Source organism: Rhizobium sp. Root708 (assembly GCF_001429725.1).
Classification (GTDB): Bacteria; Pseudomonadota; Alphaproteobacteria; order Rhizobiales; family Rhizobiaceae; genus Rhizobium.
Genome location: NZ_LMHV01000042.1, coordinates 170953 through 227185, shown reverse-complemented (window position 1 = coordinate 227185; position 56233 = coordinate 170953). Strand labels below are relative to the sequence as shown.

At 60.6% G+C, this 56233-nt stretch carries 58 protein-coding genes (2 of these 58 running past the window's edge); 37 read left to right on the top strand and 21 right to left on the bottom strand.

Annotation, left to right across the window (positions count from 1 at the left end):
* The 5 genes from ASE04_RS23780 to ASE04_RS23760 form a co-directional block, all read left to right on the top strand.
* Window positions 1-551 carry the 3' portion of a LysR family transcriptional regulator VtlR gene (locus ASE04_RS23780; protein WP_056823656.1) on the top strand. It extends 346 nt beyond the left edge of the window, so the window shows 551 of its 897 coding nt (coding positions 347-897); the start codon falls outside the window, past its left edge; its stop codon occupies window positions 549-551.
* Between the two features lie 537 nt (window positions 552-1088).
* Window positions 1089-1382 carry an ArsR/SmtB family transcription factor gene (locus ASE04_RS23775; protein WP_056823653.1) on the top strand — a complete coding sequence of 98 codons (294 nt, stop codon included), beginning with the start codon at window positions 1089-1091 and terminating at the stop codon, window positions 1380-1382.
* Between the two features lies 1 nt (window position 1383).
* Window positions 1384-2550 (top strand): MFS transporter, encoded by a 1167-nt coding sequence (locus tag ASE04_RS23770; RefSeq protein WP_056823650.1) that lies wholly within the window; start codon window positions 1384-1386, stop codon window positions 2548-2550.
* 27 nt (window positions 2551-2577) lie between these two features.
* Window positions 2578-3699, top strand: coding sequence for an alkene reductase (locus tag ASE04_RS23765; protein WP_056823648.1), 1122 nt, complete (start codon window positions 2578-2580; stop codon window positions 3697-3699).
* Between the two features lie 76 nt (window positions 3700-3775).
* Window positions 3776-4573, top strand: coding sequence for an aminoglycoside phosphotransferase family protein (locus tag ASE04_RS23760; protein ID WP_056823643.1), 798 nt, complete (start codon window positions 3776-3778; stop codon window positions 4571-4573).
* A gap of 5 nt (window positions 4574-4578) precedes the next feature.
* Here the strand turns inward: ASE04_RS23760 and ASE04_RS23755 are convergent, their stop codons facing one another.
* Entirely contained in the window at window positions 4579-5574 is a 996-nt protein-coding gene (locus ASE04_RS23755) for an SDR family oxidoreductase (RefSeq protein WP_056823640.1), read from the bottom strand.
* Between the two features lie 91 nt (window positions 5575-5665).
* Here ASE04_RS23755 and ASE04_RS23750 point away from each other — a divergent pair, with 91 nt between their 5' ends.
* Window positions 5666-6595, top strand: coding sequence for a LysR family transcriptional regulator (locus ASE04_RS23750; RefSeq protein ID WP_056823636.1), 930 nt, complete (start codon window positions 5666-5668; stop codon window positions 6593-6595).
* A gap of 7 nt (window positions 6596-6602) precedes the next feature.
* On the opposite strand, the gene ASE04_RS23745 is transcribed toward ASE04_RS23750, so the two are convergent.
* Window positions 6603-6884, bottom strand: a complete 282-nt coding sequence (locus ASE04_RS23745) for a DUF2188 domain-containing protein (protein WP_056823634.1) — start codon at window positions 6882-6884, stop codon at window positions 6603-6605.
* Window positions 6885-7112: 228 nt separating this feature from the next.
* On the opposite strand from ASE04_RS23745, the gene ASE04_RS23740 reads away from it, so the two are divergent.
* On the top strand, window positions 7113-8210 hold the full coding sequence (locus ASE04_RS23740; RefSeq protein ID WP_056823631.1) for a calcium:proton antiporter: 1098 nt from the start codon (window positions 7113-7115) through the stop codon (window positions 8208-8210).
* A gap of 6 nt (window positions 8211-8216) precedes the next feature.
* Here ASE04_RS23740 and ASE04_RS23735 read toward each other — a convergent pair whose 3' ends face one another.
* Together ASE04_RS23735 and ASE04_RS23730 are read right to left on the bottom strand one after the other, a co-directional pair.
* Window positions 8217-9371 (bottom strand): GGDEF domain-containing protein, encoded by a 1155-nt coding sequence (locus ASE04_RS23735; protein WP_056823628.1) that lies wholly within the window; start codon window positions 9369-9371, stop codon window positions 8217-8219.
* A 133-nt stretch (window positions 9372-9504) separates the two neighbouring features.
* On the bottom strand, window positions 9505-10707 hold the full coding sequence (locus ASE04_RS23730) for a pyridoxal phosphate-dependent aminotransferase (protein ID WP_056823624.1): 1203 nt from the start codon (window positions 10705-10707) through the stop codon (window positions 9505-9507).
* A 375-nt stretch (window positions 10708-11082) separates the two neighbouring features.
* Between ASE04_RS23730 and ASE04_RS23725 the strand changes: the two genes are divergently transcribed.
* The 6 genes from ASE04_RS23725 to ASE04_RS23700 all read left to right on the top strand — a co-directional run bounded on the left by ASE04_RS23725 (window position 11083) and on the right by ASE04_RS23700 (window position 15249).
* On the top strand, window positions 11083-11487 hold the full coding sequence (locus ASE04_RS23725; RefSeq protein WP_056823621.1) for a hypothetical protein: 405 nt from the start codon (window positions 11083-11085) through the stop codon (window positions 11485-11487).
* Window positions 11487-11813, top strand: a complete 327-nt coding sequence (locus tag ASE04_RS23720; RefSeq protein WP_056823619.1) for a hypothetical protein — start codon at window positions 11487-11489, stop codon at window positions 11811-11813. The genes ASE04_RS23725 and ASE04_RS23720 overlap by 1 nt, the downstream gene beginning before the upstream one ends.
* Window positions 11814-11870: 57 nt before the next feature.
* Complete coding sequence (locus ASE04_RS23715) at window positions 11871-13013, top strand: PQQ-dependent sugar dehydrogenase (protein ID WP_056823616.1); 1143 nt, start codon at window positions 11871-11873, stop codon at window positions 13011-13013.
* A gap of 84 nt (window positions 13014-13097) precedes the next feature.
* Window positions 13098-14012, top strand: coding sequence for a DMT family transporter (locus ASE04_RS23710; protein ID WP_056823614.1), 915 nt, complete (start codon window positions 13098-13100; stop codon window positions 14010-14012).
* Between the two features lie 464 nt (window positions 14013-14476).
* Complete coding sequence (locus ASE04_RS23705) at window positions 14477-14692, top strand: cold-shock protein (protein ID WP_007824341.1); 216 nt, start codon at window positions 14477-14479, stop codon at window positions 14690-14692.
* Window positions 14693-14835: 143 nt separating this feature from the next.
* The gene (locus tag ASE04_RS23700; RefSeq protein ID WP_056823611.1) at window positions 14836-15249 is read left to right on the top strand and encodes a BA14K family protein; all 414 of its coding nucleotides are present in this window, start codon (window positions 14836-14838) and stop codon (window positions 15247-15249) included.
* A 61-nt stretch (window positions 15250-15310) separates the two neighbouring features.
* On the opposite strand, the gene ASE04_RS23695 is transcribed toward ASE04_RS23700, so the two are convergent.
* Window positions 15311-15958, bottom strand: a complete 648-nt coding sequence (locus tag ASE04_RS23695) for an MBL fold metallo-hydrolase (protein WP_056823608.1) — start codon at window positions 15956-15958, stop codon at window positions 15311-15313.
* Between the two features lie 190 nt (window positions 15959-16148).
* Between ASE04_RS23695 and ASE04_RS23690 the strand changes: the two genes are divergently transcribed.
* From ASE04_RS23690 to ASE04_RS23665, 6 genes are all read left to right on the top strand, one after another.
* Complete coding sequence (locus tag ASE04_RS23690; RefSeq protein ID WP_056823605.1) at window positions 16149-16760, top strand: DUF1236 domain-containing protein; 612 nt, start codon at window positions 16149-16151, stop codon at window positions 16758-16760.
* Between the two features lie 223 nt (window positions 16761-16983).
* A complete protein-coding gene (locus ASE04_RS23685; RefSeq protein ID WP_056823602.1) occupies window positions 16984-17250 on the top strand; it encodes a hypothetical protein in 267 nt (88 codons plus the stop codon).
* A 353-nt stretch (window positions 17251-17603) separates the two neighbouring features.
* Entirely contained in the window at window positions 17604-18035 is a 432-nt protein-coding gene (locus ASE04_RS23680; protein WP_443216909.1) for a MarR family winged helix-turn-helix transcriptional regulator, read from the top strand.
* Window positions 18036-18053: 18 nt separating this feature from the next.
* Window positions 18054-18755 (top strand): response regulator, encoded by a 702-nt coding sequence (locus tag ASE04_RS23675; RefSeq protein ID WP_056823595.1) that lies wholly within the window; start codon window positions 18054-18056, stop codon window positions 18753-18755.
* Between the two features lie 28 nt (window positions 18756-18783).
* Window positions 18784-20160, top strand: coding sequence for an ATP-binding protein (locus ASE04_RS23670; protein ID WP_056823592.1), 1377 nt, complete (start codon window positions 18784-18786; stop codon window positions 20158-20160).
* Between the two features lie 6 nt (window positions 20161-20166).
* A complete protein-coding gene (locus ASE04_RS23665; RefSeq protein ID WP_056823591.1) occupies window positions 20167-20751 on the top strand; it encodes a DUF1349 domain-containing protein in 585 nt (194 codons plus the stop codon).
* Here the strand turns inward: ASE04_RS23665 and ASE04_RS23660 are convergent, their stop codons facing one another.
* From ASE04_RS23660 to ASE04_RS23645, 4 genes are all read right to left on the bottom strand, one after another.
* Entirely contained in the window at window positions 20752-21093 is a 342-nt protein-coding gene (locus ASE04_RS23660) for a tRNA-binding protein (protein WP_056823588.1), read from the bottom strand.
* 12 nt (window positions 21094-21105) lie between these two features.
* Window positions 21106-21930 (bottom strand): pyrroline-5-carboxylate reductase, encoded by an 825-nt coding sequence (gene proC, locus ASE04_RS23655; protein ID WP_056823585.1) that lies wholly within the window; start codon window positions 21928-21930, stop codon window positions 21106-21108.
* 1 nt (window position 21931) lies between these two features.
* Complete coding sequence (locus ASE04_RS23650; RefSeq protein ID WP_056823580.1) at window positions 21932-22432, bottom strand: YbjN domain-containing protein; 501 nt, start codon at window positions 22430-22432, stop codon at window positions 21932-21934.
* Between the two features lie 393 nt (window positions 22433-22825).
* A complete protein-coding gene (locus ASE04_RS23645) occupies window positions 22826-23086 on the bottom strand; it encodes an accessory factor UbiK family protein (RefSeq protein ID WP_056823577.1) in 261 nt (86 codons plus the stop codon).
* Window positions 23087-23380: 294 nt separating this feature from the next.
* On the opposite strand from ASE04_RS23645, the gene lgt reads away from it, so the two are divergent.
* From lgt to ASE04_RS23605, 7 genes are all read left to right on the top strand, one after another.
* Entirely contained in the window at window positions 23381-24229 is an 849-nt protein-coding gene (gene lgt / locus ASE04_RS23635) for a prolipoprotein diacylglyceryl transferase (protein WP_056823571.1), read from the top strand.
* 23 nt (window positions 24230-24252) lie between these two features.
* Entirely contained in the window at window positions 24253-25353 is a 1101-nt protein-coding gene (locus ASE04_RS23630) for a class I SAM-dependent methyltransferase (protein ID WP_056823568.1), read from the top strand.
* A gap of 81 nt (window positions 25354-25434) precedes the next feature.
* Window positions 25435-26229 carry a peptidoglycan editing factor PgeF gene (pgeF, locus tag ASE04_RS23625; protein ID WP_056823565.1) on the top strand — a complete coding sequence of 265 codons (795 nt, stop codon included), beginning with the start codon at window positions 25435-25437 and terminating at the stop codon, window positions 26227-26229.
* A gap of 5 nt (window positions 26230-26234) precedes the next feature.
* Window positions 26235-27386, top strand: a complete 1152-nt coding sequence (locus ASE04_RS23620) for a M24 family metallopeptidase (protein WP_056823562.1) — start codon at window positions 26235-26237, stop codon at window positions 27384-27386.
* 98 nt (window positions 27387-27484) lie between these two features.
* Entirely contained in the window at window positions 27485-28330 is an 846-nt protein-coding gene (locus ASE04_RS23615) for a hypothetical protein (RefSeq protein WP_056823559.1), read from the top strand.
* Between the two features lie 106 nt (window positions 28331-28436).
* Window positions 28437-29369 (top strand): ribose-phosphate pyrophosphokinase, encoded by a 933-nt coding sequence (locus ASE04_RS23610; protein ID WP_056823556.1) that lies wholly within the window; start codon window positions 28437-28439, stop codon window positions 29367-29369.
* A 98-nt stretch (window positions 29370-29467) separates the two neighbouring features.
* Window positions 29468-29929, top strand: a complete 462-nt coding sequence (locus ASE04_RS23605; RefSeq protein ID WP_056823554.1) for a Kazal-type serine protease inhibitor domain-containing protein — start codon at window positions 29468-29470, stop codon at window positions 29927-29929.
* A gap of 6 nt (window positions 29930-29935) precedes the next feature.
* On the opposite strand, the gene ASE04_RS23600 is transcribed toward ASE04_RS23605, so the two are convergent.
* The 4 genes from ASE04_RS23600 to ASE04_RS23585 all read right to left on the bottom strand — a co-directional run bounded on the left by ASE04_RS23600 (window position 29936) and on the right by ASE04_RS23585 (window position 37679).
* The gene (locus tag ASE04_RS23600; RefSeq protein ID WP_056823551.1) at window positions 29936-30613 is read right to left on the bottom strand and encodes a redoxin domain-containing protein; all 678 of its coding nucleotides are present in this window, start codon (window positions 30611-30613) and stop codon (window positions 29936-29938) included.
* Window positions 30614-30704: 91 nt separating this feature from the next.
* Window positions 30705-33932, bottom strand: coding sequence for an adenylate/guanylate cyclase domain-containing protein (locus ASE04_RS23595; RefSeq protein ID WP_056823548.1), 3228 nt, complete (start codon window positions 33930-33932; stop codon window positions 30705-30707).
* Window positions 33933-34042: 110 nt separating this feature from the next.
* Complete coding sequence (locus ASE04_RS23590; RefSeq protein ID WP_056823545.1) at window positions 34043-35500, bottom strand: hypothetical protein; 1458 nt, start codon at window positions 35498-35500, stop codon at window positions 34043-34045.
* Window positions 35501-35579: 79 nt separating this feature from the next.
* Window positions 35580-37679, bottom strand: a complete 2100-nt coding sequence (locus ASE04_RS23585) for a putative bifunctional diguanylate cyclase/phosphodiesterase (protein ID WP_056823542.1) — start codon at window positions 37677-37679, stop codon at window positions 35580-35582.
* A 330-nt stretch (window positions 37680-38009) separates the two neighbouring features.
* Between ASE04_RS23585 and ASE04_RS23580 the strand changes: the two genes are divergently transcribed.
* The 5 genes from ASE04_RS23580 to ASE04_RS23560 all read left to right on the top strand — a co-directional run bounded on the left by ASE04_RS23580 (window position 38010) and on the right by ASE04_RS23560 (window position 43150).
* The gene (locus tag ASE04_RS23580; protein WP_056823539.1) at window positions 38010-38612 is read left to right on the top strand and encodes a 50S ribosomal protein L25/general stress protein Ctc; all 603 of its coding nucleotides are present in this window, start codon (window positions 38010-38012) and stop codon (window positions 38610-38612) included.
* 181 nt (window positions 38613-38793) lie between these two features.
* Window positions 38794-41154, top strand: coding sequence for an EAL domain-containing protein (locus ASE04_RS23575; protein WP_056823536.1), 2361 nt, complete (start codon window positions 38794-38796; stop codon window positions 41152-41154).
* A gap of 21 nt (window positions 41155-41175) precedes the next feature.
* Entirely contained in the window at window positions 41176-41895 is a 720-nt protein-coding gene (locus tag ASE04_RS23570) for a substrate-binding periplasmic protein (RefSeq protein ID WP_056824064.1), read from the top strand.
* Between the two features lie 84 nt (window positions 41896-41979).
* The gene (gene pth, locus ASE04_RS23565) at window positions 41980-42699 is read left to right on the top strand and encodes an aminoacyl-tRNA hydrolase (RefSeq protein ID WP_056823533.1); all 720 of its coding nucleotides are present in this window, start codon (window positions 41980-41982) and stop codon (window positions 42697-42699) included.
* A gap of 1 nt (window position 42700) precedes the next feature.
* On the top strand, window positions 42701-43150 hold the full coding sequence (locus ASE04_RS23560; protein ID WP_056823530.1) for a GNAT family N-acetyltransferase: 450 nt from the start codon (window positions 42701-42703) through the stop codon (window positions 43148-43150).
* Window positions 43151-43153: 3 nt separating this feature from the next.
* Here ASE04_RS23560 and clpS read toward each other — a convergent pair whose 3' ends face one another.
* Complete coding sequence (gene clpS / locus ASE04_RS23555; protein ID WP_056823528.1) at window positions 43154-43465, bottom strand: ATP-dependent Clp protease adapter ClpS; 312 nt, start codon at window positions 43463-43465, stop codon at window positions 43154-43156.
* A gap of 180 nt (window positions 43466-43645) precedes the next feature.
* Between clpS and ychF the strand changes: the two genes are divergently transcribed.
* Window positions 43646-44749 (top strand): redox-regulated ATPase YchF, encoded by a 1104-nt coding sequence (ychF, locus tag ASE04_RS23550; protein WP_056823525.1) that lies wholly within the window; start codon window positions 43646-43648, stop codon window positions 44747-44749.
* A 24-nt stretch (window positions 44750-44773) separates the two neighbouring features.
* Here ychF and ASE04_RS23545 read toward each other — a convergent pair whose 3' ends face one another.
* Window positions 44774-45853: a hypothetical protein gene (locus tag ASE04_RS23545; RefSeq protein ID WP_056823522.1), complete on the bottom strand. Its 1080-nt coding sequence runs from the start codon at window positions 45851-45853 to the stop codon at window positions 44774-44776.
* An 80-nt stretch (window positions 45854-45933) separates the two neighbouring features.
* On the opposite strand from ASE04_RS23545, the gene ASE04_RS23540 reads away from it, so the two are divergent.
* On the top strand, window positions 45934-46404 hold the full coding sequence (locus ASE04_RS23540; RefSeq protein ID WP_056824061.1) for a MaoC family dehydratase: 471 nt from the start codon (window positions 45934-45936) through the stop codon (window positions 46402-46404).
* Window positions 46401-46868 (top strand): MaoC family dehydratase, encoded by a 468-nt coding sequence (locus ASE04_RS23535; protein ID WP_056823519.1) that lies wholly within the window; start codon window positions 46401-46403, stop codon window positions 46866-46868. Before ASE04_RS23540 ends, ASE04_RS23535 begins: the two co-directional genes overlap by 4 nt.
* Before the next feature lie 6 nt (window positions 46869-46874).
* Here the strand turns inward: ASE04_RS23535 and ASE04_RS23530 are convergent, their stop codons facing one another.
* The 5 genes from ASE04_RS23530 to ASE04_RS23510 form a co-directional block, all read right to left on the bottom strand.
* The gene (locus ASE04_RS23530) at window positions 46875-47417 is read right to left on the bottom strand and encodes an adenine phosphoribosyltransferase (protein WP_056823515.1); all 543 of its coding nucleotides are present in this window, start codon (window positions 47415-47417) and stop codon (window positions 46875-46877) included.
* A gap of 112 nt (window positions 47418-47529) precedes the next feature.
* The gene (locus ASE04_RS23525) at window positions 47530-48399 is read right to left on the bottom strand and encodes a cytochrome c1 (protein WP_056823512.1); all 870 of its coding nucleotides are present in this window, start codon (window positions 48397-48399) and stop codon (window positions 47530-47532) included.
* Between the two features lie 25 nt (window positions 48400-48424).
* Window positions 48425-49702, bottom strand: coding sequence for a cytochrome b (locus ASE04_RS23520; protein ID WP_056823509.1), 1278 nt, complete (start codon window positions 49700-49702; stop codon window positions 48425-48427).
* A 13-nt stretch (window positions 49703-49715) separates the two neighbouring features.
* A complete protein-coding gene (petA, locus tag ASE04_RS23515) occupies window positions 49716-50294 on the bottom strand; it encodes a ubiquinol-cytochrome c reductase iron-sulfur subunit (RefSeq protein ID WP_056823507.1) in 579 nt (192 codons plus the stop codon).
* 559 nt (window positions 50295-50853) lie between these two features.
* Window positions 50854-52758, bottom strand: a complete 1905-nt coding sequence (locus ASE04_RS23510) for an ABC transporter ATP-binding protein (RefSeq protein WP_056823499.1) — start codon at window positions 52756-52758, stop codon at window positions 50854-50856.
* Between the two features lie 162 nt (window positions 52759-52920).
* Here ASE04_RS23510 and ASE04_RS23505 point away from each other — a divergent pair, with 162 nt between their 5' ends.
* The gene (locus ASE04_RS23505; RefSeq protein WP_056823490.1) at window positions 52921-53163 is read left to right on the top strand and encodes a CopG family ribbon-helix-helix protein; all 243 of its coding nucleotides are present in this window, start codon (window positions 52921-52923) and stop codon (window positions 53161-53163) included.
* A 49-nt stretch (window positions 53164-53212) separates the two neighbouring features.
* Here ASE04_RS23505 and ASE04_RS23500 read toward each other — a convergent pair whose 3' ends face one another.
* Window positions 53213-55069, bottom strand: coding sequence for an ABC transporter ATP-binding protein (locus tag ASE04_RS23500; protein ID WP_056823487.1), 1857 nt, complete (start codon window positions 55067-55069; stop codon window positions 53213-53215).
* A 387-nt stretch (window positions 55070-55456) separates the two neighbouring features.
* On the opposite strand from ASE04_RS23500, the gene ASE04_RS23495 reads away from it, so the two are divergent.
* Both ASE04_RS23495 and ASE04_RS23490 read left to right on the top strand, forming a co-directional pair.
* Window positions 55457-55918, top strand: a complete 462-nt coding sequence (locus tag ASE04_RS23495; protein ID WP_056823478.1) for a tRNA (cytidine(34)-2'-O)-methyltransferase — start codon at window positions 55457-55459, stop codon at window positions 55916-55918.
* Between the two features lie 203 nt (window positions 55919-56121).
* A protein-coding gene (locus ASE04_RS23490; protein ID WP_056823474.1) for a Na/Pi cotransporter family protein crosses the window boundary here: on the top strand, window positions 56122-56233 show its start. 1535 nt of this gene lie beyond the right edge of the window; the window shows 112 of its 1647 coding nt (coding positions 1-112); its start codon is at window positions 56122-56124; its stop codon lies beyond the right edge, outside the window.

The following is a 56233-nucleotide window of genomic DNA, read 5'->3' as shown; positions in this document are numbered from 1 at the left end:
TGCAGCTCTACCCTGACGTCCAGATCCAGCTGATCCTCGACAACGAGGAAGTGGACGTGAATATGCGCTACGCCGATTGCGCGATCCGGCTTCGCCAGCCGGTGCAATCGGATCTGATCCAGCGCAAGCTGTTCACCGTGCACATGCACGTCTATGCGGCCCCCTCCTACATAAACAGGCACGGGGAACCGCAGACGGTCGAGGATCTCGACAACCACCGCATCATCACTTTCGGCGAGCCGGCACCGAACTATCTGCTCGACGTCAACTGGCTGGAGGTCGCGGGACGCTCGTCCGACAACAAGCGCATTCCGCACCTGCAGATCAACAGCCAGACCTCGATCAAGCGCGCCTGCCTGCTCGGCATGGGCATCGCCTGCATGCCTGACTACATCGTCGGCCGCGACCCGGGGCTGATTCAGTTGCCCATAAACGCCGATGTTCCGTCGTTCGACACCTACTTCTGCTACCCCGATGAAATGAAGAACGCGGCCAAGCTCAAGGCCTTCCGCGACTTCATCGTCAGCAAGGCGCGCAACTGGAACTTCTAGTTGCGATCTCCGGAAATGCAAGCCGTGCATTTTGCGCATGACTGGCATGCACAAAACGGGATTGCCGTTTGCCCATTAAAGCACCATATCGCACTCAGCTAGTGCACACGGTGGCTTTTCCTCCCAGTTCCACCGCATTAGCTGTTCCCCTCTGGAGGTTTTGACCTTCACACCTACAAGGGCCCCGGCTTTTCGGCGGCCCTCTTTTTTTGCCCTATTTTTCCGCATCGCAGCAAAAAATGCTGCAATGCATAGCAGGCATGCGCAAACAGGCATTGAATTCTGCCTGTCAAAGCATCATATCCCCCTCAGCTGATGCACATGGTGGTTTCTCTCCCAGTGCCACCGCGTTAGCTGTTCCCCTCTGGAGGTTTATTGACCTTCACACCTTAAAGGGCCCCGTTCATTCGGCGGCCCTCTTTTTTTGCTTAGAATTTAACCACGTAAAAATCGACCGTTGCGCCGATTGCTGACCTTGAATCGAATTCCACCAATCCATATATCGCCTTTCATCGATTTATAGTTCGGGAAACGACGATGGATAAGGACGAGGTCCTCAAGGCTCTCTCGCATCCGACACGGATGGAGATCCTGAATTGGCTGAAGAAGCCGGAGGAGCATTTCAGCTCGCAGGAACATCCATTGGAGATGGGCATCTGCGCCAGCCAGTTTGAGCGCTGCGGCCTGTCCCAGTCGACCGTATCCGCCCATCTCGGCACACTCAGCCGGGCAGATCTCGTAACCACCCGCCGTGTCGGACAATGGATCTTCTACAAACGCAACGAAGAGACCATCGCCGCCTTTTTGAAGCAGCTCTCGCAGGATCTCTGAGATGCCTCTTGCTCTTCTCGTTCTCGCCCTGAGCTCATTTGCGATCGGCACCACCGAGTTCGTCATCATGGGCCTCCTGCCGGAGGTCGCATCCGATCTTGCCGTTTCCATTCCGCAGGCCGGCTGGCTGGTGACGGGCTACGCGCTCGCGGTCGCCATCGGCGCCCCGATCATGGCGGTATCGACCTCGCGCCTGAAGCGCCGTACGGCGCTGATCAGCCTGATGGGCTTCTTCATCATCGGCAATCTTCTCTGCGCGATCTCTCCGAACTACTGGGTGCTGATGGTCGCCCGCATCGTGACTGCCCTTTGCCACGGCGCCTTCTTCGGAATTGGCTCGGTGGTCGCGGCAAATCTTGTGACGCCTGACCGCAAGGCCAGCGCCGTCGCGCTGATGTTCACCGGCCTGACGCTCGCCAACGTTCTTGGCGTGCCGCTCGGAACCGCCATCGGCCAGGCCTATGGCTGGCGCTCAACCTTCGCGATCGTCACCGTTATCGGCATCGTCACCATTGCCGGCCTGATCGCGGTGCTCCCGAAGGACAGCCAGGAACAGCAGGGAAGCCTGCGCCGCGAAATCGCTGCCCTGCGAAATGCGCGCCTCTGGCTCGCCCTGTCGACGACGGTGTTCTTCGCCGCATCGATGTTCGCTCTCTTCACCTATATCGCACCGCTCCTGCGCGACGTGACCGGCCTGACGCCTGACGGCGTCACCTGGACACTCTTCCTGATCGGCCTCGGCCTGACGATCGGCAATCTGGTCGGCGGCAAGCTCGCCGACTGGAAGCTTGGCCCGACGCTGGCGGTCATGTTCGGCCTGATAGCGCTGACGTCGGTCGCCTTCAGCATCACCATGCGTTCGCTGATCCCGGCCGAGATCACGTTGTTCCTGTGGGCAATGGCCAGTTTCGCCGCTGTGCCCGCGCTGCAGGTCGGCGTCGTGCGCTTTGGAAAGAATGCCCCCAACCTCGTTTCGACGATCAACATCGGCGCCTTCAACACAGGCAACGCCTTAGGCGCCTGGGCAGGCGGAATGGTCATCGATTCAGGTTTCGAGATGACCCGCGTTCCGCTCGCCGCCGCACTGATGGCCGTGCTCGGACTCGGCGCAACCGCCCTCACCTATCTTTCCACCAAAGAACAGCCAGACCCTGCTCTGGCCGAATGACCTCCTAAACTCAGAGAAAGGACTCCCATGAGCAAGCTTTTTGAACCGACGCAGGTTGGCGACCTGACGCTCAAGAACCACATCGTCATGGCCCCGCTGACGCGCAATCGTTCGCCCGGAGCCGTTCCGAACGACCTCAATGTCGAATACTATCGCCAGCGTGCGACCGCCGGCCTCATCATCACCGAGGCCACCGCGATCACCCATCAGGGTCAGGGCTATGCCGATGTCCCCGGTCTCTACTCCAAGGAAGCCATTGCCGGCTGGAAGCGCGTGACGGATGCCGTGCACGAGCAAGGCGGCAAGATCGTCGTTCAGATGTGGCATGTGGGTCGTATTTCCCACGACACGCTGCAGCCGAATGGCGGGAAGCCGGTCTCCTCGACCAACCAGGTCGCCAAGTCCAAGACCTACCTGGTCAACGCCGACGGCAGCGGCGCATTTGCACCGACGTCGGAGCCTCGGGCGCTTGAGACCGCCGAAATCGCGGGCATCGTCGAGGACTACCGCAAGGCAGCCCGCGCAGCGATCGAAGCTGGCTTCGACGGCGTCGAGATCCACGCGGCGAACGGCTATCTGATCGACCAGTTCCTGCGCAGCGGCATCAACGATCGCACCGATCAGTACGGCGGCTCGATCGAAAACCGTGCCCGCTTCCTGTTCCAGGTCGTCGACGCCATCACCGAGGAAATCGGCGCACGCCGCACCGGTATCCGCATTTCGCCGGTCACCCCCGCCAACGATTCGTCGGACACCGATCCTCAGCCGATCTTCACCTATGTCGTCGAAGGCCTGGCAAAGTACGATCTGTCCTACATCCACATCATCGAAGGCGCGACGGGCGGTGATCGCAACTACCAGCAGGGTGAAAAGCCCTTCGACTACAAGGCGCTGCGCACGGCCTACGAAAAGGCCGGCGGCAAGGCGAGCTGGATGGTCAACAACGGTTACGATCGTCAGATGGCGATCGACGTCGTCAAAAACGGCGAGGCCGATCTCGTGGCCTTCGGCAAGCCGTTTATCTCCAACCCCGATCTCGTGCAGCGCCTGAAGGACAATGCGCCCCTCGCCGGGCTCGATCAGGCAACGCTCTATGGCGGCGGATCGACCGGCTACGTCGATTATCCTGCGCTCGAAAAGGCAGCCTGAGCCTTCTCGGTTGAATGCCGGAAATCCCGCCACCTGGCGGGATTTCTTTTTCCAGTAAGGCCGTTAGGATCGGCCCATGTTTCAACCTTATCTAGACCGCTGGCAGCTCGTACCGGACGGCTCCCCCATCATCACCCATTCCAGCAATCTCCTTCCCGTCCTCTGGCGGGACGAGCCGGCAATCCTGAAGATCGCACACGACGCCTCCGAGATGGCAGGCGGTGCGCTCATGAAATGGTGGGATGGCGACGGCGCGGCAACGGTCTTTGCCTGTAGCGACGAAGCCGTGTTGCTGGAAAGAGCTCTGGGAACCAGGTCGCTTCTGACCATGGCGATGAACGGCGAGGACGACGAAGCAAGCCGCATCATCTGCGCCACGGTCGCAAAGCTTCACGCACCACGCAGCAAACGTCACCCGCCGCTGATCGAACTTCACGAATGGTTTCGAGCGCTCCCCCCGGCAGCGCAAACCCATGACGGCATACTCTCCGATTGCGACAGGATCGCCGCAGCCCTACTGTCCGATCCTCGCGACCGGACCGTTCTCCATGGCGATATCCATCATTCGAACATCCTGGATTTCGGCGCCCACGGCTGGCGGGCAATCGACCCCAAGGCTCTCCTTGGAGAACGCGGTTACGACTATGCGAACATCTTCGCCAATCACGATCTCGCCACCCTCGCCGACAAAAGCAGGCTGCGCCGACAGCTTGGCATCGTATCGGCAGCGGCAGATCTCGACCCCCGACGCCTTCTGCAATGGATCGCAGCCTATTCCGGGCTTTCGGCGGCCTGGTTTCTCGGAGACGGCGCAACGCTCTCGGCGGAAGCGCCCCTTGCCGTCGCCCGTATCGCCGTTGCCGAACTGAGCTGACGCCGTCAGGCCGGCTTCGCGGACAACGACCGCTGTTGTGCCTGACCGAGACAGCCAAGCGATGTCAGGGACACGAGCACGGCCTGATCGAGCGATGTATGCGGCTCGCTTCCGAGTGTGGCGACCAGGCGTGCGTTCGTCATGCGCAGAGGCTCGCGCCAGAGATAGCGCATTTCCAGCACCTCCCGCATGAACCTGTTGAAGGGCGCCGCGAGCGGCATGAGCCACCATGGAAACGAACGGATCTTCACGCGGCGGCCCACAACGCGTCGGATCGCCTCGGCCATCTGACGACCGTCGGCATCCCAAAGGCCGTCCATATGGTAGACGGCAAAGGCCGGCAGTTCCTCACGCATCTCCACCAGCCGGGCCATCGTCTCGGCGACATCAGGAAGGTAAGCCCATTGGTGGCCGACGCCACGCGCCGCCGGGTTCCAGATCGTCTTGACGGGTTGACCCTGCTTGATCATCCCCTGGGCAAACCAGTTGTTCCCCGCACCAGGACCAAAATAATCCCCGGCACGCACGATGATGACGCCGACGCCATCGCGCGACGCCGCAGCCAGCCGCTTCTCCATTTCGACGCGGATTGCCCCCTTCTTCGTCACCGGATGCTGCGGGCTCTCCTCGCGAAGGAGCGGAAATGCATCCGGCCCGAAGTTGTAGATCGTACCGGGCAAGACGATGGATGCGGAAACGGCCTTTGCCGCCGCGATCGTGTTGTCGAGCATGGGCAGAACGAGCGTCTCCCAATCGCGGTAGCCCGGCGGGTTGACGGCGTGAACGATGATATCGGCTCCCTCTGCGGCCGCCAGGATGTCCGCTGCGCGCATTGCGTCGCCACGCAGCCATTCAAACGACTTGTCGCCGCGGCCGGCATTCGTATTCCGGCTCAATGCCCTGACATGCCATCCCCTTGACGCCAGCACCTGCGCGACCGCGCCGCCAATACCTCCCGTTGCACCCAGCACCAGTGCGATCCGCTTGCTTTCCATGCCCATGAGAGCCTCCATCGTTTCGATAGGGAGACTGTGCAGCACCATGCTGATAAACAAAATTGACTAAATTAATATCACAGATATACATATTTTTATGACTCAAGAGCCGAATTGGGACTACTATCGAACGCTCCTGGCCGTACTGCGTCACGGTTCGCTCTCGGCGGCCGCACGGGAGATCGGCTTGACGCAGCCGACGGTCGGACGCCACATCGACGCCCTCGAAGAAACGATCGGTGCGCAACTATTCATCCGCTCGCCGAACGGCCTGCTGCCGACGGACGCGGCCCGGGACCTGCAGCCCTACGCGGAAACCCTCGCCTCGACGGCCGCAGCACTCATGCGGACCGCGACGGGCGAACGCGATCGAATTTCCGGCACCGTCCGCATCAGCGCCAGCGAAGTCATCGCCGTTGAGGTGCTGCCATCCATCCTTGCACCGTTGATGGAAGAACACCCTGCCCTGCGGATTGAAATCTCGGCGTCCGACGATGTCGAGGACCTGCTGCACAGGGAGGCGGACATCGCGGTACGGATGACGGAGCCGACGCAAGGCGCACTCATCGCAAAGCGCATCGGAAACATCCCGCTCGGCTTCCATGCGCATCGACAATATCTGCAGCGGAACGGCACGCCGCAGGCGATGGAGGATCTCGCCGGGCACCGGATCATCGGCTACGACAGGCAGACCGCCTATATCAGGGCGATGCTGGCGCGCTTTCCGATACCTGACAACATCGCCTTCGGCTTCAAGACGGATAGCCCGCTTGCGCAGCTCGCCGCGATCAGGGCTGGGCTCGGCATCGGAATTTGTCAGACTGGCCTTGGACGTCGAGACCCCGGCCTCGTTCACGTTCTGGCCGATGCCTTCGAAATTCGGCTGGAAACCTGGGTGGTCATGCACGAGGGCATCAGGACCTCGTCGCGATACCGCGCGACCTTCGATGCACTGGTGAACGGCCTGACGAACTATGTCAGGAGAGAAACTTCCGGACCTTCACAAAGAGCGGATATGCCATCCTAGGCACGCCTTAAACACGTGGAGATGCATCCGACGAACGCGTGCGCCAGTTACCGTCGACCACTTCGGTCTCCGGTCGGTCGCCACCCTCGGCATACTCCTCATGCCATCTGCCCTTCTCGTCCTGCCAGCTGATTTCCGACGAGTCGCCGCCGACCCGCTGCTCGGCAGCGACAATCCTGGCCGCCTCGAGAGCTTCGGAATGTGTCGGGAATGCTTCGGAATAGACATTGTCCAGCCGGTAGGCCCAGCCTCCGTCATGCGGAACGACTTCGTAGACCACCTTGATCATGCATCTCACTCCTTCTTGTTTACGCACCCGAAACCGACCGGACTAATCCAGTTCCGCCGCGGGCCGTTGGGCAAGAAAAACGAGGGCGCCGCGATATGCTTCCGGCTGACCGATGCGTTAGTATTCCATTAAATCGGCGAGACTGCAAACCGCGGCCCAAACGCCCTCACTTGATATGAAAAATCATTGCCTTAGACTTGTTTTGTGAATCAGCACGGGAGCCCGCCCTTGGCAATCGCGTCACGCCTGAAAGACGAGAAATATCTTGTGCTGGCGCTCCTCGTCGGCATCGCGGCCTACGCCTCGGAGCACAGCATCATGGCGATGGGGCGCGGGCCGGCGCTTGTTGCGGCGACCTTCCTCGTCGCGACCATCGTGCTCGCCTCGATGCGGGTGGCGCATCATGCCGAACTGCTCGCGATCAAGGTCGGCGACCCCTACGGCACGATGATCCTCACGCTGTCCGCGGTTGCCGTCGAAGTCATCATCCTCGCGATCATGATGAGCGGGGAAAGCTCGCCAACCCTGGTGCGCGACACGATCTACGCCGCCCTGATGCTGGATATAAACGGGATTCTCGGGCTCGCCGCCCTGCTCGGCGGCCTGAAGCACGGCGAGCAACCGTACAACGACAACTCCGGAAAAACCTACGGCGTCATGATCCTGACCGCCATGGGCATTTCGATGATCGTTCCGGAATTCGTTCCGGACGACAAATGGCACTATTACTCGGCTTTCACGATCGTCGCGATGATCGTGCTTTATGGTCTGTTCCTGCGCATGCAGGTGGGCCAGCACAGTTACTTTTTCAGCTACAGCTATCCGCGCCCCGAAAAACGCGGGGATGGCGCCGATACCGACCATGGCGAGGGTTCCACGGCCGGATCCATTGTGGTGATCCTGATAGGCGTAGTGCTGATCGGCCTGCTCGCCGAGTTCATGTCCAGCTTCATGAACGAGGGTTTGAAGGATCTTGGCGCTCCGGTCGCCCTCACCGCGATCGTCGTCGCCGCGATCTCGGCCGCGCCGGAGATACTGACCGCCTTGCGCGCCGCCCTGCGCAATCGCATGCAGGCGACGGTCAACATCGCGATGGGAGCATCGCTCTCGACCGTCATTCTCACCGTCCCCGTCATGGAAGGCATCGCGCTCTACACCGGTCAGCCCTTCGTCATGGCGATGACGCCGGTTCAAACCGTGATGGTAACGATCACGCTGATTGCAGCGGCAATCAATCTGAACGACGGGGAAACGAATGCGATCGAAGGGATGACCCACTTCATTCTCTTCACCACGTTCCTGATGCTGACATTCCTCGGCCTCTGACGATCGCTACGCGGCGATGCGAATGCTTGCCTCGAACAGAACGGCGCGATCGCGGCCGGAATCCTTTGCGGCGTAAAGTGCTGCATCCGCCATCTTGAAGAGATCGGCCAGCGAGCATTGCTGCTGCGCGACCGCAGCGACACCGATACTGACCGTCGGCGGTATCCGTTCACCGCAATGCTCGACTGTAAGATCGCGCACGACGTTACGCAGGCTGTCGCCAATGGCAAGCGCTTCGCCTGCGGCAATCCTTGGCAGGTACAGCCCGAATTCCTCGCCACCCAGCCGACCGAAGCTCGCACCCACCTGCAGATTGCGGCTGATCGCTTGGGCGAAGGACACAAGAACCGCATCACCGGCATCATGGCCGAAGCGATCGTTCACCTGCTTGAAGAAATCGAGATCCATCAACAGCAACACATTGCTTTCGATCGCGGTACGCGGCAGGCGCGACATGAACCAGCGCCGGTTGCCGATACCCGTCAGCATGTCCGTGTCGGCCACGCACCGCAATTCCGCTTCGGTTCGCTCGGTGACAAGAATGACCACGAACAGCGCGACCCCGAACTGGCACATGATGCGCAGAAAGAACGCCCATATCGGCGGCATCGGCGCAATGTCGGAAGCAAGAAGACCGAGGATCACAAGAAAGGCCAGAAGCGCCCCGAGCCCAATCGAGACGGCCAGAAGAATACGTGCCGGCAATCGTTCACGCGAACGATCCTTCAGCACGCAAATGGCGGATGCCGCAAGCGACGTGAATGCAAGGGCATTGCTGACGCTGCTGCGCACATGGCTGACGAGATAAAACTGCGTTGCAAACATGAGAGCCGCAGCAAGAACCGGAATGACAAGAACCCACCAGTCCATACGCCGCAGCCTGCCGCTGCTCAACCGGCGAATGCCGATCCAGAAGATCGCATACCCGATGGCACCCATGATGATGCTGCCGGGGCCCCAAACTGGAACCGTCAATACGTGCTGCTCGCCCAATCCGGCAAATGCCGATGCCAAGGCCAGCGACAGATACCCCGTTGCAAGCGCTCCCAATCCCTCGCCATTGCGCGACTGCAGACGCATGTAAACGAAACACAGCGCGCCCACCAGGAAGGAGCATTGGTGCAGCAGCAGCACAGTCGCCAGATCGAGATGAACGTTCATGAGCCATCGCAGTGAGAGGAATTGCGCGCGACAGATAGGCGACAGTTATTAGCGAAGATTAAATTGCCAACCTGCAAAAAAGAACCCGCCGTTTCCGGCGGGTTCCTGTTCGATAACGAGTAGGATCAGATGCTTACTTGCAGGCGCCGCAGAAGCGCTGGATGCGCTTGCAGGCTTCCTCGAGCATAGATTCCGACGTCGCGTAGGAAATGCGGAAGTTCGGGCCAAGGCCAAACGCCGAGCCATGAACGACGGCCACGCCTTCGGTTTCCAGCAGTTCCGAAACGAAGTCTTCGTCGGTCTCGATGACCTTGCCCGACGGAGCCGTCTTGCCGATCAGGCCAGCGCAGGACGGATAGACGTAGAACGCACCTTCCGGCGACGGGCACGTAATCCCCTTGGCCTGGTTCAGCATCGATACGACGAGGTCACGGCGACCTTCGAAGATCTTCTTGTTTTCAGGAATGAAGTCCTGCGTGCCGTTCAGTGCCTCGACGGCAGCCCACTGAGCAATCGAGGTCGCACCCGAGGTCTGCTGGCCCTGGATCATGTCCATGGCCTTGATCAGCTGGATCGGGCCGGCTGCATAACCGATACGCCAGCCGGTCATTGCATAGGCCTTGGAGACGCCGTTCATGGTCAGCGTGCGATCGTAGAGCTTCGGCTCGACTTCGACAGGCGTGACGAACTTGAAGTCGCCGTAGGTCAGGTGCTCGTACATGTCGTCCGTCAGCACCCAGACGTGCGGATGCTTGACCAGCACGTCGGTCAGGGCCTTCAGCTCGTCATGCGTATAGGCAGCGCCCGACGGGTTGGACGGCGAGTTGAAGATGAACCACTTGGTCTTCGGCGTGATCGCCTTGTCGAGATCGGCAGGCTGGAGCTTGAAGTTGTTTTCCTGTGTCGCCGAAACGATGACGGGCGTGCCGCCGCAGAGCGACACCATTTCCGGGTAGGACACCCAGTATGGCGCAGGGATAACGACCTCATCGCCGGGGTTCAGCGTCGCCATGAAGGCGTTGAAGAGGATCTGCTTGCCACCGGTGCCGACAATCGTCTGCTCCCAGGAGTACTCCAGGCCGTTCTCGCGCTTGAACTTCGCGGCGATCGCCTTGCGCAGTTCAGGGATACCAGAGACCGGCGTGTACTTCGTCTCGCCGCGGTTGATCGCGTCGATGGCGGCCTTCTTGATATTATCAGGCGTATCGAAGTCCGGCTCTCCGGCGCCCAATCCGATCACATCGCGCCCTTTCGCTTTCAGCTCGCGCGCTTTCTGGGAAACGGCGATGGTGGCTGAAGGCTTCACACGGGAAAGAGCATCGGCAAGAAAGGCCATGATATCGGTCCTATACGGTTGATTTTAGCAGAAGGCCGGGGCCAGAAATCTGCGCTAAGGTCTATGTCCAATGTAAGCAGGCTTTTCAAGGCCAAACGCGTGATGGGGCCAATGATTCTTCGTGATCGATCGGCCACCGCAGCACTCGCGATTCGCTCCACTCCCGCATGAGCGTCGTTGAATCAGCGTCTGAAGCACTTGAATCGGTTTCTGAAGAGCGCCGAATTTGTATCCTAAAATCAACAGTTTCGAGATAACCGGCCTTTGCCATGAATTGGCCGCAACAAATACCGCGGCATGCCGCAATTCGGACGTGAGCGCGCCGCCATCACAATCGCATCCTTAGGCATGGGCACTGGTTATTGAGGGCATACCATGTTTCTGGACGACGAATTGGCCGCTGGCCGCCTCCGCGCAAGACGGGTTTGCATTTCGCTGATGGTTGCAGTTGTCGCCGTGACGGCGTCGCTGGTCACGACTTTCGGCTTGGTGACGGCAGCCTATGCGGGTGAACCGCCACGGGCTGAACTGAAGGCCATGACCGCCGACTTCAACACCGCCCTTCACGCGTCAAATCCCATGCTCAAGATCGCATCGACCGGGAAAGTCCATACGGACACTCGGCTGCTCGCAGCCTCCGCCGCCGCAACCTCCCAGTCGCCTGCCGATCAACAGATCCTGAACGGCCTGACGGCGCTGCTCCTCGCTTTGACCGCAATCAGCGGAATGGCCGTCTGGCGCCGCCGCCTCTATGGACTCTTCTCCGGAGGCCATGCGTGATGATCGCGAAGCAAAACGCGCGCATTCGCGACGAGGACGAGTTCGGGCCCCTGCCGACATATCTCGAGTTGGCGATGGCAACCGCCGCAGCGAATGCGGGCGATCCGGCACAGGCACGGAAAGGCCGGTGGTCGCTCGCACGTCTGACGAAAATCGAGAAAGCGGTCGCAAGCGTCATCGCCATGCTCATCGTCTACGGCCTGCTTCTGATCGGCCACGGTCTCTACTTGAAAACCGCCTCTGAGTTTTCGCACATCCCCCTGAAGTGGCCCTCGGTCTCGGGATTGAGCCATGAGAACACAAAACCGTTATCGCGCGCCTCTTAGGGGTTGAAGCGTTCCGGATGCCGCGCCACGTTCAGGAAAATGAGGACGAGGCCGCCGATGAAGCAACTTCAGAGACTTAACTTCGCATTGGCGTTTTCCGTAGTTGCCATTCTCTCGTCCCCCGCCTTTGCAGCCGATACAGTTCAGACCAAGAAGGTCGCCGTCCAGGTCGAAACCATAGCTGCCGGCCTTGACCACCCCTGGGCCGTCGCGGTTCTTCCCGACGGTTCCTATCTCGTCACCGAACGCCCTGGCAGAATGCGCCTCATCCGCAACGGAAAGGCCTCCGATCCGATATCTGGCGTGCCGAAGGTCAATGGCGCAGGTCAGGGCGGCCTGTTTGACGTCGAACTCGCCCCTGATTTCAACGTCAGCCGGACAATCTACTTCACGGCCGCCACCCTCAATAAGGGCGGATCAGGCACCGAGGCTTTCCGAGCCAAGCTCTCGACGGACGGCACGAAACTTGAAGACGTCAGTTCCATCTTCCGGATGAACCGCTACACCGGTGGCAACATCCAGTACGGCTCGCGCATCGCCATTGCTCCGGACGGCTCCCTCTTCGTCAGCATCGGCGACCGCGGCGACCGGGATCGCTCCCAGGACTGGAAGGACGATGCCGGCGCGATCGTCCACATCAACGCCGACGGTACGATCCCCGCCGACAATCCGTTCAAGGACGGCGGCAAGGCCCTGCCTGAAATCTGGTCGAAGGGGCACCGAAACCCCCAGGGCATCACCTTCGACAGCGCCGACGGCAAGCTCTATACGGTCGAGCACGGCGCACGCGGCGGTGATGAAATCAACCTGATAGAACCCGGCAAGAACTACGGCTGGCCGATCATCACCTATGGTCGCGACTACTCGGGAGCCGAGATCGGCGAAGGCACTTCCAAGCAGGGACTGGAGCAACCTCTCTATTATTGGGATCCATCCATCGCGCCCGGCGCCGTGGCGATCTACAGGGGAAAGATGTTTCCGGAGTGGGACGGCGATTTCCTTGTCGCGGCACTGAAGTTCCAGCTGCTGTCGCGGATGCAACGCGATACCGAAGGTGCCTTCATCGCGGAGGAAAGAATGTTTGACGGCGCTTACGGCCGCATGCGCGATGTCGTTGTCGCTCCTGATGGCGCGCTGCTGATCGTCACGGACGAAGACGATGGCGCACTGCTGCGCGTTTCGCGAGCTCCGGCGGGATGATTGCCCGTTGCATGCCCTTGCCCAAACGAAAGGCAACTGTTAACGCTCGCCGACAATCGGCCCTTCCCCCCATTCGAGGATGACATGACGCGCATTCAGGCGAACCTACTTCTGTTGCTTGCGGCAGCGATCTGGGGTGGCGGCTTCGTTGCGCAATCGACGGCGATGAAGGCGATCGGCCCGTTCTGGTTCATCGGCCTGCGCTTTGTCATCGCGGCAATGGCGGTCTTGCCCTTCGCGTTGATGGAGAGCCGCAAGGCTAAGGTGAAGACCACACCGCGCCATCTCAAGCTCTATTTTCTTACCGGCCTTGCCCTGTTTGGCGGCGCGGCCACCCAGCAACTGGGTCTGCAGACGACGACGGTAACGAATTCCAGCTTCATCACCGGGCTTTACGTCGTTTTCGTTCCAATCATCGCAGTCGTCTTTCTCCGCCGCATGCCGCATTGGGTCATTTGGCCAGGTTCGCTGATGGCGTTGACGGGAATCTACCTGCTGTCGGGCGGAGAACTCTCCGCTTTGTCGAAAGGCGACCTCCTGACGGTGGTGTGCGCGATGTTCTGGGCGTGCCAGATCACGCTTGCTGGTATCGCTGTTTCGGAAACCGAGCGTCCTCTTGCCCTTTCCACCACGCAATTCGCGATAACAGGCGTCTGCGCCCTCGCCATCGCACTGGTGAACGAACCGATCAGCTGGGACGCCATCTTCGGCGCGGCTCCGGAAATTCTTTACGTCGGCCTCTTCTCATCAGGCATCGCCTTCTCCCTGCAGATTATCGGCCAGCGCTATACGACATCGTCGCAAGCCGCGATCTTCCTGTCCTCGGAAGCCCTCTTCGGCGCATCGCTCGGCGCGCTGCTGCTGAACGAGACGATGCGGCCCATCGGGTACGTCGGCTGCGCGTTGATGTTTTCCGCCATGCTTCTGGTTGAACTGGTGCCGGAATTGGCGCGCCGACGTGCCACAAATCGCCTTTCAGCAAGCCCAAAATTGGGTTGAAGGCGAAAAATTTAAGAAAATGCTAACGCGAGCCAGATCGCGTTAGCGTTGCATTTTTGGGAAAATCTGCCCCGAAACTATATTGCCGACGATATAAAACCGTACACAGCAACGTCCAGAGAGCTTTTTTTTGCGCAAAACGCATCTTGAAGCGGCTCTGCGCGTGCTGCGAAGCATTGCCGTAAAAAAAACTTTTACTTGCCAAATTCTAATAATCGCACCACTCTGACTGCGTTCGGGCATTTTGCGAGCATGGGAAGTCCTTAATAAATGTGCGCGCCGGAGACGCTAATATTCCGGTCGGTCGGTTCCGACAAAGCGAGCGAAAGTCTCGTGGTGAACCAGATTGAGATAGAGGGGACCTTTTTCTCACAATTCGATAACTGCCTGCCAACGTCTCCGCGAGGAGGCTAACTGTAATGCTGCCCGTGTGGATGGTGGGCAGAGATAAAAGGACCTTAGGCATGGCCGAGACTGGCACTGTAAAATTCTTCAATACCGACAAGGGCTTCGGCTTCATTAAGCCGGACAAGGGCGGCGCCGACATCTTTGTTCACATTTCTGCCGTGCAGGCTTCAGGCCTCGCCGGACTGACGGAAAACCAGAAGGTAAGCTTCGACACGGAGCCGGATCGCCGCGGCAAGGGTCCCAAGGCTGTAAACCTGCAAATCTCAGGTTGAACCTCTAGCCAAAGCTGTCAATTCGAGTTGAAGCCCGGCAGGAATGCCGGGTTTTGTTGTTCAGCCTGTATTCACACGCCGGCCCCTACGTTGCCATCATCACAGCGTAATACCGGTGATCGGACTAAACAGGACAGAACACGATGAACAGCCTCGCTAAAATCCTCTTTTTGACGGCAGCGGCCGCTGCGATCACCTTTTCCTCGATCGCCACCGCCTCGGCCGACGATTGGCGCTATCGCCATCATCACAACGACGATGCGCTGGTAGGCGGTGCCGTCGGCCTTGCGACTGGCCTGATTGTCGGATCGGCAATTGCCAACGCGCCGCGCTACGACGAACCGCGTTATATCGACCCGCCCTATGAGTATGAGGATGCGCCGGTCTACCGCGCCCCTCCTCCGCGTTACTATCGTCCGGTGCCTGTTCGCGCTGAGATCGAACCTTGGACGCCGCAGTGGGAACGCTATTGCTCCTATCGTTACCGCACGTTCGATCCGGGCAGCGGCACGTTTATCGGCAACGACGGCCGCAGCCACTTCTGCATAGCCAGCTGATTTCCAGCATCTATCCGAACTGACAAAGCGCCGCGTTTCGCGGCGCTTTTTGTTTGTTCGATCAGATTCCCTGTAGAAAGGGATTGCTGCGGCGCTCGTCGCCAATGCGGCTGCCGGGGCCATGGCCGCAGATGAAGCCGACGTCGTCACCGAGCGGGAGCACCTTGTCGCGGATGGAATCGAGCAGTTGCTGATGATTGCCGCCGGGTAGATCCGTTCTGCCGATCGAGCCGTTGAATAGAACATCGCCGAGATGAGCGAAGTTCTGCGCGCGATTGAAGTATATCACATGTCCCGGAGCGTGCCCCGGCGTATGATATACTTCGAAGCTATGATTGCCGAAGGAGACGGTGTCGCCGTCCTGCAACCAGCGGTCGGGAACGACGTTCTGCATGCCGGGCGGGAGGCCATATTTCTGCGATTGCGTCTCGATGCGCTGCAGAAGCGGAAGATCGTCTTCATGCGGCCCGACGATGTCGATGCCGAGCGCTTCCTTCAGCTCCTTGGCGCCGCCGGCATGATCGAGATGCCCATGCGTCAGCCAGATTTCCTTGATGACGAAGCCGTTCTCCTTGATCGCCTGCAGGATGATCGGAACATCCCCGCCCGGATCGACCACGACACCTTCCTTGGTATCGGGATCGAAAAGGATGGTGCAGTTCTGCTGGAACGCGGTTACCGGTACGATCCCGGCCTGGAGCATGCCCATAAGTGCCTCGCTTCGTCTCTGAGAGAGCATCGGTATAGTCAGAAATGCCCGCGCGCGCAGCCGTATTTTTTCGAACACTGCGTTCTCCACCATCTCCTCGCGCGGCCGGTAGCGGCCTCGGACAGGGGAATCGGGAACCTGATCCCTCCCCCGACGTTAACGAGCTATCCATTACAAGGAGAAAACCGAGATGACCTTGAAACGAGATCTTTTCCTGGCTGGCGTGATCGTAGCGGCGAGCGCCGGTCTAGCCAGGGCGGAAATGACCGCGACGGCCATCAACGACCTGAATGTTCGCGCCGGTCCGGGCACTCAATATCCGTCGGTAGGCGTGGCAACACGCGGCTCCCAGACCTTGCTGGACGGCTGCGTCTCAGGGAGTAACTGGTGTCGGGTGGATGTCAACGGAATGCGCGGCTGGGTCTATGCACAGTATCTGCAGGTAGATCAGGGCGGCGCGCAGGTCGTCGTCGATCAGAACCGCGATGACCTCGGCGTTCCGGTCGTTACCTACGAGACGACGGCGAGCGTCGCGCAGGCTGAGCCGACACCGGGTGACGAGCTGCTTGGCCCCGTTGGATCGGTGGACACGATAAGCCCGCCTGAAACCGTTACGACCTATGTCGAGACCAATCCCGGGGACACCGTCAGCCTCGGTGGCGATGTGGTCGTCGGCGCAACCGTCCCTGGCGATGTGACATTCCAGGAGATTCCGGACTACCAGTATCGCTATGTCCGGATCAACGATCGCCCCGTACTGGTCGATCCCGGTACACGCCGGATTGTCTACGTCTATCAGTGACGGGCTGATCAACAAGCAAAGGCAGCTCTCGAAGCTGCCTTTGTTTTGCCGTCTCCCGCATGGGTTGCCATCCATTTATTTTCTCCTTCGCATATGATAACATCCTGAAATTCAGACGACATCCATGACCTCGTCGGACTTCGGATCGCCTGTGTGGCTCGCCATCGGAAGACGATCGCGTAGCCGGCAACGGCGTTTGAGGAAACGCGAAGGAGGGATAACCATGGAAGCACTCATACCAATCCTGACACAAGTGATCGCCGGCGCTGTCGGCGGAAATGCCGCGAGCGGCGCGCTGAAGCAGGTTGCGATCAGCGTTGTCGCGCGCACGATCGTCGGTGCGATCGGCGGCATCGGCGGTGGCATGCTGCTCAGCATGTTCGGCGGAGAAGCTGCGATGACGGGCCTCGTGGCCGATGGCATCGGCGGCCTGATCGGCGGCGGCATATTGTCGACCATCGTCGGCGCCGTCGCAGCAAAGGCACGCTAAAGCCAAAGGTGGCTGGTCGCGCCTCGCGCTCGGGCCAGCCACCATACTCTCCCGCCGACACCGAATTCCCGGACCTTGGCGCCAAGATCGGCGCTCCCAAGTCTGTTCCAGGCCATCCCTGTTGATTGTTGTCCCGATTGCGTTCTATCCACTGGAACGGGTAAATATCTGTGGGGAAGTTTGCCGCGACAGGACGGTAACGAATCGACCGGGGCTGCGCTTCTACTTGGCTACCCCTAAAATAGCGATCCGGTGACACAGCAGCGCCCTGCCTTGGACGCCGCCCGAAGAGAGGAAATGCCAAATTGGCACGCAAGACCAGCACAGGATTGGCGAAGCCGGAACCACTGAAGATGCCGATGGAAAACACCGGTATCATCGACTTTGACATCATAGAGCTGCTGTTTTTCTCCTATCGCGACTTCGTTTCCGATCCGGATGCCATCCTGGCGAAAAGTGGCTTCGGGCGCGCTCATCATCGGGTGGTGCATTTCGTTAACCGAAACCCGGGCATGACCGTTGCCGATCTGCTCGATACGTTGAAGATAACCAAGCAGAGTCTCGCAAGGGTACTCAAACAACTTATCGATTCGGGTTATATTCGCCAGATTGCTGGTCCGGAAGACAGGCGGCAACGCAAGCTCTATCCGACCGAAGCAGGCCGCGAATTGGCCTTCGCACTCGCGGAGCCGCAATCGCGCCGTATTGAGAAGGCATTCGACGGGGCTTCTGCCGAAATGCGGGACGGTGTCAAAGCCTTCCTGAGGGGCATGCGGAACACATAATATTCGAAAGCGGACTGAATGGCGCCAAAGACAGTGATTTCGGACGATGCGGCTCATCTGCTCGTTGTGGACGACGATACCCGTATCCGCGCCCTTCTCAATCGCTATCTGGCGGAGAACGGCTTCCGGGTGACGGTGGCGGCCGACGGCGCCGAGGCACGGCGCAAACTGGCCGGCCTCGATTTCGACCTCATCGTGATGGACGTGATGATGCCCGGCGAGTCCGGTATCGACGTGACGAAAGGATTGCGTTCGATCAAGAACGTGCCGATCATCATGCTGACGGCGCTTGCCGAATCCGGAAGCAGGATTGCCGGCCTGGAGGCAGGCGCCGACGACTACCTGTCGAAGCCGTTCGATCCGCGCGAGCTCGTTCTGCGCATCAACAACATCCTGCGCCGCAACGCCTCCAACGACACGCCGAAGATCGAACAGGTCATGTTCGGCCCCTACACCTTCTCTCTGACCCGCAAGGAACTGAAGAAGGCATCCGAAGTCGTACGCCTCACCGACCGGGAGCAGGAGATCATGCTGCTCTTCGCGAAACGCGCGGGCGATACGATCCCGCGCCACGAACTGATCGGCAACGACGTGGACGTCGGCGAACGGACGATCGACGTACAGATCAACCGCCTGCGCAGGAAAATCGAGGACGATCCGGCAAATCCGGTCTGGCTCCAGACGGTTCGTGGTATAGGATACCGGCTGAGCATCGATTGAACGCCCAATGTCAGGACCGGCGGTTTAGATGGTGACATTCGACTCTTTGCGGCGCGAGGACCGCGGGCCCGCGCATGGTTGGCGCTGGATAACCCGCAGATTGCGCCATTATCTCCCGACGGGCCTCTACGTCCGCTCCCTTCTCATCATCATCATACCTATGGTGCTGTTGCAGTCGGTCGTGGCCGCCGTGTTCATGGAACGGCACTGGCAAATGGTCACGCAGCGGCTTTCGATGGCTGTCACGCGCGACATCGCCGCAATCATCCAGATCATCGAGACCTATCCGCAGGACACCGATTACAGCGAAGTTACGCGTATCGCCCGCGATCAGCTCGGCTTGCAGATCTCCGTCGAGCCTGACGGCGAGCTGCCGCCACCGCGGATCAAGCCGTTCTTCTCAATCCTCGACGGCATTCTCAGCGACGAGCTCACCGACCAGATCAAGCGACCTTTCTGGATCGACACGGTCGGCGATTCAAACCTGGTCGAAATCCGCGTCAAGCTGTCGGACAAGATCCTGCGTGTGCTAGCGCGGCGCAGCCAGACCTATGCCTCGAACACACATATCTTCATCGTCTGGATGGTCGGAGCGTCGCTTGTCCTGATCGGCATCTCGATCCTCTTCCTGCGCGGCCAGATCCGCCCGATCCAGGCGCTGGCGGCCGCCGCCGAGAGCTTCGGCAAGGGACAGAAAGCCGAGAGCTTCTATCCGCGCGGCGCCGATGAAGTGCGCCGCGCCGGCCTTGCCTTCATTCTGATGCGCGAACGCATCGAGCGACAGATCGAGCAACGCACTGCCATGCTGACAGGCGTGAGCCACGACCTGCGCACCATCCTGACCCGCTTCAAGCTGCAGCTTGCCCTCGCCGGCGATCACCCCGATCTGCAGGGGCTGAACGAAGACATCAACGACATGCAGTCGATGCTCGAAGCATACATGGCCTTCGCGCGCAGCGAAGTCGAAGAGGATGTCGGGGAGCTGAAGCTCAGCGACCTCTTCGAAAAGCTCGAACCGGACTTCACCCTGAACGGAAAGAACCTCGCCTATTCGATCGAGGGCGAAGACATCATTTCCGTCCGGCCGAATGCCTTTACGCGCCTTGTTACCAACCTTGCCTCGAACGCGCGGCGCTATGCGAATACGCTGAAGATCGATGCCAAGCACAGCGCGAAATGGTTGACCGTCACCTTCGACGACGATGGCCCCGGTATTCCCGAGAAGAACCGTGAGGATGTCTTCAAGCCCTTCTTCCGGCTTGACGAGGCGCGCAATCTCGATGCCTCCGGCACCGGCCTTGGCCTGGCGATCGCTCGCGACATCGCCCGCAGCCATGGTGGCAATGTCATGCTCGGCGACAGCCCGCTCGGCGGGCTGCGGGCAACGATCCGCTTACCTGCGTGAGGACCGATGGGTTTCGTTTCTTCTGGAATGCAATGGCTGAACCCGCCACCGCTCGCTGAAGAGCAGCCTGACGGCTCGCTGCTTGTCCGCTCTGGCGACAAGACCGATTTCTGGCAGGAAACCTACTATGGCTTCCATCGTGACGATGGCCATTTCCTGCATGCGCGGCGTCGCGGCAATTTCACCGCCGAAGTCTGCTTCTCCGCCGATTATCAGGCGCTTTACGATCAGGCGGGGCTGATGGTGCGAGCCGATCAGACGAACTGGATGAAATGCGGCATCGAATACACCGACGGCGCAAAGCATTTCAGCGTCGTCGTCACGAACAAGCGCTCGGACTGGTCAGCCTTTCGGCTTAATCACGCATTCGAGCGGATAAATGTCAGAGTAACGAAAAATGGCGACGCGCTTTTCATCCAGTACAAAACGGACGGGATGACCGACTGGCGCATGGCGCGGCTCGCATGGTTCGACCCGCAGTTCGCCGAGCTCGACGTCGGCCCGGTGTTTTGCTCGCCGCAGCGCGCCGGCTTCGAGGCGACATTTCATGATTTCTCGCTGACAGATCCTCTGTCGCGAGAAATTCACTGATCACATCAGCTTCTTGCCGTTCGGCACCGGCTTGTCGGTTGCGGCGAGCACGATCGCACCGGCTTCGTCCTCGAAACCCAGCGTCAGGACTTCCGAGCGAACGGGGCCGATCTGTCGTGGCGGGAAATTGACGACACCGAGAACCTGTCGACCGACGAGGCTCTCCGGGGTGTAATGAACGGTAATCTGCGCCGATGATTTCTTCAGGCCGATCTCCGGCCCGAAATCGATCAGCAACTTGAACGCCGGTTTGCGGGCTTCCGGAAACGGACTTGCCTCGACGATCGTCCCGACCCGGATTTCGACGCGCTCGAAATCGGCATAGGTTATTTCTTCGGCCATATCTGGATTCCCTCAGCCGGCGAGCTCTTCCGCACGCTTGCGGGCTGCCTCGAGCGCCTTGTCGAACAACGGCTGCATCGCATCCTCGGCCATCAGGACCGACAACGCAGCTGCCGTCGTGCCGCCGGGCGACGTGACGTTCTGCCTCAGACGCGAGGCGTCGTCGGGGGACTGGTGCAAAAGTTCACCAGCCCCCGCGACAGTTTCTCGTGCGAGCCGCATGGCAAGGTCCGCCTGCAGGCCAAGTTTACGGCCTGCTTCTGCCATACACTCGACGAGATAGAACACATACGCCGGGCCGCTGCCCGAGAGAGCCGTGACGGAATCGATGTCGGCTTCCGTCGGCACCCATTCCACAGGACCCGAAACACGCAACAGCGCCTGTACCTGATCGCGCTGCTGTTCGGTGACTTTTGCATTGGCAAAGGCACCGGTAACGCCGCGCCCGACCATGGCAGGCGTATTCGGCATGGCGCGAACCATCGCCGCTTCGCCAAGATGCGTTTCAAGGAATTTCAGCGTCTTACCGGCTGCAACCGAGACAACCACCGTCGCGGCACCGACAGCGCTTTTGACAGCCGGCAACACCGTTTCCATGACCTGCGGCTTGACGGCGATAAAAAGCACGCCCGCCTTCAGGTCGGCGGGAACGGCCGTAACATGCGTTGCACCGGCGTCCCGGATTGCGTCCATCATCTTCTCGGATGGACCGGGATCGACAACGACCACGGAACTACCGGCAACGCCGCTCTTCAGCCAGCCGGCCAGCATTGCGCCGCCCATGTTACCGGCGCCCACAAGAACGATGGGCGCCGACGCCGAAACACCTGAAATCATCTTATGCTTCGCCTACCGTTTCGAACAGAACCGCTTCCATGGCGCGAGCAGCGTCCATTCCGGACCAGATCACGAACTGGAAAGCCTGAAAATAGGCCTCGCAAGTATCGAGCGCGCTCGCAAGCAACACCTCGACCTGACGGTTCGTCGGCTCCGCGCCACCAGCAAGAAGAAGAGACTGACGGAAAATAATGACATCTTCCTGGCGCCAGAGATCAAAATGACCCATCAACACCTGGCCGTTGATCCCGGCCAGAAGCTTCGTCACCTCGTTGACCCGCTGTTCCGGAACCTTGACGTCGAACGCGCATCCGAGATGCAAGGCTTCGAACTCTTCCATCCAGGAAAAGGAGACGTGGTAGTCCGTCCATTTACCTTCGACCGTCATCGCGATTTCATCATCGCCAGACCGCTCGAAAGCCCAGTCGTTATTGGCGGCAACGTACTCGATCATATCGACCGGGTTCGACTGACGCTCGACTTCCAATTCCATGAGGCTCATGCAGCACCTTCTTGACCGGAGTGAATGCGGCTCAACTTCGTCAAACACGACGCAGGCAAGAACACACGCAGCTACCGGAAACCACCAACCCAGATGACCGTTGAACCGCTACCAGACTTACGCAGTTACCCTGCCTGGAGCTTACCAACCGCTTCGAATCATCATTTAAAATCAGTGTATAATGCGTCCGGGGGCATGCCAGCCCCCCGAGGGGCCTTTTAGGGAACGCCACTGTGGAAAGGTCTTCGGATTTGCATTCAGCAGGAGGGATTAAGCGACTCTGCGAATTGGCTTTTTTGGCAGTGTCCACAGGTGGATAAGCACACCTGATTTTTTGGGTGTAGCCGCGGCGTGTCTCTTAAAGGTCACACCGCGACCTGTGCCAGAACGGGATTACTTGCCGGCGGCAGCCAGCTTCTCTTCCAAAGCAGCAATGCGCGCCACGAGGGCGTCGTTTTCGTCGCGAGCCTTGATCGCCATTTCGCGAACAGCCTCGAATTCCTCGCGCTTGACGACGTCCAGGCTGTTCAGCCAGCGCTCGGCCTGCGCACTGAAAGCCGTTTCGATTTCCTTGCGCACGCCCTGGGCCGCGCCGGCCGCGTCGGTCATGAGCTTGGCGAACTCGTCCATGATGCGGTTTGTCCCTGTCGTCATGGCGGACTACTCCCTTTGAAACACTTGAATTCCGGCCATCTATGGCCCTCGGAGATGAGGTAGGGCTTCGCCGTTAAGGATGCAAGCGCTTTGCACTGGATAAGGAGCAGCCTGCGCGACCCATCGCTCACAATCGACTTGACCGCCCGTCGGCTCAAGGCCATCTTCCGCCAACCTTGGGTGCCGTGCGCCTTGAAAAAGACGCGGATCGGATGCCTTTGCACTTCGAAGACGCGTACGGACATTGAGTCTTTCAGCCCTCGATCGGTCTGTGCGCCAGCGGATGGGGACACTTTGCCGACCGTAGCCAACCTCCTGGCCATCATGCCTTTTCCCGATATCGATCCGATCGCGTTTTCGATCGGCCCCGTCGCCATTCACTGGTACGGCCTCGCCTATGTCGCGGGCATCATGCTCGGCTGGTATTACGCGCGCCTGATTGCCGGCAATGACGCGCTTTGGCCGGGCAACGTCTCGCCCATCTCGAAGCCCCAGCTCGACGACTTCATTGTCTGGGTGGCGTTGGGCATCGTTCTTGGCGGGCGCATCGGCTACATTCTTTTCTACGACATGCCTGCCGTCATCGAGAGCCCGATCCGGGCCATTCAGATCTGGAACGGCGGTATGTCGTTCCACGGCGGCCTGACCGGCACAACCATCGCCATGATCATTTTCGCACGGCGAAACGGCATCCCGCTCTGGAACCTTTTCGACATCGTTTCGGCCGTCGTTCCGATCGGCCTGTTCTGCGGCCGGATCGCGAACTTCATCAACGGCGAACTCTGGGGCCGCCTGACGGATGTGCCCTGGGCCTTCGTGTTCCCGAACGGCGGCCCATTCGCCCGCCATCCCAGCCAGCTCTACGAAGCGGGCCTCGAAGGCATCGTTCTCCTGCTCGTGCTGACGATCCTGATTTTCGCCTTCCGCGCACTGAAGACACCGGGCCTGGTCACTGGCGTATTCGTCTGCGGTTATGCGCTGTCGCGAATATTCGTCGAGTTCTTCCGCGAACCCGATGCGCAGCTTGGCTATCTGCTGGGAACCAACTGGCTGACCATGGGAATGGTGCTGTCGTCGCCGATGGTCCTGCTTGGCCTGTGGGCCATCGTCCGCGCCCGTAGCCGCGCGGCCCTGCAAAGCTGACCTGCGCCGGTATGGAGGAGCCCATGACGACTGCTCTCGGGGAAAAGATCAAGACGATTATCCAGGCTAACGGTCCGATCAGCGTAACGGATTACTTTTCGCTTTGCCTGGCGGACCCTGATCACGGCTACTACAGGACACGCGAACCCTTCGGCCGTTCCGGCGATTTCGTGACCGCACCTGAGGTCAGCCAGCTCTTCGGCGAAATGATCGGCGTCTTCATCGTCCATGCCTGGCAACGCCACGGTGCGCCTGCCGACGCAAGGCTGGTGGAAATCGGACCCGGCCGCGGGACAATGATGGCGGACATGCTTCGCGTCATCGAGCGCCTCGCGCCGCCACTTTTCGACGCGATGAGCATTCATCTGGTCGAGACGAGCGAACGCCTGCGAGATATCCAGCAGGAGACGCTTGTCGCGCACAGTGGCAGGATCAGTTGGCACGACAGCTTCGACGAAGTACCGCAGGGCTTTACCCTGATCGCCGCCAACGAACTCTTCGATGCGATCCCGATACGGCAATTCATCAAAACGCCCACCGGATTTCGCGAGCGCATGGTCGGCGTTGATGCGCAGGGCGAGTTGTCGTTCGGCATCGGCGTCGCGGGCATAGACCCGTCCCTACTACCGGCCCAAGCCTCGTCCGTTCCGGTCGGGACCCTGTTCGAAATCTCGCCAGCGCGCCAATCGGTCATGACGGCGATCGGCGACCGCCTGATGCAGTTCGGCGGTACAGCGCTTGCGATCGACTACGGTCACCTGATCACCGGTTTCGGCGACACGCTCCAGGCCGTCCGCATGCATGAATTCGACCCGCCGCTGGCTCACCCCGGCGAAGCCGACCTCACCTCGCATGTCGATTTTCAGGCGCTTGCCGAGACCGCGCAGGCGTCCGGCCTGTATCTGAACGGCCTACTGCACCAGGGCGATTTCCTCGTCGGCCTCGGCCTGTTGGAGCGCGCTGCCGCACTCGGCCGTGACCGTCAGCCGAATACCCAGCAGATGATCCAGGCCGCCGTCGATCGACTGGCCGGTGAAGGCGAAGGCAAAATGGGGGAACTGTTCAAGGTCATGGCCGTTTCATATCCGGCGGTCGATCTCATGCCTTTTCGACCAGTAGATTGACAGGATGTTTTCGACTGACCAACATTCGCTCTTGTTGAAGACCGTTTCGAAAAGAAGCCCATACCAATCTCGGAATTGCTGATGACTGACACGCCCTCCCCGGCACCGCTTCAAAGCGCCCTTTTGACTGAGGCGACGGGCGACGCCATTCGCCATGGCTACTTCACCCGGCAGGGCGGCGTGTCCGAGGGTATATATAGAGGGCTGAATGTCGGCCTCGGCTCGAACGACAAACGCGAGAAGGTCGTCGAGAACCGCCGGCGCGTCGCCGAATGGTTCGATCTTCCGGAGACAAGTCTTGCCACCGTTCATCAGGTCCATTCGCCAGATGTCGTGGTGATCGAGCCCGGATATGACGGCACCCGCCCCGCAGCCGATGCGATGGTGACGGCGACGCCGGGCGTTGTGCTCGGCGTGCTCGCCGCCGATTGCGGTCCGGTCCTTTTCGCCGATCCCGAGCATCGCGTCGTCGGAGCTGCCCATGCCGGCTGGAAGGGTGCGCTGACCGGCGTGCTGGAAAACACCGTCGACGCGATGGAAAAGCTCGGTGCCACCCGCGATACGATCGTAGCCTGCCTAGGCCCGTCGATCAGCCGCGGCAGCTACGAAGTCGGCCCGGAATTCGTTGATCGCTTCCTCGGCTACGACCCGTCTTACGAACGCTATTTCACCCCGTCGTCGAAACCCGGTCACGCGATGTTCGATCTTCCGACGCTCACCGTCGACCGACTGCGTGCCGCAGGCATTCGTGCGGAGAGCCTCGGCATCTGCACCTATCCAGACGACGAACGCTTCTTCTCCTATCGCCGAACGACGCACAATCGCGAACCGGACTACGGCCGGCAGATCTCGGCGATTTCCATCAGGGAGGTTTGAACGACATGGCCCTTCATTTCGAAAAGACCGAATTCGCAAATCGCCTGATACGGCTTACGGACGGAATGAAGGAAGACAAGCTGGATGCGGTCCTGCTGTTCGCGCAGGAAAGCATGTACTGGCTGACCGGATACGACACCTTCGGCTATTGCTTCTTCCAGACACTCGTCGTGAAAGCCGACGGCACGATGGCGCTGTTGACGCGCTCGGCCGACCTCAGGCAAGCGCGCCATACCTCGATCCTCGACAATATTCAGGTTTGGGTCGACCGCGTGAATGCCGATCCGACAGTCGACTTGAAGAATATGCTGGTCGAAATGGATTTGCTCGGCGCCCGCATCGGGGTCGAGTACGACACGCATGGAATGACCGGACGGGTTGCCCGTCAACTGGATACGCAGCTTGCCTCGTTCGGCCAGATCATCGATGCGTCCTACCTCGTCAGCCGGTTGCGGCTGGTCAAGAGCAACGCCGAAATCGTCTATGTGGAGAAAGCAGCAGCGCTTGCCGACGACGCTCTCGATGCCGCTCTCGCCCTGACCAAGCCTGGCGCCGACGAGGCTGAAATCCTGGCCGCGATGCAGGGAGCCGTGCTCGCCGGCGGCGGCGACTACGCCGCCAACGAGTTCATCATCGGCTCCGCGCAGGATGCATTGCTCTGCCGCTATAAGGCCGGCCGGCGCAAGCTCGACGCAAACGACCAGCTCACCCTCGAATGGGCCGGCGTCTATGCCCACTACCACGCAGCCATGATGCGGACGATCGTGATCGGGGAACCGAGCTACCGCCATCGCGAGCTCTACAATGCCTGCCTGGAGACGATGCAGGCGGCCGAAACCGTGCTCACTCCCGGCAAGGTCTTTGGTGATGTTTTCGACATGCACGCCAAGATCATGGACGAGCGAGGACTGGCACGCCATCGCCTGAATGCCTGCGGCTACTCGCTGGGCGCCCGCTTCTCCCCCTCGTGGATGGAGCACCAGATGTTCCACGTCGGAAACCCTCAGCCGATCGAGCCCGGTATGTCGCTTTTCCTGCATATGATCATCATGGACTCCGACAGCGGTGCTGCGATGACGCTTGGCCAGACCTACGTGACAACCGACGCCGCGCCGCGCGCCCTTTCGCGGCATCCGCTCGACTTCCTCAACGTCTGAGCCCTGGTCGATGACAATCCGCAATTGACACGGACCGACCCGGGCCGTCATAAAGTCGGTCGGGGCTGTACGCGCATGCGGGAAGGACGACACGAGGGATGACGCGAATTGCGACAGCATCCACGCTTTTTGCATGCCTTGCCCTGCTCTCTGCCTGCAACACCACCGATGCCCTGACGCTAACGCCTCTCGTCGACATCGGCGGATCCTCGAGCACACAGCGCTCATCCCCCGTCAGCCAGGGCGAAGCCGAGCAGATGGCCGGCGCGTCCTCACGCAGGCAGGCCTTTGCGGTCGAGTCCCGACAGGGCAGCGGCGGCTATCATCCGGCCTATGTCGAGCAACCGGCTTACGTCCAGCAGCCAAGGCAGGGAAGCGGCGCTCCGCCGACAACCATGGACGAACAGGCGCTGGCGCTGCAGAACGAAAGCCGCTCCCCCGCGGTATCGGCGCCGATCCAGAGCCAGCCTCTCTCCGAGCCGGTATCGAACGCGCAGGCCGAAGAAGAGGATATGGTCGAGCAGCCCGCCGCAAAGCCCGAACAAACGGCAATGGTGCGATCGGCTCCGGCACAGGGCAGCGCGACGGTGCGTTTTCTTCCGATCATCGGCGCCCCGGTCCAGGCCGTCACGCCATTGTCCAGGCAGCTCGGCAACGAGGCGCGCTCCCACGGCCTTTCGATCAAGAGCTCCAACGACAACAGCAGCGCCTATATCCTCAAGGGCTATCTCTCCGCCTTCACCGACAGCGGAAATGTCACGGTGGTCTACGTTTGGGACGTGCTTGATAACAGCGGCGCCCGCCTCCACCGCATACAGGGACAGGAACAGGTGCCGTCCTCTGCCCAGGACCCGTGGGCAGGCGTTCCGGCATCAGTGATGCAGCAGATCGCATCGCGAACGATCAGCGAGTTTTCGTCGTGGCGCGAGGGGCGTGGCGGCTAAGCCACAAGCTTTTCAGAAATATGGGAGCGTGAGACGCCTTTACGCTTGCATTCACGAAGAAGCTGGCTAAAAAGCGCGGCTATCAGCAGGTAACAGGCGGACCAAGATGAAGGTTTTCGCAGGCAATTCGAACCGGCATCTCGCCGAAGCGATCTGCAACTATCTCAATGTGCCCTTGGGCAGAGCCACGGTCCGAAGGTTTGCCGATCAGGAAATCTTCGTCGAAGTCCAGGAAAATGTGCGCGGCGAGGATGTTTTCCTCGTGCAGTCGACGTCTTTCCCGACGAATGACCATCTGATGGAGCTGCTGATCATGATCGACGCGATGCGCCGCTCTTCGGCACGTCGCATCACCGCGGTCCTTCCTTACTTTGGCTATGCCCGTCAGGATCGCCGCGCTTCAGGCCGCACCCCGATTTCGGCAAAGCTCGTCGCGAACCTCATTACTGAAGCCGGCGCCGATCGCGTGCTGACCCTTGACCTCCATGCCGGACAAATCCAGGGCTTCTTCGATATCCCGACAGACAACCTCTATGCCGTGCCGATCCTGACGCGCGACATCAAGGCCAACTACAACCTCGGCAACGTCATGGTCGTTTCACCCGACGTCGGCGGTGTCGTGCGCGCTCGTTCGCTCGCGAAACGCCTGGACTGTCTGTTGGCGATCGTCGACAAGCGTCGCGACCGCCCCGGTGAATCCGAAGTGATGAACATCATCGGTGACGTGAACGGCAAGGACTGCCTGCTGATCGACGATATCGTCGATTCCGGCGGCACGCTTTGCAATGCCGCTGACGCTATGCTCGCTCAGGGTGCCGCCAGCGTCACCGCCTACATCACTCATGGCGTGCTCTCGGGCGGCGCTGTCACCCGCATCACTTCCTCGAAGCTTCGCGAGCTGGTGATCACCGACTCCATTCAGCCGACCACGGCCGTCCAGTCGGCGCACAATATCCGTGTGCTCAGCACCGCGAGCCTGATGGGCGAAGCCATCAACCGCACGAGCCAGGAAGAGTCCGTCTCCAGCCTCTTCGACTGATCGGACGACAATCGAAAAAGCATCTGCGCGCCGGCCTCTTTTTCCGACGTGCAGCTTCCGCTAGGGTTCCTCGAAATTCTCAAACGTCGAGGACGCAGATGCGACACGCCCGGTTCATATCCGCGAAAAAGCTTGCGCTGATCTTGATTGCGCCGGTGTTATTGGCCTGCACGGTCGAGACCGATCCCGGCTATTCGCGGCCACCGCCGCGCCCTCGCCCGCCACAACAGCAGATGTGCACGATGGAATACGCCCCCGTTTGCGGCGAACGGGGCGGACGAGTGCAGACCTTCGGCAACGCCTGCCAGGCTCGCGCCGACGGCTTTGCGATCGTCGCCCGGGGAGAATGCCGTCGCCAGCCGCCCGTCACGCCAATGCCGCCGCTGCCGAAGCCGCCGCGCCCCGAGCCTGATCACCCGCAAAGGCCAGGCGGCATCTGCACACGCGAATACCGCCCCGTCTGCGGCCAGCGTGGACCCGAGATGCGCACCTTCCCGAATGCATGCGAAGCCGGCAATGGCGGCTTCCGTATCATCGGCCCGGGAGAGTGCCGGCCCTGATCGCCGTCACGCGGCGATGTGGGATGCCGCCGACATCACTTCCTGGGGTGCCGGAACACCGAACATATGGCGTCCGTCATCCGCGACCTCGGTGAAGCACCAGCGAACGAAGCCGTCTCGGTCGAGGAGGAATTCGCCGACCAGCTGCCCCTGGCCCTTCGCGATCATGCGCCTGTCGTCATCGTCGAATTCGTAACCGTCGGCCTTGTCGAGGTATTCCGTCGCCGCCATCGGATCCATCGGCTGCGGCAGTTCCGGCATGTCGACGCGCATCGAGTTCACCACGTTGAGCCCGATCTTGTAGGGCCATGCGGTCTCCGATTCCGTGAATTCGACATTCGGAAGCCCGAAGGCGCGATGGGAAATCTGATCCGGATCGGAAGCCGCTAGGAGATTGGGTATGGGATGGTACTGGAAGTACAGCCTTGCCCGCTCGGTCGGCGTGTTGACGACGGTCAGGCTATCGATGCCCTTTTGCTGCAGCTCGCCGGCGAGGTTCGCCATGGCGGCAATCTGGCGCCGACAGAAGGGACAGTGCAATCCGCGAAAGAGGCCGACCAGAACCGGCTTCTGGCCGCGAAAATCATCGATGGCAATCTTTCCCTGACGCGTGATCGCGTCGAGCACGACATTGGGCGCGCGATCGCCTGGCTTCAGGGGTCTGTCACTCCGGGTCTCCGGCATGGTCTCCTCCTTCGCTAGTCCGCCGGCGCAATGCGTCGGCAACGAAACTCGGTACGCCCCTTTATCCGACGGCCTCGAACCGCCGCATTCTTCAATCCAGAAAAGGCAACACGACGAGTGCATCGGGATCCAGGCCATGGCGGACACAAACGTCCTTTGCCAACGCGAAATTATGCTCCGCACTCGCCATGTCGTCTGTCTCGAGATCCAGTGTTGCCAGTCCATCATAGCATGGAAACAGAAGCTGCGGCTCACCAATCTCCACCGCCAGCTGGAGCGCTTCCTGATAGCATCGCCGTGCCAGCCGCAGCTCGCCGTGGCATTGATGAATCTGGCCGAGGACGATGAGCGGCACGGCGAGATGGTCGCGCTGGTCGAGCGCACGATCGATCTCGATCGCGCGCTCCGCAGCCGGCAGCCCTTCGCTCGCGCACCGGTCGGTGAAGGTACAGCATGCGACCGCGAGGTTGGCGTGAAGCCTTGCCTGAAAACCAAGGTCGGCGATCCCGATGGCAAGATCGAGCCCGCGCCGGCAGACCTTGATGGCGCTGGCCGGATCGACGATGGCATAGAGCACACCGAGATTGGAGTAGGCCCGACATGCCGCACGAAGCAATTGTGCCTGCTCAGCCACTCGAAGACTGGCCTCGACCTCCCCCACTGCCTGCCGGTGATAACCGAGGCGGGCAAGGGCCACACCCTTGGTGTTCAGCGCTTCGGCCCTCGCCTGCGCCGCTTCCGCATTTGTGAGGTTCACGTCCTCAAGGCACGCCAGCGCCTCATCGGCCCAGCGCGCCGCCGCCTGATGATCCCCCTGCCTGAAGGCGAGATGCCCACGTTCCTGTAGCAGATGCGCCAGTTCAATGGATGCGGGCATCCCCTCCAGGCAAGTGCTGGCCTCCATGAAAAACGCATCCGCCAGATCCCGCCTGCCGGCATTCACATCGAGGCGACCGAGCTTTCGCAGCATCCGCGCCGCCGCTAACCGGTCGTCACAGGCTCGATATGCCGCAAGCGCTTCCTCGCAATAGCCCCGAGCGGCAGTGCGGTCACCGGCCGCGCTACAGAGATCGGCCAAACGCTCGCAGAGCATCAGCCTTTGTCGCAGCATATCGCCCCGTTCCCCGATCGCGGCGAAGGCCTCGAGATAGAGCCGCATCGCGTCGTCATTGGCATAGGCCTTTCCGGCCAGGTCGCCCGCTTCGGTCAGATAGTGGGCGCCCTTGGCAACCTCATCGGCCTGACGGAAGTGGTGTCCCAGCAACGCGACATCCTCGAGCCGCGGCAGGCCGGCGGGCAGCAGCCGCTCCATCGCGACCCCGATCCGGCCATGCAATTCCTTCCGTCGCTGCAGCAGCAGATTGTGATAGACGACATCGTGCAGCAGGGTTTGTGTGAAAGCATAGGTTCCGCCCGACGGTCCTCTCACCTCCTCGACCAGAATTTCCGCCGCGCAAAGCGCGTCGAGGTCGGCCTCGACATTTGCCCGATCCGACGCCACCGCCTGCAGCAAGACGGCTTCAAAGCGCGGCCCGACGACAGCGGCCTCCTGCAATAATCGCCTCGTGTCGGCGGGCAATCGGTCGATGCGAGCAAGCAGCATGGCCTGCAGGCTCATCGGGATCTCCGCCCCGCCGTCTCCGGTGGGGAAAGCCCAGGCCCCATCGCGAGAGACGACCATCCCGGTATCGATGAGACTTCTAACGATCTCCTCGATGAACAGCGGATTGCCGCCCGACCGCGTGAGAATCCCACTGCGGATATCCGTAGGAAGCTCGGCTCCGAAGAACTGCGAAAGCAGCCGTTCTCCGTCCGGGAGCGACAGCGGCGCCAGGCGGAGAATGGTGCGGTTGGTTCGGTTCGATGCCAACCCCTCTCCCTCCTCCGAGGACCGCGCGGTGGTCACCATCATCAACCGCGTCCGCTCCAGCCGATCCAGCACGAACCGCAGGGCGTCGATCGAGGCTGCATCGGCCCAGTGCATGTCCTCCACGACAAGCACGAGAGGACTGATCGCCAGGCGCCGCTCGATGATCGTCCGGGTCGCATAGAAAATCTGCCGTCGCAACTGCTCCGGCTCGAGATGGCGAAGCGCGTCGCCCGGATCACCGAAGCCGAACACGCAGAACAGCAGCGGCGAGAGCTCGGCAACGTTCTCCTCGGGAAAACCGAGTCCCCTCAGACCGGCGGTCAGAAGCTCGACGGTCTTCGCCGCACTTTCGCGATTTGCAATCCCGTAGGCACTGCGCAGCACCGAGGCCAGCGTGCCGTAGGATTGATCGCCGAGCGGCGAGCATACCGCGCAACGCACGACGACATCCGTGAATGTGTCGTCCTCTTCGATCCTGGCCAGGAAATCTCGAACGAGCCGCGACTTGCCGATCCCCGCCTCGCCGACGAGCTGCACCAGCTGCGCGCTACCGGCGCAGGCAAGCTCGAGACAGTCGGTCATCCGCGCCAGTTCGGCGTCGCGGCCGATCGTTTCGGCCCGCAGGCCGAGGCTTTCCAGACCCCGCGCGGCATGCGGCGTTTCGAGCGCGCCGACGAGACGATGCACGGCGACGATACCGCTTTTGCCGCGCAACTCTTGAGTTCCGAGGTTTTCGAACCCGAAAGCGTGGCGGGTGAGCCGATGCGTTACCGGACCGACGAGAATCTCACCGGGCGCGGCCAGGGACTGCAGGCGCTGGGCCGTATTGACCGTATCGCCTGTTACTGAATAGGAGCGCGCACCGCCCGTCCCGAAGCTGCCGGTCACCACAGGACCGGTATTGATGCCGATATGAAGCTGAAGGGGAATTCCGGCGAACTCGCGCCTGCGGGCTCCGAGTTCCGCGACGCCCCTTTCCATGTCCATCGCCGCGCAGAGAGCCCGGTGCGGATCGTCCTCATGGGCCGTCGGCGCACCGAACAGCGCCAGGAGCGCATCGCCGACGAACTTGTCGACGAAGCCTCCATAGGCAACGACACAACGGCTGAGCTCATCGAAAAGCTCGTTCTGCAGGCTACGCATCAGTTCCGGATCGAACTGTTCGCTCAGCGTCGTGAACCCGCAGAGGTCTGCGAAAAGCACGGTCAGCGGCCGCCGGTCGGCGGCGGCATCGTCAAGACCACGCGTGGCGGGTACACTCTCCGGGACAGCCGGTTCCGGGCTTGCGGCGGAACTATTGCTGAGAGACTTCCCGCAACGGGGGCAAAACAGAAAGTCGGGAGCGCATTGCTGGCCGCAGGCGGCACAAGAGATCGGTTGCTTTGCGCCGCATTTGGGACAAAACGCAAAGCCGCTCTGGATCACAAAACCGCAGGCCGCACAGTTCATCGCAGCCGCCCTTACGCCAGTCCACAAGCTGGCAAGCCCCGCTCAACGGAGCATCGGGGCTAGACCAGAATGAACCTGCATCGCAAGACGCGCAAGAGGCGGCGGAAACGCTAGTCGGCGCCCTTGACGACCTGACCGTTGACCGTCACGGCGCCGTCCTTGGCGACGTTGATATCCCAGCGCTGGCGCCCGTCGGTATCGGTCTTCGCAAAGCCCTTCGCCATCATCAGCCCGAACGAGACCTGGTTTAGGTCGGGGTTGGTCTTGGCGAGATCCTGGATGGCGGTGATCGTCTTGTCGAAATCCCGCGCCACGATGGATGCATCGAGCGAATACTCCTTCTGTGACGTGGAGTGCCCGCGCAATTCGCCGGAGAGATCGACATCATACATGCTGGAAACGGCGGAGATTTTCGGGAAACCAATCACCAGGTTGTCATCCTTGAACAGCTTCTCGAAAGCCTTCTTGCCCGCCTCGTCCGACCCCTTGGATTTCGTGAAGTCCATCTTCAACAGTTCGTCGCCGAAGGTGGCAAAATCCATGTCCGGCATGGAGAACTGCATGCTGAAGGACTGCGGCAGGAACGCGGAATAGGCTGCCGGAACGAGAGCGCTGTCGAGCGTGATCCCCTGCGCTGTGACGCCGACGTCAAACCGGGTCGCGTTGGTTGGGCCGGCCATGGCGATGTTGTAGTCGATGCTCTTTGCACCGCCGCTGCCGTCCTTGGCCGAAACGGTCACGTTGCTGAAGCTGATGGTCTCGTTCAGGCTGGTTACGAGCGGAAACGCATCGCGCAACAGCGACTTGAGCTTTTCGCTGTCCGCGCGCCGCAGTTTCTTGTCGTCGGCATGGGCGAGGACGAAGGCCACGATCTCGCGGAGTTCCTTCGCCGCAACGCCGTTGACGGCGGCCGCGAAATCCAATGCGTCGGCCCGGATCTCGACCAGCGGCATATCGGCGCCGCTGACGCTCTCGAGCAGCTGCGACATGCTTCCGCTGGCGGCAAAATTCGTTCTGCCGGCCTGCTCGTTGTCCGAAGAGGTCAGTTTCGTCGTGGAATTCGCCGCTGTGACCTTTACCTCTTCCTTCTCCGTCTTGGAGGTGAGCCGTATCGCCTTCGTCGAGAAGTCGCCGGAGCGGAGGTAGCTGATCGCGGGATCGAACAGCGCGTTGAAAACGTAGGAATTGATGCCGTAGGAGAAATCCGTCGTCGGCTGCCCTTCGGCCTTGATGGTTCCGGAAACGTCGAGCGAGTTGTCGCCCTCAAGCTTCCAAAGCCCGCCGTCCTCAGGCGTCGCGAACATCGACCAGGGGGTCAGCCCGGAAACCGACAGGCCGGTATGGCTGCCGAACGTCTTCAGCATCTTGTCGAGATCGTAGATGATCTCGTAGCGCTCGCCTGCCGGATTGACGTTGATGCTGCCGTTCTTCTGCGCGTCCTTCGGCAGGAGGCGCGTCAGGTCGCGCTTGAGATTATCAGCGCCCTGCTGGGTGATGTCGGCGGCAAGGGCCGGCTCGGCCAGGCCCGCAACGACAGCACAAACGAGAACTATGGCGTTGAGACGCATACCGAATTTCTCCTGCCTCATTTGGTGGGCCATGTGAAGTGCGCGATGGGGTGATGTCAACCCCGACGGGTTGCCGCGATCACGCTGCCGCGCCCCGCGAACCGTCGATGCCGGTCGAAGCCTGGTTGGCGGTGGTCGCGGAAGATGAGGACGCCGGCTTGCCGACAAGGTCTTCGATCTCGTGGCGCGGAACCGGCCTGCCGAAAAGGAAGCCCTGCACCTGCGGGCACCCTTCTCGCCGAAGAAAATCGATGTGCTCCTCCCGCTCCACGCCTTCGGCAAGGACCGGAATGTCGAGGCTCTGCGCCAGGATAAGCGTGGACCGGACGATTGCCGCGGATTGCTTGTTGTTGGTAACACCCTCGACGAAGGCGCGGTCGATCTTGATCTTGTCGAAGGGGAAGCTCTGCAAGGTCGAGAGCGAGGAATAGCCTGTTCCGTAGTCGTCCATCGCTATCCGGACGCCGAGGCCCTTCAGGCGACGGATCGCGTTCAAGGCATGCACATGATCCGCGACAATGCCGGTTTCAGTGATCTCGATTTCAAGACGCGCAGGTGCAAGGCCGGTATCCATCAGTATCTGATGAACGATCTGCGGCAACCGGCTGTCGGCAAGCTGCTGAGCCGCCACGTTGACGGCAATCCGCAGGGGGTTCTGCCAGGTGGCAGCCTCCGCGCAGGCCGTCCGCATCACCCACTCCCCCAACTCCATGATGAAGCCGGTCTTTTCGGCAATCGGAATGAATTCGGTCGGCGGCACAAATCCTCGCGTCGGATGCTGCCAGCGCAGGAGAACTTCCAGGCCGACGACCTGACGGCTGACCGTATCGTTCTGCCGCTGGTAGAAAAGCAGGAATTCGCCGCGCTTGAGACCATCGCGCATTTCGATGGCCAGCGCATTGCGCGCGCGAGCCGCCTCGTCCATCGAAGGATCGTAGAAGCAAATGCTGCCGCCGATCGTCGACTTGGCGCGGTACATCGCGACATCGGCCTGCGACAGCAGATCGTCGATCGTCCGCGCCCGGTCGGGGAAGCTGGAAATGCCGATACTGGAACCGACGCAGAGAGATTGCCCGTTCCATTCGACAGGGCGTTCGATCTCGTCCAGCAGACGCTGCGCCAGACTGCGCGCCTCCGGACGTGCGATATGGTCGCGAATGACGACAACGAATTCGTCGCCGCCGACGCGCGCCGCAAATCGCCCGGCTCCGGTGACCGACGCCAATCGTTCGCCGATCGCCCGCAGCACGGCATCGCCCGCCGCATGGCCGTGCACGTCGTTGATCTCCTTGAAGCGATCGAGATCGAAGCAGAGAACCGCGATGCTGCTGGTCAGGTCGCTGAGGCTCTTTGTCAGCGCCGGAAGGTGCTCGTTCAGCGCCGCCCGGTTCGCGAGGTTCGTCAACGGATCATGCAGGGAAAGATGGCGATAGCGGGCGACGGCTGCGACTGTCGACTGCATGTCGATGATATAGGTGGAGGCGCCGAGAAGCAGGATCACGATCATGACGGCCCCGACCAGACCCGTCATGATGCCGACCGACAGGATCTCCGGAGGCACGGACACACTCGCATCGGGAACAATCGTCATCCCCGCCATGCCGAGGAAATGCGTGGAAACGATCGCGAGCAGCAACGGAATGGCCGCACCGCATTTGCTCAGGCGCCTGCTCGGCCGCACGACACGGTTGGTCGCCAAGGCGCCGAAGAAGCCGCCGGCCAGGAGCGAGCAGATCACATAGGCCTGGTTCCACTGAATCTCGCCGGCAACCTTATAGCCGGAAATGCCGACATAATGCATCGCCGCGACGCCGAGACCGACGATTGCACCGCCGGCTTCGATAAACGCACTCTTGTCCCGTCCGAGCGACGCGATGGCAAAGCCGGCAATCGCCGAGGTGATGCCGATAAACAACGACAGAAGTGTCAACTCCGCCTCGTAGCCGAACAGAACCGGGCTCTGATAGCCGAGCATGGCAATGAAGTGCGTCGTCCAGATCGTCGAGCCGCCGACGAACCCCGACAGGAACAGCCAGTTGATCCGCTGCAGCGCCTGCGTTCGCCGGACGCGGGAAAACAGCCGCACGGTTAGCAGCGAGCCTGAGATGCAGATGACGGTAGCAAAGAGGAGGTGCAGCGCGCTGTGTTCGATGCCGATGCAGGTAATGAGGCGGAGCATATGGGGAACCGGATTGAGACAGGCTCCTTATATTGATCCTGACATTAGCATTCATTAATGCGTGACGAATTCCCGCCATATGGTTAAGTGTTGGCGACGCGCCACAACCGCGAATTCCCAGGTCGATCTGCAACTCGCCGGGAGCTTGCCGATCGGGCTGACATCGTACAGTCATACTGCCTTGCCTTTGTGGGCCATCTATACTATAGCGCACGCGTCCGCACAGACACCCTTGGAGGCAATGCGGATGAGGATGGGGAAACCCGCCTCCAGTTCAGCGACAGGCAACGCCTGCGCCGAGCTCTCCAAATAACCTCGGAAGGAAAAGTCATGAGCCACGAAAGCTACGAGCTCAAGGCCGAGGCGCGCGAACGGGTTGGTAAGGGGTCCGCCCGTGAACTTCGCCGCAATGGTCTTATCCCGGCTGTCATCTATGGTGACAAGCAGGCCCCCATTTCTATCACTCTCAGCACCAATGAGGTGACCAAGCGCATTCATGCCGGTGGTTTCATGACCACGATCGCGACGATCGACGTCGACGGCAAGAAGTACAAGGTTCTGCCGAAGGACTACCAGCTGGATCCCGTCCGTGACTTCACGATGCACGTGGACTTCCTGCGCGTATCCGGCAACACCCAGGTCACAGTCGAGATCCCGGTTCACTTCATCAATGAAGACAAGTCCCAGGGCCTCAAGATCGGCGGCGTTCTGAACATCGTTCGTCACGAAATCGAAGTTCATTGCCCGGCAGACGCTATCCCGGAATTCTTCAACATTGACCTCAGCGGCAAGAAGATCGGCGACAGCATCCATATCTCGGAAGTCACCCTTCCGAAGGGCGTTTCGACCGTTATCGACCGCGACTTCACGATCGCAACGATCATTGCTCCGGCAGGCGGCGTTGACGAAGGCGCTGAAGAAGCCGAAGCCTGATAGCTTCCATAATTTGTAAAGCATACGGCCCGCTTTCTAACGAAGGCGGGCTTTTTCATTTTGGCGAAAGGGGTCGTTTCAGCAACATTTAATACATTTCGGGGAAGCATTCAGGACCGTCCGGAGGATGCCGAGGGCGCCAGGTAACGGCCAGAATGCGGCAAGGGGAAAAACGGAACAAATGCACAATTCCGTTCAGAATAGGTTTCTCGCAATCGTCTGCGGAGCACTGCTTCTCTTTGTTGCGCCCCTCTTTGTGCTGTTCCTTTTTCTGTCGTCCGAAAGAGCCGACAAGGAAATCCGCGACCACATCTCCGTGCTTCTCGTCGCCAACGCCCAGGCACTGGCCAAGCCGCTATGGGACCTGGATGATGACAGCGTCGCCCAGATCAGCGCCACCGTCGTTTCGCAGGGTGCGATCGTCAAGGTTCAGGTCCGCGATCAGTCCGGCCAGCTCGACGTCACCCAGTCCACGATCCCGAAGTCCTTCCGCGGCGAACTCATCCAGGTATCCCGCGCGATCATCTACAATACCGTGGATGGTCCCAAGAACCTCGGCACCATTTCTGTATTCTATCCAGCACTCGGCCTCTTCGGCGGCCTGAAGCATGAAGAGATCGTCTTCATGGCGATCTTCGTCTTCGCCGTGCTCACGGTTTTCAGCTCGGCCCTGATCGGTAACCGCATCTTTGTCATTCGCCCGCTGATGCGCCTGATCGCGGCCATTGAAGCGACCGGACAGCTCGGCTCGCGTCATCACGTCGATTGGCGTTCGAATGACGAAATGGGTCGCCTGGCCAGCAGCTTCAACGAGATGCAGTCCAAGCTCGAGAGCGAGGAACGCGAACTCAAGCTCGCCCACCGCCGCGCGATCGACATCTACGACCTGACTCCGGCTATGCTGTTCTCTCTCGACGAGGACAACAGGATCACCGCCGTCAGCGACTACTGGCTGTTTGCGACCGGATACCTCAGGCGCGACGTTATCGGAAAACGGTTCATCGATCTGGTCACCGCCGAAACACGCGACCTCTTCCTTGATCGCAATACGCGTGACGACAGCACGGCGGCCTCGGGTGTCACCGTCAAGTTCATCTGCGCCAACGACCGCTTGATGGACGTTCTGATCCTGGAATCGAAGGCCGCGACGGGCGGCCACGACGTCCTCTCGCTCTCGGTCATGACAGATGTCACCGACTTGAAGGCCTCGGAAGCGCGCAACCACCAGCAGGCGATCAGCGATCACCTGACCGGCTTGCTGAACCGCCAGGGTTTCGAAGCCGTGCTCGACAGGAAAATCCGTCAAGCCGACCAGACCGGCAACGAACTCGCCTGCCTCTTCGTCGACCTCGACCGTTTCAAGTGGATCAACGACAATCTCGGCCACGCCGAGGGCGACAACGCGCTGCGCGAGTTCGTCGAGCGGCTCAAGATGCATCTCGCACCTTCGGACGAGGCTGCTCGCCTCGGCGGTGACGAGTTCGCCATCCTGCTGCCCGCAAAGGACGCCGTGCGACGCGCCACCGCGATGGCCGAGCAGATCGCATCCGTCTTCCATCAGCCCTTCGGTTCCGACCTGCACCTCAGCGCCAGCGTCGGCATCGCCATCTACCCGCATCATGCGATGAATGCAGTGGAACTGCTGCAGAAATCCGATATGGCGATGTACGCCAAGAAGCGCGACGGAAAGAACGGTGCGCAGCTGTTCGACAACAGCATGCTGGACCACGCCCGGACGCGCGCCGAGATCGAGACCTGCATCGAAACCGGATTGGCGGAAAACTGGTTCGACGCCTACCTGCAACCGATCGTGAACTTGAACGGCCGCGGCATCGCCGGCTTCGAAGCTCTCATGCGCCTCAACCACCCGCAGAAGGGGTTGATGGCACCGGCCGAGATTATCGAGGTCGCGGAAGAGACCTCCAAGATCGTGCGTGTCGGCAATGCCATCATGGAAAAGGCGATCGCGCATCTGGCACGCATATCGCGGCTGCCCGGCATGCAGGACAGCTACCTAGCCATCAATTTCTCGCCGCTGCAGTTCGAAGCAGCCCTTCCCGCGCGTCTGGCCTCGGCGCTCGGGCGTCACGGGATCCGGCCGGATCGGATCGTCGTCGAGATCACCGAAGCCGTGCTCATGCACAACAACCCGCATATCCGAACGATCGTCGGCGAAATCCGCCGGTTTGGTTGCCGCATCGCGCTGGACGATTTCGGCACCGGATATTCATCGCTGAGCTACCTGAACCGCTTCCCTGTCGATATCATCAAAGTGGATCAGTCGTTCACACGGTCGATCAACGATGCGAGCGAAGAAGTGCGCCAGAAGAGCCGGACGCTGGTCGAGAGCATCACGACGCTCTCCCACAAGATGGGCTGCACCGTCATAGCCGAAGGCATAGAGACCGAAGACGAATGCCGAACGCTATACGAGATGGGTCTCGATTTCGGCCAGGGTTATCTCTTCCATCGCCCGCAAAACGCCGATCGGCTGATCGAGATATTGACTGATGCAACGCCTGCGGTGGCGCGTGCATCCTGACAATCAGGGGAAGGCCAGATGATCAAACGCTTGATGCTACTCACTCTGCTTTGTCTTCCCTCGTTTGCCGCCGCACAGGCCGCGACCGTCACCCTTCTCACCGAGGAATACTCGCCCTTCAGCTACCGCGAGGGTAAGGTGTTGAAAGGTGCCTCGATCGAGCAGGTCGACAAGATCATGACATCTGCCGGCATCGATTATTCGATCGAAATGGTGCCCTGGACGCGCGCCTACAGCCAGGCTCAGACCACACCGATGACCTGCGTGTTCACGACCGCGCACAGCGCACAGCGCGACCAGATCTTCAAGTGGGTCGAACCGCTTCTGATCGACCGCAACATCCTGGTTGCAAAGATCGGCTCCAGCGTCTCCGCCACCGATCTTGACGATGCGAAGAAGTACACCGTCGGCACGCATCGCGGCGATTACACCGAAGCGCTTCTGAAGGACAAGGGCTTCACCCGGATCGATCTCGCGAGCGACTTCAGCGGCACCTTGCGCAAGCTGCTCAACGGCCGGGTGGATCTCATGCCTATTTCGGAGCCCTATTTCGAGAAGATCAAGGCCGAGCAGCCGCTGCGACGCGTGGCGCTGCTGGCATCGCAGGCAATGGGCATCGCCTGCGAAAAGAGCTTTCCCGATGACCTGCGGGCGAAAATGCAGGACGCCTTGAATAAGCTGATTGCCGATGGCACGCAGAAAGAGATTTTCGCGAGATACGGCCTACATACGGCCGAGTAAGGCTGGCAAGCCCCAGGGAATGCTTGACTCCGGCGCCGTTTCGCGGTGGTGACAGGCAACCGACCTCGCAAGGAACGAATACCCATGCTGATCATCGCCGGCCTCGGCAACCCCGGCAGCAAGTATGCCGGCAACCGACACAACATCGGCTTCATGGCAGTCGACGCCATCTACCGGCGCCACAGCTTTTCGCCGTGGTCGAAGAAGTTCAAGGCCGAGATTTCCGAAGGCGAGCTTGGCGGCGAGAAGGTATTGCTGATCAAGCCACAGACCTACATGAACCTTTCGGGCGAATCCGTTGGCGAGGCGATGCGCTTCTACAAGCTGCAACCCTCGGATATCGTCGCCATCTACGACGAACTCGACCTTCCGCCCGCAAAGGCGCGGCTGAAGACGGGCGGCGGACATGGCGGCCACAACGGGATCAAGTCGCTCGACGCCCATTGCGGCAAGGACTATCGGCGCCTGCGCCTCGGCATCGGCCATCCGGGCGTCAAGGAACTGGTGCAGCATCATGTGCTTGGTGACTTCGCGAAGGCCGACCAGAGCTGGCTTGAGCCCCTGCTCGACACGCTCGCCGACAATGCCGACATGCTGGTCCGCAACGAAGACTCGCAATTGATGAACAAGCTGGCCCTGGCGGTCGGCGGCAAGGCCGATGAAGACAAGCCTAAAGCGGAGAAGAAGCCCGCCGCCAAGTCGCACATTCATCAGGCGCGCAACCACGCGCAGCCAAAAGCGCTTCCGACAACCGGGCCGATGGCAGAAATGCTGAAGAAGATGTTCGGCAACAAGGGCGATTGACGTGTCCGCCGGCGAACTCGTCATCCGCGCCGCCGAGGCTGGCGACCTGCCGGTCTTGCTTGCCCTTTACCGCGAGCTGAACCCGGCCGACCCCGTCATCGACGGCGCGCAGGCCGAAGAACGCTTCGAAGCAATCCTTTCACAGCCCGGCATGACGGTTTTCATCGGCCATGCCGGCGAAGCTGTGGCTTCGTCGGTAACATTGATCGTCGTCCCCAACCTGACCAGAAACGGCGCGTCATATGCGGTGATCGAAAACGTGGTGACCGCCGCGACCCACAGGATGCGGGGCTACGGACGCGCCCTGATCGAGCACGCCGTCAAGGCCGCCTGGGAAGCGGGCTGCTACAAGGTCATGCTTCTTACGGGATCGAAGGATCCAGCAACGCTGCGCTTCTACAAGAACTGCGGCTTTAGCCAGGATAAGACGGGCTACCAGATCAGGCGCTGACGGTTATTCTTCCGGCTCTGCCGTCAACATCAGCGGGAAGTCGGCCTCCTTGGCGTAATCCATCGCTTCCTTGACCTTCGTCTCGGCGATATCCTTCGTGCAAACCACCACCACGCTCGATCCCAGCTTGTGCGCGGTCATCATGACACGGTAGCCGGCTTCCCCTCCCATGCGGAAGACGGCCTTGAGGATCATCACCACGAATTCGCGCGGTGTGTAGTCGTCGTTGAAGAGGATGACCTTGTAGAGCTTCGGCCGGTCCAGCTTCGATTTCGACTTGGTCTTCGGTTTCTGAGCAATATCGTTATCACTCATCGCAAATCTACCCGTTGATGACATGGAGAAGCGAGAATGGCTCGCCGATACCTATATCGCGCTGCAAAGGCCGAGGTTCAACCCTCGGAATGCAAGAGACTTGCGCGAAAAGCTTGACCGCAAGGCGCCTTTTACCCCATAGCCAGCACCAACGAATTCAAGAACAGCAGGTTTCAGGCCATGGGCTTCAAATGCGGTATCGTCGGTCTGCCGAATGTCGGCAAGTCGACCCTCTTCAACGCGCTGACCAAGACGGCGGCAGCGCAGGCGGCAAACTATCCTTTCTGCACGATCGAACCGAACACCGGCGAAGTCGCCGTTCCGGATCCGCGCATGCAGAAGCTGGCCGCTATCGCCGGCTCCAAGGAAATCATCCCGACCCGCATCTCCTTCGTCGACATCGCCGGCCTCGTACGCGGCGCGTCCAAGGGTGAAGGCCTCGGCAACAAGTTCCTCGCCAACATCCGCGAAGTCGATGCCGTCGTGCATGTGCTGCGCTGTTTCGAAGACGACGACATCACCCATGTCGAAGGCAAGATCAACCCGGTCGGCGACGCGGACACGATCGAGACCGAGCTGATGCTCGCCGACCTCGAAAGCCTGGAACGCCGTGTCGAGCAGACCCGCAAGCGCGCCGCCTCCAAGGACAAGGAATCGCTGGCCCAGCTGCCGGTCATGGAAGCGGTCATCAAGCTGTTGAACGAAGGCAAGCCTGCCCGCCTCCTGCTCAAGACCCTGGCTGTCGAAGATATCGAGATCCTCAAGGGCCTCAACCTCCTGACCTCGCACCCGGTGCTGTACGTGTGCAACGTCGCTGAAGCTGACGCCTCGACCGGCAACGCGCACACCGCCGCCGTCGCCGTCATGGCCAAGGAACAGGGTGCGGAATGCGTCATTATCTCGGCCGCGATCGAATCTGAAGTCGCGCAGCTGCCGGAAGAGGAAGCGAAGGAATTCCTCTCCGCGCTCGGCCTGGAAGAAGCCGGTCTCGACCGCCTGATCCGTGCGGGTTACCACCTGCTCGACCTGATCACCTATTTCACCGTCGGCCCCAAGGAAACCCGCGCCTGGACCATCGTCCGCGGCACCAAGGCGCCTGCTGCCGCTGGCGTTATCCACACTGACTTCGAGCGCGGCTTCATCCGCGCTTTCACCATCGGCTACGACGACTACATCACCTTCAAGGGTGAAGTCGGCGCCAAGGAAGCCGGCAAGGGCCGCGACGAAGGCAAGGAATACGTCGTCCAGGACGGCGACGTCATCCACTTCCGCTTCAACACCTGATCCGATGACAAGACAGACTGCCGCCTAAGCTGGCGGCAGTCTTGCCTGCATGCCCTCAGGCAGACGGCGCATGACGAAACGCCGAAGCGGCATCCATCCTGTGCCAATGATGAGGACGATCACGCCCACCGTCAGGAGCGTGATGAAGACGTAGGTATCGATGCTCGCGTCTCCGCGGCGAAAGATGCCATAGAGCGCAAAACCCAGCGACAGCAATCCCGACGTCACGAAGGCTCGACGGTCGATAATCAGGCCGATGAACATAAGTGCCACGACAGTTGCCACCACCAGCGGCGTCCGTCCCGACATGGTCTGCAGGGCGCTCAGCGTTCCACCGGTGAGCCCGGGCAGCGAGAGCACGCTGTAAAGCAAGGCGGGTGCCGCTCCGAGATGCAGCCAGAAGGCGACATCCGAATTGACGGTGCGCCGCATCGGGTCCTTCAGGTCGAAGCTCATCGCAAGCGCGAATAGGCCGACGGCGCAGACGATCGCGATGATCGACAGGACCGCCGGGTGGTTGAGTTCGAAGAGCGGATCACCGGAGAGCCACGCCAGCGCGCGCAGGACGAGCTGTAGCAGGACCACCGCCGCTCCCATCATCGACAGCGCCAGCGCGAGCGGAACGCGGTAGACCAGATAGAAAAGCCCCATCACCACAGGAAACGCGAGCGTGAACTGCAATGTATCGCTGCCGCCAAGATTCATGCCGGTGAAGCCGCTCCCGACCCAGCTCGCCGACATCACCGCGGTCCACGCAGCAAGCGCAAGGCTGAGGACGACCGCCGGCAAGGCAAGCCTCTGCCGCCGAACAAGGATTTCGGCAAGTACGACGATCGCAGGCAGGACCGCATAGGTCGAAGCCACGCCCCATAGCCCCGCGAGCGCGACGACGATGCCGATCGTGATCAGCACGTCGTGAAAGCCGCGCACGAAGCTCGGCGTTTCCGTATCCGAAAACGGCGCCGCATCAGGCCGCGCAACGGCGGAAGGCATGTCGACCTTCACGCCCCGCGCCACAAGGAATGGCAGGAGGCGATCGATTGTTTGCGTCGGCATGATGCCTTCACGCGCCGCATCGTCGAGAATCTGCTTCAGTTCGGTCATGGACAAGTTTCGCAGGAATCGTTGTGTCTGACGGCATGCTATTGTAATTGATATGAAACTCCTATGAGGTGCAGACGAATTTGTCCGATCCCAAACTTGCCTTCGAGGATTTTCAGCCCGGCCGCCGCTTCGCACTGGGACCGAAGACGGTCACTGCGGCGGAGATCATCGACTTTGCCGAGGAGTTCGATCCGCAGCCCATGCATCTCGACGAGAGCGCCGGCCGCGCCAGCATCCTCGGCGGCCTTGCGGCCTCCGGTTGGCACACATCGGCCCTGTTCATGCGGATGATGGCGGAGAGCTTCCTTATCGGCTCCAATTCGCAAGGCGCTCCGGGTGTCGACTTCATGGAATGGCGCCGGCCTGTTCTGGCGGGTGACACCATCTCCGGATATTCGACGGTGCTGGAAGCGCGCCCGCTCCGCTCGCGACCGGGCATCGGCATGGTGAAGTTCCGCCACGAGGTCGAAAATCAGAACGGCGAACTTGTCTGCCTGGCGGAGAACTCGATCATGTTCGTCCTGCAGGAACCACAGGAGAAGCCGGCATGATCATGGCGGAACGCTACGCGATCGGCGAAAAGGTCGAAATCGGCAGCTATCTCTTCACGCCGGAACGGATCGTTCATTTCGCCGAACGCTTCGATCCGCAGCCGTTCCATCTCGACGCGGAGGCGGCAAGCCAATCGCTCTTTGGCGGTCTTTGTGCATCCGGCTGGCATACCTGCGCGGCCTGGATGCGCACCTTTGTCGCTTACTGGGAACGGGAATGCGTCCGGCTCTTGTCGGAAGGCATCGAGCCTCCGAAGCTCGGCCCCTCGCCCGGCTTCCGGACGCTTCAGTGGATACGGCCGGTCTTTGCCGGAGAGGAAGTCGCCTACACCGTGACGTTCCTATCGAGCCGCGCCCTTGCATCGCGTCCGGGACGAAGGCTGAACAGCATTCTCTGCGAAGGCACGATCGCGGACGGCACGCCGGTCGTCCGCTTCGAAAGCACCGTCATCGAATTCGAGTAACCGGCCTCAGTGGCCGGAAAACTCCACGAGCGTACGGACATCGACGCCGAGTTCTTCGAGCTTCTTGCGACCGCCGAGGTCCGGCAGATCGATAACGAAGCAGGCCGACACGACCTCCGCGCCGATCTGGCGCAGCAGCTGCGTCGCGCCAACGGCCGTGCCGCCGGTAGCGATCAGGTCGTCGACGAGAATGACCTTCTCGCCCGGCTGCACCGCATCGCGATGCATTTCCATCTCGTCGACACCGTATTCCAGGCTGTAGGCGATGCGAACCGTGTCGTGCGGGAGCTTGCCCTTCTTGCGGATGGGCACGAAACCTGCCGACAGCTGGTGTGCCACGGCACCGCCCAGGATAAAGCCGCGCGCTTCCATTCCGGCGATCTTGTCGATCTTCATGCCGGCATAGGGCTGGACGAGCTCGTCGATGGCGCGCCGGAAGGCGCGGGGGTTGCCGAGAAGCGTGGTGATGTCACGGAAGATAATGCCGGGCTTGGGATAGTCCGGAATGGAGCGAATGCTGGCTGCAAGCTCCGAAATCGTGTCGTTCATGGAAGATCCATCTGAAGGGCCGTTGGTCGGCGCACCCTATCAACTGCGGGTGCCGGAACCAACAAAAAAGGCGGCCCCGCGGCCGCCTTTTCCTCACTTGGAGATGAAACTCTTAGTGTTCCTTGTTTGCGTAAACCGAACGCTTGGTCAGGTAGATCAACACCGAGAAGATCAGCAGGAAGATCATGACCATGAAGCCGGTGTGCTTGCGCTCGACCAGATGCGGCTCGGCAGCCCACATCAGGAAGGACGAAACGTCCTTGGCATACTGGTCGACTGTCGCCGGCGAACCGTCGTCGTAAGTCACCTGGCCATCCGACAGCGGCTTTGGCATCGCGAAAACAGCGGCGGCATGGAAGTACGGGTTGTAATGGGCACCCTGCGGCACCTGGAACCCGGCCGGCGGTTCTTCGTAACCGGTCAGCAGCGAGTAGATGTAGTCAGGGCCGCCTTCCTGGTACTGCGTGAAGATATCGAAGACGAAACGCGGGAAACCTCGCTCGACTTCGCGAGCCTTCGCGATCAGCGAGAAGTCAGGCGGAGCAGCACCGTTGTTCGACGCAGCGGCCGCCTCGGCGTTCGCGAACGGCGACGGGAAGTAATCGGAAGGCACGGCCTTGCGGGTGTACATGTCACCGCTGGCGTTCGGGCCGTCCTGGACTTCGTAGTTCGCTGCGAAAGCCTTGACCTGTGCGTCCGAGTAGCCGAGCTCGCCCAACGTACGGAACGGCACCAGCTTCATCGAGTGACAGGCGGCACAGACTTCGGTGTAAACCTTCAGGCCACGCTGAAGCTGACCCTTGTCGTAGGTGCCGAACGGACCTGCGAAGGACCAGTCGACCTCCTTGGGCTCCTTCAGCGGATAGTGCGGAGTCGCTGCCTCGTGATGCTCAGCAGGCTTTGCAGCCTCCTCAGCGAGAACCGCGGTTCCGAGACCGGCGACGACTGCGAGCGACAGAATGCTTGCAACAAGCTTTTTCATGTTTTTATTCCCTCTCGTCGCCCGCTTATGCCTTGGCCGTTGCAGCCGCGGCAGTCTTGTTGCGCTTTTCAAGCACCGCTTCCGTGATCGAGTTCGGCACACGGCGCGGCGTCTCGACGAGACCAAGCACCGGCATGACGACCAGGAAGAAGGCGAAGTAAAGCAGCGTACAGATCTGCGAGATCGTGGTGTAGAGGCCTTCCGCCGGCTGCGAACCGAGCCAGCCGAGGATGATCGCGTTGATCACGAACAGCCAGTAAGCCATCTTGTACCACGGACGATAGACCGCCGAACGAACCTTCGACGTGTCGAGCCACGGCAGGAAGAACAGCACGATGATCGCGCCGAACATCACGAGGACGCCTGCAAGCTTCGAGTCGATCGGGCCGACGTTGAAGGTGATCGAGCGCAGCATCGCGTAGAACGGCAGGAAGTACCATTCCGGAACGATGTGAGCCGGCGTCTTCAACGGATCAGCCGGAATATAGTTGTCGGCGTGACCGAGGAAGTTCGGCAGGTAGAAGACGAAGTAGGCGTAGACGAGCAGGAAGATCGAAACGCCGAGCGCATCCTTGAGCGTTGCATAAGGCGTGAAACGAACCGTGTCCGTCTTCGTCTTGACTTCAACGCCCGTCGGGTTCGTCTGGCCGGTGACGTGCAGCGCCCAGATATGCAGGACGACGACGCCGGCAATGACGAACGGCAGCAAGTAGTGCAGCGAGAAGAAGCGGTTCAGCGTCGGATTTTCGACCGCGAAGCCACCGAGCAGGAACTGCTGCACCCATTCGCCGACCAGCGGGAATGCCGAGAAGAAGCCGGTGATGACAGTCGCACCCCAGAAGGACATCTGACCCCAGGGCAGAACGTAGCCCATGAAGCCGGTCGCCATCATCAGCAGATAGATGAGAACGCCGAGGATCCAGAGGATTTCGCGCGGCGCCTTGTAGGAGCCGTAGTAGAGGCCGCGGGCGATGTGCAGGTAGACCGCGACGAAGAAGAACGACGCGCCGTTGGCGTGCATGTAGCGCAACAGCCAACCGTGGTTGACGTCGCGCATGATCTTTTCGACCGAGTTGAACGCAACCGTCGCTTCGGCGGCGTAGTGCATGGCAAGCACCACGCCGGTCAGGATCTGAACGATCAGCATGACCGACAGCATGGCGCCGAAGGTATAGGCATAGTTCAGATTACGCGGAACCGGATATGCAACGAAGCTGTCGTAGACGAGACGCGGCAGCGGAAGACGCGCATCGATCCACTTCTCGAGGCCGGTTGATGGCTCGTAGCTGGAATGGCCACTCATAAATCAGTCCCCCTCAACCGATCTTGATAACTTTGTCGGAAACGAACGAATAGGTCGGGATCGCCAGGTTTTGTGGCGCCGGACCTTTTCGGATGCGGCCGGCCGTATCATAGACCGAGCCATGGCAGGGACAGAACCATCCGTTGTATTCGCCGGCCTGGCCGAGCGGCACACAGCCGAGATGAGTGCAGGAACCGATCATGACGATCCAGTTTTCCTTGTCCTTGCCGGCGGAACGGTCGATGCCCGTTGCCTGCGCGTCAGCCGCAAGATTGGCGTTGCGCGCGACCGGATCCTTGAGCTCGGCCATCGGAACTTCATCCGCGGCCTTCACTTCCTCAGGTGTACGGTTGCGGATGAAAATCGGCTTGCCGCGCCACTTGGCGGTCAGCGACATTCCGGGCTCAAGGCTGGAAACATCGACTTCGATGGATGCCAGAGCCAATGTCGAGGCATCCGGGCGCATCTGATCGATAAACGGCCATGCGACCGAAACGGCGCCCACGGCGCCCGCCATACCAGTGGTGAGATAAAGGAAATCACGGCGAGTGGGCTCGCCCGTGACCTCGCTTGTCGTTTCGTGTTCGCTCACGGCTTAAACCATCCTCTACGCAAATTTTGCGGAACTCCGCCTTGCCCCTCGCAGCGGCGAATCTGTCATGACACAATTCGACCATAGATTCCCCACCAATCCGGCGCGTTCTATGCTTGATCGCAAATTATGTCCAGCCTTGGCAAGGCCATCCGGGCACAATGTCGCGGTAATCTCAGGTCGATTTTTAAAGACAATCACATGCTTGCAACATTGCTGCGACGCACAAAACACTAGCTCGCGGCCGCATGCGGAAATACTGGCGCTAGACTATCGACGCAGCTTCGCGAAAGAGACTTTATTCTGTGTGTGTCTCTGGACCGCCCGGAGCAATATCCTTGAGCGGCAGGATACAATACTGAGCGTGAGCTTTCGCTTATAGCTTCGCGCCCGACATTGCTTCGAAAGCTATAATGCCGAACGTTGTTCCGATGCCCACCGGGAGCGCGGTTTTGCTTTCACGGCGGCGATTGCCGCGACATTTCTGCTGGCGATCCGCCCACACGTCAGGACGCGCATTCGCCGCCTTGGCATATCTTCCACCACAGGCGAAGCCCGCTCAGATTACCTTGATCTCCTGGCCGGCACCACGGCCCGTATCCTCGGGCAGGTCGACAGCAAGGAAGCCGCCAGACTGCCGAGCCCACAATTCGGCATAGAGCCCGCGCTTGCGCAGAAGGGCCTCATGCGTCCCCTCTTCGATGATCTTTCCGCCGTCGATGACGATGAGGCGATCGAGCGCCGCGATGGTCGACAATCGGTGCGCGATCGCGATGACAGTCTTTCCGTCCATGATCCGGTTGAGGTTCGACTGGATCGCCTCCTCGACTTCGGAATCCAGAGCCGACGTTGCCTCGTCGAGCACGAGGATCGGCGCATCCTTCAGCATCACGCGGGCGATCGCGATGCGCTGCCGCTGACCGCCGGAAAGTTTGACGCCGCGCTCTCCCACATGCGCGTCGAAACCCTTACGCCCCTGCTGATCCTGCAGGCGCTCGATAAATCCGAGCGCCTCGGCCCGCCGGGCAGCCTCGATCAAGCGCCCCTCGCCTGCATCAGGTCGCCCGAAAAGGATGTTGTCGCGCACGGATCGATGCAGCAGCGACGTATCCTGGCTGACGACGCCGATCTGCATCCTGAGCGATTCCTGGTTGACCGCGGCAATATCCTGGCCATCGACCAGAATCCGCCCGCCTTCGAGATCGTAGAGCCTCAGCAGAAGGCTCACGAGCGTCGACTTTCCGGCACCCGACCGGCCGACAATGCCGACCTTCTCACCCGGGCGAACCGTCAGGGAGAAGTCGTCGATAACGCCTTTGCCCCTGCCGTAGTGGAACGAGACGTGCTCAAAGCGGATACCTGGCTCCTTGACGACCAACTCAGGCGCATTCGGCCGATCGACCAGCCCCAGAGGCTGCGAGATCAGCTCGGCGGAATTCTGGATCGTCCCGAGATTGCGCATGATACCGTTGAACTGCGTCATCAGGCGCCCGAGCAGAAAGTTGAGACGCAACACCAGGGCCAGCGAAAATGCCACGGCGCCGGCGCTGATCAGTCCCTGAAGCCACAGGTGAACACTGAGCGCCGCCATGCTGACGATCATGATGCCGGAGACCAGCGCCATCGACGCCCGAACACCGGTAATGAAGCGGGTGAACCGCAGAACCGTTTCCTGATAGAAATCGAAGCCTTCCCGCATGTAGCGGTCGGTCTCCTCGTCACGGGCGAAGAGCTTCAACGTCTGAATATTGCTGTAGGCGTCGACCATGCGGCCGTTGAGCATCGAAGCCGCTTCGGCGGTCTCGCGCGAATGGAAGCGGATACGCGGCACGAAGTACCGGGCGAGCATGCCGAAGGCGCAAAGCCAGGCCAGCACGACGGCAGCCAGCGTGAAGTCCAGGCGCGCAACCAGCACCAGCGTCGTGACCGCGTAGATTCCGACGAACCAGACGCTCTCCATCAGCGACGTGACAAGATCGCCGACGGCCTGCCCGGCCGACCAGACCTTGTTGACGACACGCCCGGAAAAATCGCTCTGGAAGAACGACAGCGACTGGCGGGAAACGTGCAGATAGGACTGCCAGCGGGCCAGGTTGTAGAATCCAGGCGTAATCACCTGCTGATCAACTAGCGCGATGAGCAGGGCCACGACGAAGCGGACCGCGCCGATAAGGACGAGCATGCCGAACAATTCGGCGCCATGCGCGGCGAGAAGTCCGCTCCACCCTGCCGCCGGAGTTATGGTCGCCAGAATATCGACGACACGGCCGACGAACCAGAACAAGGCCGCTTCGATCGCAGCCGAAAGCCCCCCGAGCACAAGCATCGCGATGAACGGCGTTTTCGCCTGGCCGATATAGAACGAGATGAATCCAAGGGTTGAGCGCGGCGGCTGAATATTGTCGCGCGGCGCAAAGGGTTCAATCCAGTTTTCGAAGATACGAAAGAGTCGATTCAAGAGCATATTTGGGATATAGGCTTATAAGCCGGAGCGGGGAAGAAAAACGCCCGCCGGACAAACCTTATATTTTCGTAACGTTTGGTAACATCAACGGCATCGCCGTTGCATGAAGCATAACTCGCCACAATCTCGGCGTAGGGTAGCATTTCACGGGAGACGGCCGCAATGCAGACGAAGACGTTTACGTCGAGTATTCCCCTGCCGCTGGCGGAGAGGCTCGATGCGATTATCGAACAGTTCGAGATACCCTACGATCAGATCGTGACGGAGGCGATTTCTGCCTGGATAGATCGCGAGGAAGAACGGCGTTTAGCCGTCCTGCGCGCCTTTGCCTCCGCCAACAGCATGGCTGTGGAAGGGCATCGGGTCATCGATTGGGCCGACAGCCTGTCAGCCGACAACCACTGAAACCCGCAATTGAAAAAGCCCTCCCTGAACGGATCAGGGAGGGCTTTTGTTATTCCGCCGCCGCTTCGGCGTCTTCGGAGTGATCGGCAATGAAGCCGCCCGATTGCCTGTTCCACAGATCGGCATAGACACCGCCCTGCTGAACCAGACCAAGATGCGTTCCCGCCTCGATGATCCTGCCGTTGTCGAGCACGATCAGGCGATCCATTTCCGTCAGCGTCGAGAGCCGGTGGGCAATGGCGATAACCGTCTTGCCTTCCATCAACGCGAACAGGTTCTCCTGGATCGCAGCTTCGACCTCGGAATCGAGCGCGGACGTGGCCTCGTCGAGCACGAGGATCGGCGCATCCTTCAGGAACACACGGGCGATCGCGATCCGCTGGCGCTGACCACCGGAGAGCTTCACGCCGCGCTCGCCGACCTGCGCGTCGAGCCCCTTGCGTCCCTGCATGTCGACCAGCCCCTCGATGAAGTCCCAGGCATTGGCGCGTTTTGCCGCCTGGGTGACTTCGGCATCCGAAGCGTCGGGACGACCGTAGGCGATGTTGTCGCGGATCGAGCGGTGCAGCAGGGAGGTATCCTGCGTGACGACACCGATCAACTCGCGCAGGCTCTCCTGCGAAACGCCGGCGATGTCCTGCCCGTCGATCGTGATGCGGCCTGACTCCAGATCGTAGAAGCGGAGAAGCAGGTTCATCAGCGTCGTCTTGCCGGCACCCGAACGGCCGACCAGGCCCACCTTCTCGCCCGGCTTGATGTCGAGCGACAGGTTGTCGATGACACCCTTGCCCTTGCCGTAGTGGAAGCGGATGTGATCGTAGTGGATCGCTCCCTTCTTGGCGGTAAGCTGCGGAGCCCCGGGCTTGTCCATGATGTCGTGCTGCTTGGACATCATCTCCATGCCGTCATAGACCGTGCCGATATTCTCGAACAGCGCCGAGACTTCCCACATGATCCACTGCGACATGCCGTTGACGCGCATCGCGAGGCCGATGGCAATCGCGATAGCGCCGACGGAGATCTGCCCGTTCAGCCAGAACCAGATCGACAGCCCCGATATCACGAACAGCGCAACGCAGTTGTTCATGTAGACGGAGATGTGAAACAGGGTCACGCGGCGCATCTGCGCATGGACGGTTCCGAGGAACTCCTCCATGCCGCTACGTGCGTATGTTTCTTCCCGCCCGGCATGCGAAAACAGCTTCACCGTGGCAATGTTCGTGTAGCTGTCGACCACGCGTCCGGTCATCATCGAGCGCGCATCTGCCTGCTGCGCCGCGATCTTGCGAAGCCGCGGAACGAAATAGGAAACGATGCCGACATAGACGGCGAGCCAGACAAGGATCGGGATCATCAACCGCCAGTCGGCGGCCGCGATTACGATGATCATCGTCAGGAAGTACGTGACCACATAGACGAAGACGTCGAGGATCTTCATCACGGTCTCGCGCACGGCGAGCGATGTCTGCATCACCTTCGTCGCAACGCGTCCGGCGAACTCGTTTGCGAAGAAGGTCATGCTGTGGCGCAGCAGGAAACGGTGCATCTGCCAGCGCGCAATCATCGGATAGTTGCCGAGAAGCACCTGGTGCATGATCAGCGAATCCAGCCCGGCGGCCAGCGGCAGACCGATGAGGATCAAGCCTCCCATCCATGCAAGGCGCGGCCATTCCGTCTGCAGGAAGGTTGCCTTGTCAGCCTTGGTCAGCCAATCGACGACATCGCCTAGGAACTGGAAGAGAGCCACTTCACCGATGGCGATGAAGGCCGTCAGCACGGCCATGATGCCCAGCCACGGCGCCGCCGGCTTGGTGTAGTGCCAGCAGAAGGCAAAGAGGCCCCTCGGCGGAACGCTTGGTTCTTCCGTGGGGAAAGGATTGAGGCGCTGTTCAAACCAGCCAAACATCGAGAATGCTCCGAAACTTCAGCGTTCCGGCCGCCCTGCCCGCGCAAAACACCGCGCGAAGGCACAAATCGGGAACCGGACGTTCAAGGGGCGAGGCCGTGACAGCCGCGCATTGGATCAAAAATGGGGATTCAGGAAAGAAATGGCACTAGGCGTGCCAGGTCGCCAGTCGTGGGTTCACGCGTCGAGAGCGCATACGCGGCAATATTTCCATCTTGGCGCTCCCTTCTGGCGATTAAAAGATGTGCACCGATAACGCGAATTCGCCCAAAATTCCAGCCCCTATTTGCCGAAAAACCGGCCAATAGGCACCAATACCGGGGCTGTTGCGCCCGCAACACTGCTGCAATAGGTAGATTTCCGCAAAAGCAACATGGCGGCATCGATATGACAGACCTCAGGATAGCACTCTATCAACCGGACATCGCCGGCAATACGGGAACGATCCTTCGGCTTGCCGCCTGCCTGGGTTTCGCGGTCGATATCATCGAGCCTGCGGGCTTCGACATATCGGATCGGAACCTGAAGCGCGCGGGCATGGATTATATTGCCGCCGCGGCGCTCACGCGGCATGTGACCTGGGGCCACTTCGACGCATGGCGGCAGAGGACGCCCCGCCGCCTGGTTCTCGCCTCGACCAAGGCATCCGGCCGATATACCGACTTTGCCTTTCGCCCCGACGACATCCTGCTCTTCGGCCGCGAAAGCGCCGGCGTTCCTGACAATGTCCATGACCGGTCGGACGCGCGGATTCTCATTCCGATGGTGGAAGGGCAGCGATCGATCAACGTTGCCGTATCCGCAGCGATGATCGTCGGCGAGGCGATGCGACAGACCGTATGGTCTTGAAAAGGCTGCGTCAGGCCAGCGCCGGTCTGTCCCGGAATATGTCGCAGACGGCATTGTGAATTCGCCAAAGGCGCGTATAGTTATTAGCCGGACAATAAAAGACGCATGTGAATCGCTGTGATTTCAATATTTTGAGCATATCGTATGCTTGAGATTGCGGACCGCATTCTTCATGCCGAAGGATAGAAAAAGACGGCACCGGCATGGAATCCACAATTGTCATGATCAACCTGTTCGGCGCCGTGGCATTGCTGCTGTTCGGCCTTGCGCAGGTGAAGGACGGCGTTTCGCGCGCGTTCGGCGCCAAGCTGAGGA

What these genes read in the sequence shown, in the direction of transcription:
- ASE04_RS23745 (WP_056823634.1), bottom strand. Translation starts at nt 6,884, where the DNA reads ATGATCAAGGTGGTCTACGAAGTCGTTCCGCATGACGGAGGCTGGGCC.
- ASE04_RS23530 (WP_056823515.1), bottom strand. Translation starts at nt 47,417, where the DNA reads ATGAACGACACGATTTCGGAGCTTGCAGCCAGCATTCGCTCCATTCCG.
- ASE04_RS23695 (WP_056823608.1), bottom strand. Translation starts at nt 15,958, where the DNA reads ATGGGCATGCTCCAGGCCGGGATCGTACCGGTAACCGCGTTCCAGCAG.
- ASE04_RS23505 (WP_056823490.1), top strand. Translation starts at nt 52,921, where the DNA reads ATGCAGACGAAGACGTTTACGTCGAGTATTCCCCTGCCGCTGGCGGAG.
- ASE04_RS23670 (WP_056823592.1), top strand. Translation starts at nt 18,784, where the DNA reads ATGGTGACATTCGACTCTTTGCGGCGCGAGGACCGCGGGCCCGCGCAT.
- ASE04_RS23500 (WP_056823487.1), bottom strand. Translation starts at nt 55,069, where the DNA reads ATGTTTGGCTGGTTTGAACAGCGCCTCAATCCTTTCCCCACGGAAGAA.
- clpS (WP_056823528.1), bottom strand. Translation starts at nt 43,465, where the DNA reads ATGAGTGATAACGATATTGCTCAGAAACCGAAGACCAAGTCGAAATCG.
- ASE04_RS23545 (WP_056823522.1), bottom strand. Translation starts at nt 45,853, where the DNA reads ATGACCGAACTGAAGCAGATTCTCGACGATGCGGCGCGTGAAGGCATC.
- ASE04_RS23595 (WP_056823548.1), bottom strand. Translation starts at nt 33,932, where the DNA reads ATGAACTGTGCGGCCTGCGGTTTTGTGATCCAGAGCGGCTTTGCGTTT.
- pgeF (WP_056823565.1), top strand. Translation starts at nt 25,435, where the DNA reads ATGACTGACACGCCCTCCCCGGCACCGCTTCAAAGCGCCCTTTTGACT.
- ASE04_RS23585 (WP_056823542.1), bottom strand. Translation starts at nt 37,679, where the DNA reads ATGCTCCGCCTCATTACCTGCATCGGCATCGAACACAGCGCGCTGCAC.
- ASE04_RS23710 (WP_056823614.1), top strand. Translation starts at nt 13,098, where the DNA reads ATGACGCGCATTCAGGCGAACCTACTTCTGTTGCTTGCGGCAGCGATC.
- ychF (WP_056823525.1), top strand. Translation starts at nt 43,646, where the DNA reads ATGGGCTTCAAATGCGGTATCGTCGGTCTGCCGAATGTCGGCAAGTCG.
- ASE04_RS23580 (WP_056823539.1), top strand. Translation starts at nt 38,010, where the DNA reads ATGAGCCACGAAAGCTACGAGCTCAAGGCCGAGGCGCGCGAACGGGTT.
- ASE04_RS23760 (WP_056823643.1), top strand. Translation starts at nt 3,776, where the DNA reads ATGTTTCAACCTTATCTAGACCGCTGGCAGCTCGTACCGGACGGCTCC.
- ASE04_RS23650 (WP_056823580.1), bottom strand. Translation starts at nt 22,432, where the DNA reads ATGAGCCTCATGGAATTGGAAGTCGAGCGTCAGTCGAACCCGGTCGAT.
- ASE04_RS23495 (WP_056823478.1), top strand. Translation starts at nt 55,457, where the DNA reads ATGACAGACCTCAGGATAGCACTCTATCAACCGGACATCGCCGGCAAT.
- ASE04_RS23645 (WP_056823577.1), bottom strand. Translation starts at nt 23,086, where the DNA reads ATGACGACAGGGACAAACCGCATCATGGACGAGTTCGCCAAGCTCATG.
- ASE04_RS23705 (WP_007824341.1), top strand. Translation starts at nt 14,477, where the DNA reads ATGGCCGAGACTGGCACTGTAAAATTCTTCAATACCGACAAGGGCTTC.
- ASE04_RS23765 (WP_056823648.1), top strand. Translation starts at nt 2,578, where the DNA reads ATGAGCAAGCTTTTTGAACCGACGCAGGTTGGCGACCTGACGCTCAAG.
- ASE04_RS23700 (WP_056823611.1), top strand. Translation starts at nt 14,836, where the DNA reads ATGAACAGCCTCGCTAAAATCCTCTTTTTGACGGCAGCGGCCGCTGCG.
- ASE04_RS23730 (WP_056823624.1), bottom strand. Translation starts at nt 10,707, where the DNA reads ATGGCCTTTCTTGCCGATGCTCTTTCCCGTGTGAAGCCTTCAGCCACC.
- ASE04_RS23600 (WP_056823551.1), bottom strand. Translation starts at nt 30,613, where the DNA reads ATGCCGGAGACCCGGAGTGACAGACCCCTGAAGCCAGGCGATCGCGCG.
- pth (WP_056823533.1), top strand. Translation starts at nt 41,980, where the DNA reads ATGCTGATCATCGCCGGCCTCGGCAACCCCGGCAGCAAGTATGCCGGC.
- ASE04_RS23620 (WP_056823562.1), top strand. Translation starts at nt 26,235, where the DNA reads ATGGCCCTTCATTTCGAAAAGACCGAATTCGCAAATCGCCTGATACGG.
- ASE04_RS23770 (WP_056823650.1), top strand. Translation starts at nt 1,384, where the DNA reads ATGCCTCTTGCTCTTCTCGTTCTCGCCCTGAGCTCATTTGCGATCGGC.
- ASE04_RS23675 (WP_056823595.1), top strand. Translation starts at nt 18,054, where the DNA reads ATGGCGCCAAAGACAGTGATTTCGGACGATGCGGCTCATCTGCTCGTT.
- ASE04_RS23775 (WP_056823653.1), top strand. Translation starts at nt 1,089, where the DNA reads ATGGATAAGGACGAGGTCCTCAAGGCTCTCTCGCATCCGACACGGATG.
- ASE04_RS23735 (WP_056823628.1), bottom strand. Translation starts at nt 9,371, where the DNA reads ATGAACGTTCATCTCGATCTGGCGACTGTGCTGCTGCTGCACCAATGC.
- ASE04_RS23720 (WP_056823619.1), top strand. Translation starts at nt 11,487, where the DNA reads ATGATCGCGAAGCAAAACGCGCGCATTCGCGACGAGGACGAGTTCGGG.
- ASE04_RS23575 (WP_056823536.1), top strand. Translation starts at nt 38,794, where the DNA reads ATGCACAATTCCGTTCAGAATAGGTTTCTCGCAATCGTCTGCGGAGCA.
- ASE04_RS23715 (WP_056823616.1), top strand. Translation starts at nt 11,871, where the DNA reads ATGAAGCAACTTCAGAGACTTAACTTCGCATTGGCGTTTTCCGTAGTT.
- ASE04_RS23630 (WP_056823568.1), top strand. Translation starts at nt 24,253, where the DNA reads ATGACGACTGCTCTCGGGGAAAAGATCAAGACGATTATCCAGGCTAAC.
- proC (WP_056823585.1), bottom strand. Translation starts at nt 21,930, where the DNA reads ATGATTTCAGGTGTTTCGGCGTCGGCGCCCATCGTTCTTGTGGGCGCC.
- ASE04_RS23525 (WP_056823512.1), bottom strand. Translation starts at nt 48,399, where the DNA reads ATGAAAAAGCTTGTTGCAAGCATTCTGTCGCTCGCAGTCGTCGCCGGT.
- ASE04_RS23750 (WP_056823636.1), top strand. Translation starts at nt 5,666, where the DNA reads ATGACTCAAGAGCCGAATTGGGACTACTATCGAACGCTCCTGGCCGTA.
- ASE04_RS23605 (WP_056823554.1), top strand. Translation starts at nt 29,468, where the DNA reads ATGCGACACGCCCGGTTCATATCCGCGAAAAAGCTTGCGCTGATCTTG.
- ASE04_RS23615 (WP_056823559.1), top strand. Translation starts at nt 27,485, where the DNA reads ATGACGCGAATTGCGACAGCATCCACGCTTTTTGCATGCCTTGCCCTG.
- ASE04_RS23510 (WP_056823499.1), bottom strand. Translation starts at nt 52,758, where the DNA reads ATGCTCTTGAATCGACTCTTTCGTATCTTCGAAAACTGGATTGAACCC.
- ASE04_RS23685 (WP_056823602.1), top strand. Translation starts at nt 16,984, where the DNA reads ATGGAAGCACTCATACCAATCCTGACACAAGTGATCGCCGGCGCTGTC.
- ASE04_RS23520 (WP_056823509.1), bottom strand. Translation starts at nt 49,702, where the DNA reads ATGAGTGGCCATTCCAGCTACGAGCCATCAACCGGCCTCGAGAAGTGG.
- ASE04_RS23535 (WP_056823519.1), top strand. Translation starts at nt 46,401, where the DNA reads ATGATCATGGCGGAACGCTACGCGATCGGCGAAAAGGTCGAAATCGGC.
- ASE04_RS23725 (WP_056823621.1), top strand. Translation starts at nt 11,083, where the DNA reads ATGTTTCTGGACGACGAATTGGCCGCTGGCCGCCTCCGCGCAAGACGG.
- ASE04_RS23590 (WP_056823545.1), bottom strand. Translation starts at nt 35,500, where the DNA reads ATGCGTCTCAACGCCATAGTTCTCGTTTGTGCTGTCGTTGCGGGCCTG.
- ASE04_RS23755 (WP_056823640.1), bottom strand. Translation starts at nt 5,574, where the DNA reads ATGGGCATGGAAAGCAAGCGGATCGCACTGGTGCTGGGTGCAACGGGA.
- ASE04_RS23690 (WP_056823605.1), top strand. Translation starts at nt 16,149, where the DNA reads ATGACCTTGAAACGAGATCTTTTCCTGGCTGGCGTGATCGTAGCGGCG.
- ASE04_RS23665 (WP_056823591.1), top strand. Translation starts at nt 20,167, where the DNA reads ATGGGTTTCGTTTCTTCTGGAATGCAATGGCTGAACCCGCCACCGCTC.
- ASE04_RS23660 (WP_056823588.1), bottom strand. Translation starts at nt 21,093, where the DNA reads ATGGCCGAAGAAATAACCTATGCCGATTTCGAGCGCGTCGAAATCCGG.
- ASE04_RS23680 (WP_443216909.1), top strand. Translation starts at nt 17,604, where the DNA reads ATGCCGATGGAAAACACCGGTATCATCGACTTTGACATCATAGAGCTG.
- ASE04_RS23610 (WP_056823556.1), top strand. Translation starts at nt 28,437, where the DNA reads ATGAAGGTTTTCGCAGGCAATTCGAACCGGCATCTCGCCGAAGCGATC.